Below are 56,720 nucleotides of genomic sequence, written 5' to 3'. Positions count from 1 at the left end.
CCATGTCGAGCTGACCTTTCTCGCCGCCCGTCAGGCGGAGGCCAATCTGCTGATCCACCCGGTCGTGGGGATGACCAAGCCCGGTGATGTCGATCATTACTCGCGGGTGCGCTGCTATGAGCATGTGCTGCACAAGTATCCCGAGCAGACAACGGCGCTGTCGCTACTGCCGCTTGCGATGCGCATGGGCGGACCGCGCGAGGCGGTCTGGCACGCCATCATCCGTCGCAACTATGGCTGCACTCACCTGATCGTCGGTCGTGATCACGCCGGTCCGGGCAAGGACAGCCAGGGCGAGGAGATCTATGGCCCCTATGATGCGCAGGACATGGTCACCCGGTATGCCGACGAGCTGGGTATCCAGATGGTGCCATTCCGGATGATGGTCTATGTCCAGGAGCGGGCCGGGTATGCGCCGATCGACGAGGTGGACGAGTCGACGGAAACGGTGATGAACATCTCCGGCACCGAGTTCCGCCGGCGCATGCGTGAAGGCCTGGAGATTCCCGACTGGTTTGGTTACCCCGAGGTGGTCGAAGAGCTTCGCAAGACCTTCCCGCCCCGCGCGAAGCAGGGCTTTACGCTGTTTTTCACCGGCCTTTCCGGGTCGGGAAAGTCCACCATTGCCAATGCAGTGATGGTCAAACTCATGGAACGGGGCGGACGCCCGGTGACGCTGCTCGACGGTGATCGGGTCCGCAAGCATCTCTCCAGCGAACTGGGCTTCTCCAAGGCGCACCGCGATCTCAATATCCGTCGGATCGGCTTTGTCGCGGCCGAGATCACGCGTAACGGGGGCGCGGCTATCTGTGCACCCATCGCGCCCTACAGCGCCACCCGCCAAGCCGTGCGCGAGATGGTCGAGTCGGCCAATGGCGGGTTTCTCGAAATCCATGTCGCCACGCCCCTTGAGGAGTGTGAGCGCCGCGATCGCAAGGGCCTCTATGCCCGGGCCCGAGCCGGTCAGATCACCGGCTTCACCGGCATCGATGATCCCTACGAAGCGCCCGAGATGCCGGAGCTGCGGATTGATACCACCGACTGCTCGGTGGAAGAGGCCGCTCAGCAGGTCCTGCTCAAGATCGAGGCCATGGGGTTCATGGACCTGCAGTGACCATTGGTCGGCCGGGCATTTGGTCGGCCGCCATGAACGGGTAGAGTGGAGACACATGGCGGTGGTCGGAGCGACCCCGCCCCATCAGTCAACGGAGGCAGTCATGGCGCGTGGAGTCAATAAAGTCATTCTTATCGGTAATCTCGGCGCCGATCCCGAGGTCCGCTATTCCGCCGCGGGAAGCGCGATCACCAACGCGCGACTCGCCACCACCGATCAGTGGAAGGACCGTCAGACCGGCGAGCAGCAGGAGAAGACCGAGTGGCATCGGATCGTGTTTTTCGGCCGGCTGGCGGAGATCTCGGGTGAATACCTGAAAAAGGGCTCGAAGATATTCGTGGAGGGACGGCTGCAGACCCGCAAATGGCAGGGTCAGGACGGTCAGGACAAGTACACGACGGAGATCGTGGCCAATGACATGCAGATGCTCGATGGCGCCGGTGGTGGCGGCATGGGCGGTGGTGCCGGCGGCGGCATGAAGCAGTCCGCGCCCGCGTCGAGTCAGGAGCCGGCCCCGCAGACTGCCCCGGTGGATGATTTCGACGACGACATTCCGTTCTAGGGGCCGCGCCCGGCTCCCAGCGCCTCCAGGGCCGCGCTGACCGACGCTACGATCGTCCGACTGTCGCTGCCGTACTGCTCAGGGTAGAGCGGCTCACCGATCCGGATCCGAATCGTGCCGTGACTCGGGATCAGCTGGCCGACGGGTAGCACAGTCTCCGTCCCCTCGATCCACACGGGCACAACGGGGACGGGATGCGCGGCCAGGAGCAGGCCGATGCCCGGCCGCAGGGGCTGCAGGGCCTCGTCCGTCCCGCGCTGTCCTTCCGGAAACCACACCAGGGAGTGACCGCGTTGCAGTGCCGCCGCCGCCAGCGCCAGGCTGCGCTGGGGTGCCGCACCGGGGTCGATCGGCAGGATCCGGGCGACATGGCTGAAGGTACGGCGCAGCGCCGACGAGAACAGCAGCCCGGTCCACCCCGCCCAGAATAGCGGCTCCATCTGCCGGCGGGTCAGGCTCTCGGTCAGGGCAATGGGGTCATAGGCGCTGACATGCCGCGGGGTGATCAGGAACGGGCCGTCCTGCGGCCATGCCCCCTCCACCTCGATCCGGGCGAAGCGTCGATTGATCTGCCGGCAGGCGCCCAGGGCCACCCGGGCCGTGGCATAGCGCAGTGGACCGCGGGGTGTGAGAGGGCGTGTCGATGATTCATCGAGCAGCGCCTCAGGGTCGGCCAGCTGCTCGGTCAGGGTCGCCGGCGCCTGTCCCTCGGCGGCGAGTGCCGCGGGATCGGCCTGGATGACCTCCTGGAGCAGGTCGCGGACCGTCTCGACCCGACCAATCGCCGCGTCGTCGAGTTCGATCCCCGCCTGTTCGCGGAGACCGATCCCCAGGTCCATCCAGCCCAGTGAGTCCAGCCCCAGATCGAGATGCAGCCGGCTGTCCGGGGTCAGGCGCTGGTCGGCGAAACGCTCGGTGAGATAGCGCCAGGTGGCGAGCGCCGATTCATCGGCAAGCAGGGCCTGATCCTCGGGCGCCATCGCCTCGGGGTCGATGGGCGCCTGGCGTGTCTCTGGCTGATCGCTACCGAGGCGCTCGAAAAGGCGCGCGAGGTGGGGACGGCGCAGCTTGCCGAGGCGGGTCCGAGGTAAGGGATCCGCACTCAACTGGGCATTGCCGATCGCATGATGGGCGGGCAGATCGGCCTGGGCGGCACGGATCGCCGCATCGATCGCCGCCTGGGGTCCGTCGTCCGGTGGATCATGGGTTTCGGGCACGATCACCGCCGCCAGTCGGCCATGATCCGCCAGCACACCGGCTTCGCGGATGGCCGGTTGTGCGTTCAATGCCCGCTCGACGCGTTCCGGATCGATGTTCTCGCCCCCCGCCAGCACCAGGGTGGACGACAGCCGACCGGTGAGGTGCAGATACCCCTGGTCATCGATCTGACCGCCATCGCCGGTGCGAAGCCAGCCCGCGTCGTCGAATACCGCCGCCGGATCGACGGCGTCGTTGTGATAGCCCGCGAAGACGTTCGGTCCACGGGCGCGCACCTCGCCATCGACAACCCGCAGCGATACGCCGGGCAGGGGCCGGCCGGCGGTCTCGAGGCGTGCGTCTCCCGGTGCGTTGAGGGTGAGGATCGGCGCCGTTTCCGTGAGGCCATAGCCACTCGCGAGCGTCCAGCCCAGGCCCTGCAGGCGGCGGGCAATGACCGGATCGAGCGCCGCACCGCCGTTCACCGCCAGACGTAGCGCCGGCGCCAGGCGTTTCATCACCGGCCGGAACAGCCAGCGCCCCACGGGCCAGCCAAGACGCGACTGGAGCCGCTGACAGGTCTCGACGCTGGCGTGAAAGAGCCGCTGCCGCCAGGGCCGCCGGCCGCCGAGCCGTTCCTCAAGCCGACTCCATAGTGCCTCGTAGAGCCGTGGCACGCCCAGCAGGATGGTCGCCCGGCTGTCCCGCAGCGCTTCGGCGATGCGCGGTCCAACCAATGACTGCGGCATGACCAGCGTCGCGCCCACGCCGAGCACCGTGAGCAGCCCGACGCTGAATGGATAGACATGATGCAGCGGCAGGGGCAGCAGCACCCGGTCTTCCGGTCCGGCGATGCGCTCCTCGAGCAGGGCGCGGACATTACTGACCAGGTTGGCGTGGGTGAGCGGGACGCCCTTCGGCGGCCCGGTGGTGCCGGAGGTGTAGAACAGCGTGGCGGTGTCGCCGGTGGCGGGCCCGTCCCGCGGCGTCGGCGCCATCGAGGTATCACCGCTCACCGTCAGGTCCAGTGAATCGAGCTCGATGATGGGAACGGCGGTTGGGGAGTCCGGCAGCGCGGGGCGCAGCGCCCGGGTGATATAGATCCGGGCGGGATCGGCATCGGTGATCACATGGGCCAGGTCATCGCGGTTCATCTGGGCATCCACCGGGACCAGGACCGCACCGTGCATCAGTGTGGCGAGCGCGATGACGACCCACTCGATGCTGTTGGGCGCCTGGATCAGGATCCGGTCACCACGACTGAGCCCCGCGGTCTTCAGGGTCTGCGCATGGGCCTCGGCCATCGCCAGGAGGTGGTGACGGTCGATGGTGACTGCGCCGGTGGCCGTATAGGCGATGATCGCGGGCCGTTGTGCAGTCCCTGGCGCGGTGCGGATGAGCGCGGGGATCGTCGGGCCATCGGCATCGTCTGCCATGTCAGCGCAGTCCCCGGTAAGTCGCATGATCGGCGAGAGCCAGCATCTCGGTGTCCCCTGCGGTATCGCCGTAGGCATAGATCGGATGATAGGCGGCTGGATCGAGCAGCGCCCGAAGCCGCACGACCTTCTCCGCACCGCGGCAGTTGGGGCCCGCCAGCTCGCCGGTGAGCCGACCGTTACGGCGCTCCATATGGGTCGCCAGCAGTTCGATGCCGAGCGAGTCGGTCCAGGGCCGCAGCCATTCGCTGACCGAGGCCGAGCCCCCCCGGGGCCCGCCTGCCGGTGCCAGTTGAGTCGCGCGCGGGCCTCGGGGCGGAGGAGCCGGTCGAGATGGTTGAGCGCGTAGTCGCGGCCCAGTGCCCGGAATGACGCGTCCGCCATGCCGCCGAAGAAATGACGCAGTAAATGGACCTTGGCGTGATCGCGGTGGACGGCGCCCAGCGGCACACCCAGCAGCGAGGGTGCGAGGCGCACGCCCGCGGCCAGGCAGCGCGCGACGCCGAACTGCGTGATCAGCAGATCGCTGAGCGTATCCCTGCGGGTGAGCGTGCCATCCATATCGAACAGGGCCAGTGGGCCGGCATCGGTCATGAGGGGTTTCCTGTGAATGAGTCCTGCATTCTGCCGCCACTGGGCACCGAATGCATCTTCACCGCGGCTGATGGCTGGTCAGTCGGTTGTGGGGTGAGTAGAGTTCTGGCGTCTGATCATGCATTCAATCGTAAAGGAGCGAACCCCATGGCCACGCCGCATATTAGTGCCGAGCCGGGCGATTTTGCCGATACTGTGCTCATGCCGGGCGACCCGCTGCGCGCGAAAGTGATCGCCGACAACTACCTCGAGGATGTCCGCGAAGTCACCAACACCCGCAACATGCTCGGCTACACCGGACGCTATGGTGATACGCCGGTGTCGGTCATGGGGTCGGGCATGGGTATTCCGTCGATGTCGATCTATGCGTTTGAGCTCTATACCCAGTATGAGGTGGAGAAGATCATCCGTGTGGGGACCTGTGGCGGCATCAGCCCGGCGGTGAAGGTGCGGGACATCATCGTGGCGATGGGCGCGTCCACCGACTCAAGCGTCAATCGCACCCGCCTGGATGGGGATGATTTCGCGGCGATCGCCGATTACGGCCTGCTTGAGTCGACGGTCACGGCGGCGCGGGCGGCCGGCGCGACGCCGCGTGTCGGAAATGTCTTCTCCTCGGAGCTTTTCTACAACCCGCGGGCGAATTTCTTCGACACGCTCAAGGCCCACGGCATTCTCGCCGTGGAGATGGAGGCGGCGGGCCTCTATGGGGTGGCGGCCGAGACCGGCAAGCGTGCGGTCAGTGTGCTGACGGTCAGCGATCATGTCGTGATCGGTGCGTCCACCAGTGCCGATGAGCGCCAGAACAGCTTCCAGGAAATGATGCAGGTGGCGCTGGAAGCCGCCGCCAACGCGCACTGACGCCAGCGGAGGGCACGGATGCGAGTCAGTATTTTCGGCACCGGCTATGTCGGTCTCGTCACCGGGGCATGTTTCGCGGAGGTGGGCAACGACGTGGTCTGCGTCGACGTCGATGCCACCAAGATCGAAGCACTCAATCGCGGTGAGATACCCATCTTCGAGCCGGGCCTCGAGGCGATGGTCATGCGCAACCGCGAGGCGGGGCGCCTGCAGTTCACGACCGACGCCGACCAGGCGGTCGGCCATGGCGAGTTCCAGTTCATCGCGGTGGGCACGCCTCCCGAAGAGGATGGCTCGGCGGATCTGCGCCATGTCCTGGCCGTCGCCGACAGCATTGCCGCCTCAATGGATGAGGCGCGCATCATTGTCGATAAATCCACCGTGCCGGTGGGTACGGCGGACCGCGTCCGCGAGACGGTGGAGCGTCGACTGCACACGCGCGGGGTGGCGGTGCCCTACTCGGTGGTGTCCAATCCGGAGTTCCTCAAGGAAGGCGCCGCCATCGACGACTTCATGAAGCCCGAGCGTGTCATCGTCGGCTGTGACGACGCCCGGGCCCGCGAAAAGCTGCATGCCCTGTACGCACCATTCAACCGCAACCACGATCGGCTGATCAGCATGGATGTGCGCTCGGCGGAGCTCACCAAATACGCCGCCAACGCCATGCTCGCGACCAAGATCAGTTTCATGAACGAGCTCGCCAACATCGCCGACCGGGTCGGGGCGGATATCGAGCGCGTGCGGATCGGCATCGGTGCCGATCCCCGGATCGGCTATCATTTCATCTATCCCGGCGCCGGCTACGGTGGGTCGTGCTTTCCCAAGGATGTCCAGGCCCTGGCCCGCACCGCGCACGATGTTGATTACGTCCCGCAGCTGCTGCAGGCGGTCGAGGAGGTCAACGATCGCCAGAAGCACTATCTGTTCAACCGCATTCGTGAGCATTATCACGGTGATCTCACCGGGCGACGCTTCGCGCTGTGGGGGCTGTCGTTCAAGCCCAATACCGACGATATGCGCGAGGCCGCCAGCCGGCGGTTGATGGAGTCGCTCTGGGAGGCCGGCGCGTCGGTGCAGGCCTTCGACCCGAAGGCGATGGACGAGGTGCGACGGCTGTACGGCGACCGGGCGGGACTGACCCTCTGTGACAGTCCGGATGCCACGCTCGAGGGCTGTGATGCGCTGGTCATCATGACGGAGTGGAATCAGTTCCGGAGCCCCGATTTTGATCTCATCCGGACGCGCCTGAACGAGCCGGTGATCTTCGATGGCCGGAATCTCTACGATCCGGCGGTGCTGGCGGGGCTCGGGTTCCATTACTACGCCATCGGGCGTCCGCCGGTGGTCCCCGGAAACGCAGGAGAATTGGCGTGAGTGATCGGACAACCCCACTGCCGGTTCATCCGGTCATCCTCTCCGGCGGGATTGGCTCGCGGCTCTGGCCCCTGTCGCGCGAGAGCTATCCGAAGCAGTTTCTGGATGTCGCCGCCGGCGGTCGGACGCTGGTGCAGCAGACACTCGAGCGCCTTGAGGGGACGCCGGATCTGGCCTCGCCGATGGTGATCTGCAACCAGTCGCATCGCTTCCTTGTCGCCGAACAGCTCCGCGACAATCCGCTGGGTCGCGCACAGATCCTGCTCGAACCGATGGGCCGCAACACCGCGCCGGCCGTGGCCGTCGCCGCGCTGCAGGCACTGCGCGCCTCGTCGGATGCGGTCCTGGCGGTATTCCCAGCCGATCACCTGGTCGGCGAGCCGGCGCATCTGCGCGCGGCGGTGATCGAGGCGATCGAGGCCGCCCGCGAGGGTGGGCTGGTCACCTTTGGCGTCGTGCCGACCCGTCCCGAGACGGGCTATGGCTATATCGAGGCGGGTGAGCCGGTCAATGCCGGGCCGGCCCGTGTGGTCCGGCGCTTTGTGGAAAAGCCCGACGCCGAGACGGCCCAGGCCTATCTGGAGAGCGGCCGGTTCTACTGGAATTCAGGGATGTTCGTGATGCGCGCGTCGCGTTATCTCGATGCCCTCAAGCGCCACGCACCGGCCATCCTCGAGGCCTGCGAGGCGGCGGTCGAGGCGGCCGAACAGGATATGGATTTCGTGCGCCTGGACGAGGCCGCCTTCGAGCGCTGTCCCGCCGATTCCATCGACTACGCGGTGATGGAGCAGACCGACGCCGCGGTGACCCTGCCGCTCGATGCCGACTGGAATGATCTTGGATCGTGGGCGACGCTGATGGACGCGGCCGAGCGCGACAGCGTCGGCAATGTGCTGCTCGGTGATGTCATGGCTGAGGACAGCCGTAACAACTATGTGCGCGCCGAGAGCCGGCTGGTGGCAACGGTGGGGCTCGAGGATCATGTCGTCGTCGAAACGGCGGATTCGGTGCTGGTGGCGTCCCGTGACCAGGTCCAGTCAGTCAAGCGCATCGTCCAGCGACTGCAGGATGACGGCCGCGCCGAGGCGCTCGAGCATCGCCAGGTCCACCGCCCCTGGGGCAGCTACGAGGGCCTGGTGCGCTCGGAGCGATTCCAGGTCAAGCGCATCATCGTTACGCCGGGATCGCGCCTGTCGCTGCAGATGCATCATCATCGCGCCGAGCACTGGGTGGTGGTCCGGGGCACCGCCCGCGTGACCCGGGGCGACGAGGTCTTCCTGCTCGGTGAGGACCAGTCCACTTATATCCCGCTGGGAACGGTCCATCGGCTGGAGAACCCCGGCATGATCCCGCTCGAGCTGGTGGAGGTGCAGTCGGGCAGCTATCTTGGTGAGGACGATATCGTCCGCATTGAGGATCACTATGGGCGCTAGTATTCTTAACGCATGACACAACGAGTATATGTGCGCACCCACGGCTGCCAGATGAACGAGTATGACTCCATCAAGATGGTGGATATCCTCGCGGCCGAGGGTGACTATGAGCGGGTGAAAACGCCGGAAGCCGCGGACATCATCCTCCTGAACACCTGCTCGATCCGCGAGAAGGCCCAGGAGAAGGTGTTCTCCGAGCTGGGCCGCTGGCGGGCGCTGAAAGACACCCATCCGGATCTGCTGATTGGCGTGGGCGGCTGCGTCGCCAGTCAGGAAGGCGCGGCGATCGTCGAGCGGGCGCCCTACGTCGACATGGTGTTCGGTCCGCAGACGCTTCATCGCCTGCCGGACATGGTCACCCGGGCCCGCGATTCGGGACGCGCGGTGGTGGACGTCAGTTTCCCGGAGATCGAGAAGTTCGACCGCTTGCCGGAGGCACGTGCCGAGGGGCCAACGGCCTTTGTCTCGATCATGGAGGGTTGCAGTAAGTACTGCAGCTTCTGCGTGGTGCCCTACACCCGCGGGGAGGAGATCAGCCGCCCGTTCGAGGACGTGCTCGCGGAATGCGCCGAGCTCGCGGAACAGGGTGTGCGAGAGGTGACGCTGCTGGGCCAGAACGTCAATGGCTATGCCGCTGAGGGCCCGGCTGGCGAGGCCGCGGATCTGGCGCTGCTGATCCATTATGTCGCGGCCATCGATGGGATCGATCGTATCCGCTTCACCACCTCGCATCCGCTCGACTTCAACCAGGCCCTCGTCGATGCCTACGCACAGGTGCCGGAACTGGTGAATCACCTGCATCTGCCGGTTCAGAGCGGTTCGGACAATGTCCTCGCGCTGATGAAGCGCAACCATGGCCGGGATCATTTCCTTGATCTGGTGGGTCGGCTGAAGGCGGCGCGTCCGGATATCACCCTGTCGTCGGATTTCATCATCGGCTTCCCCGGTGAGATGGACCGCGATTTCGAGGCCACGATGGATCTGGTCGAGCAGGTCGGCTTCGACCAGTCGTTCAGTTTCATCTTCTCGCGGCGTCCCGGTACGCCGGCCGCGCAGCTGCCCGACGCGACGTCGGCGGACGCCAAGAAGGCCAGGCTCCAGCGCCTTCAGGCGAAACTCGACGACAACGCCCAGGCGATCAGCGCGTCCATGGTCGGACGGGTCGAGTCGGTGCTGGTCGACGGGGTCTCGCGCAAGGATGCCGATGAGATCAAGGGTCGGACGCAGAACAATCGGGTCGTCAATTTCCCGGGTAATCGCCGGCTCATCGGGCGTTTCGTCAACGTTCGCATCACCGAGGCACGGGCGCACTCCCTGCGCGGTGAGATGGTGGATGTCGATACCCGTCTCGAGCCTGACCTGGCAGTGGCGTCGGCTTGAGCGAGCGAGGCGCTGCCGAGACCGTGGATTTCACACTCACGCCGGCGGATAACGAGCGGCTCGCCAATCTCTGTGGGCAGTTTGACGAGAACCTCCGCCAGCTCGAGCGGCGGCTGGGTGTCGAGATCGAGAACCGTGGTCATCGCTTTCGCATCATTGGCGATGAGGCGGCAACGGATGTGGCGCGGGATGTGGTCCGGGCCCTCTATCGACAGACCCCGCGGGAGGCGATTGGCGCCGAACACGTCCATCTGCAGCTGCGCAGCGCCGAGGCGGAGGCCGAGGCGCCCACGCCGGGCGCACCGGCGGCCGCCGCCGATGAGGCCGGTGACGATGGGAGCGGCGACGATGTCTCGATCCCCACCCGCAAGGGGATGATCCGGGGTCGGGGGCCCAATCAGCGCGGTTACCTGGCCGCCATTCAGCGCTGCGATCTGACCTTCGGGATTGGACCGGCGGGCACCGGCAAGACCTACCTGGCGGTGGCCTGCGCGGTGGAGGCGCTGCAGCAGGATCGCGTCCAGCGCCTGGTGCTGGTGCGCCCCGCGGTCGAGGCCGGCGAGCGGCTCGGCTTCCTGCCCGGCGATCTGGCGCAGAAGGTCGATCCCTATCTACGGCCCCTCTACGACGCCCTTTTCGAGATGCTCGGCTTCGAGCGGGTCAATAAGCTCATCGAGCGTAACGTCATTGAGGTGGCGCCGCTCGCCTACATGCGCGGCCGCACGCTGAACGGGGCGTTCATCATCCTTGACGAGGCGCAGAACACAACCGTCGAGCAGATGAAGATGTTCCTGACCCGTCTCGGCTTTGGATCCACCGCTGTGGTGACCGGCGACGTGACGCAGATCGATCTGCCGGCCGGCAAGACATCGGGACTGCGTGATGCGGTCGATGTACTGCACGACATCAACGGTGTCAGCTTCACCTTCTTCAGCGCCCGGGATGTGGTCCGCCATGATCTGGTCCAGCGGATTGTCCGTGCCTATGACCGCCATGCCGGCGATTCACCCGACGACTGAACGGCATGGGTGATCTCGATCTTCAGTGCGTCACCGACGAATCGGTGCCGGATGAGGCTGACTTCGAGCACTGGGTCGCGACGGCCCTTGTCGGGCGGCGCGAGGACTGGGAGCTGGCGATCCGGTTGATCGACGCGGCGGAGAGTCAGGCCCTCAACCGCGACTACCGCGGCCGCGATCGGCCGACCAATGTCCTCTCGTTTCCCGCGGACCTTCCGGCGGGCGTGACACTGCCGCTACTCGGTGATCTGGCGATCTGCGCACCGATTGTCCGGCGCGAGGCGCGGGAACAGGGCAAGCCGGTCGACGCGCACTGGGCGCACCTCACCATCCACGGGGTGCTCCACTTGCTTGGCTTTGATCACATGGATAGCGTGGAGGCGGAAACCATGGAGACGGAAGAACGCGGCATCATGGCGCAGTTGGGTTACGACGACCCCTATCAACCCGGTCGATCGCCGGCATGAGCGACGAACAGGATGGACACACGGGCCAGAGTAACAACTGGCTGACGCGTATCGGGCGCGCGCTGGGTGGGCAGGAGCCCCAGGATCGCGACAGCCTGGTGGAAGTGCTTCGATCCGCCCAGCAGCGGGCCATTCTCGATGCCGACGCGCTGTCGATGTGCGAGGGCGTGCTGCATGTCGCCGAACTCCAGGTCCGCGACGTGATGATTCCCCGCTCCAAGGTATCGCTGCTGCGGCGCTCGGAGTCGGTCTGGGAGCTGCTGCCGGCGATCGTTGACAGCGGCCACTCGCGCTTTCCGGTCACCGGGGACAGCCGCGATGATGTGATTGGCATTCTCATCGCCAAGGATCTGTTGCCCTATCTCGATCCCCAGCACCAGCGCGAATTCCAGCTCCGCGAACTGCTGCGCCCGGCGCTCTTTGTCCCGGAGAGCAAACGCCTTGATGCACTGCTCAAGCTTTTTCAGGAAAGCCGTAACCACCTCGCCATCGTGGTCGACGAATACGGCGGGCTCGCGGGGATCGTGACCATCGAGGATGTCATCGAGCAGATCGTCGGCGAGATCGATGACGAGCATGACCTGGACGACGATGCCTGGATCCTCAACCGCACCGACGATGGCCAGACCGTGGTCAAGGCGCTGACACCCATCGATGCGTTCAACGAGCACTTCGGCACCGATTTCAGCGACGAGGAGTTCGATACCATCGGTGGTGTGGTGGCGAACGGATTCGGGCATGTGCCGCGACGCGGCGAGAATCTGGTGCTGGAGGGCCTGCGCTTCGATGTTGTGCGGGCCGACAGCCGCCGTCTTCACCTGCTGATGGTGACGCCCGAGCGGGCATGCCGCGACTGATCAGCCTGCCGCTGGCAGCGGCGGCGGGCGCTGTGCTGGCGCTGGGGTTCGCACCGTTCGGCCTGGCCTCAGCGCCCGTGGCGGCGCTGGCGCTCATTTTCAGCCGCGTCACGACCACCGTGACAGTCCGTGGTGTGCTGGCCACCGGCTATGCATTTGGCCTCGGCTACGCCGGGGCCGGCGTCTACTGGATCTATCACAGCATCGCCGACTACGGCGGTGGGCCGCTCGCCGGTATGATCGCCACTGCTGTGCTGGTCGCGCTGTTCGCCCTCATCCCGATGCTGGCGCTACTCACCGGCTGGTGGGCCGGCGGCGCTCATCGGCTGCGGACACCGCTGCTGGCCCTGCCGCTCGCGTGGGTGGGCATTGAGTGGATCCGCAGTTGGCTGGCGACCGGTGCCACCTGGCTGAGTATTGGCTACACCCAGATCGACACCCCCCTTGCTCATCTGGCGCCGGTGTTCGGGGTGTATGGCGTGAGCCTGGCGGTGGCGGTGATCGCCGGGGGGATCGCCGCCTGGCTGGTTCGGCCGGGCGTCCGGCGCGTCGCGCTGGCGCTGGCGGTCCCGGTCGGGGCCGTGGCGGTCGGGCTCGCCCTCGATCGAGACTGGACGGTGCCGGTTGATGATCCGCTGTCGGTCTCCATCCTCCAGGGCAATATCGACCAGGCGCGCAAGTGGGATCCGGATGAGCGCGGTGCCATTCTGGGTGAATACCTGCAGATGACCCGGGAGCGGCTGGGTGATGAGCTCATCGTCTGGCCCGAGACGGCCCTGCCGGTGTTCTACCAGCAGGCCACTCAATGGCTCGATCCGCTCGCCCGCGAGGCCCGGGCCGCCGGCAGCAGTCTCGTGCTCGGTGCGCCAGTCGCCCGGGGCGAGGCCCGCTATAACGCTGTGGCGGTCCCCGGTGATCCGGCGCAGTTCTACTACAAACGCCATCTCGTCCCGTTTGGTGAATACGTGCCGTTCCGCGATATCGCTGGCGGTGTGCTGGATTTCGTCGGTACGCCGCTGGGGGATTTCAGCGCCGGCCAATCCGCGGCACCGCTCACGGCGGCCGGTCATGAGCTGGGGGTCAGCATCTGCTATGAGGTGACGTTCGGCGCTGAGGTGGCTGATGCGCTGCCCGGCGCCGAGCTGCTGCTCAATGTCAGTAACGACGCCTGGTTCGGCGCCTCGACGGCGCCCTGGCAGCACCTCCAGATGGCGCGGATGCGCGCGCTTGAGACCGGCCGGGAGATGATCCGGGCCACCAACACCGGGATCTCGGCGATCATCGGCCCGCGGGGCGGAATCCGTGACGCCGGGCCTCTGTTCGAGTCCGCGATCCTCTCTGGGAGCGTCCAGCCCTACACCGGTATGACCCCGTATGCGCGCTGGCGTGACTGGCCGATGGCGGCGCTGGCGCTGTTCGGGACCGGCGGCCTGTGGCTGACGGGCGGCTGGCGGCGATCGGGTCGCGGTAACTGACGACAACCCGTTAAACTGCGGACAAAGGCCACGAGGGAAAAGCCAATGACCGATAATGATCAGCAGCGTGAACACGAGGTCCGCGGCTACGAGCGCATGCTCGAGCGCCTTCGTGAGCGGCTGGAGTCCACCGGTGAGGCGGTGGAGCAGGGCTTTCACGAGGCACTGGATACGGTGCGTGAGCGCAGCGTCGCGCTCGGGGAACTGACCCGTGACGAGGCCGATCGGGTGTCCGGCTGGCTACAGCGCGATCTCGAGGATGCCGCGGAGTATGTCGACACGGCCCATGGGACCTATTCCGACTGGCTGCACATGGATCTGCAGCTGGTGGAGAACTGGATCTGGGATCGGTTCTCGTCGGTCGCCGACCGGACCCGGCTGCAGTGGCAGGCCCTGAACCGCGAACTGCAGGCCGCAAGGCGCTATCATACCGGTGAGGTGACCGGGCCCGGCGCACTGGTCTGTCGTGACTGCGGCGAGGTCCTGCACTTCAAGCGCACGGGGCATATCCCGCCGTGCCCGAAGTGCCATGGCAGCCGTTTCGAGCGTGCCGCCCGGCAATCGGCGCGCTGACGACAGGTGCAATTCCGCCCGGCGGCGGGGTATCCTCTCGCCCCATGGAAAAGCACTACGATCCCGCCCGTCTAGAGACCGACGCGCAGGCCCACTGGGATGACCAGGGCTGCTTCCGGGTCACGGAAGACCCGTCGCGCGAGACCTTCTACTGCCTGTCCATGCTGCCGTATCCGAGCGGACGGCTGCATATGGGGCACGTCCGCAACTACACCATCGGCGATGTCATCAGCCGCTATCAGCGCATGCAGGGGCGCAACGTGCTCCAGCCGATGGGGTGGGATGCGTTCGGCCTGCCGGCCGAGAACGCCGCCATCAAACGCGGCGTGCCACCGGCGGAATGGACCTATCAGAATATCGATCACATGCGCCGGCAGCTGCAGCGCATGGGCTATGGCTACGACTGGACCCGCGAGGTCACCACCTGTGATCCGTCCTACTACCGCTGGGAGCAGCAGATGTTCACCCGGCTGCTTGAAAAGGGACTGGTATACCGGGCCAGTGCGGTCGTGAACTGGGATCCGGTGGATCAGACCGTGCTCGCCAACGAGCAGGTCGTGGACGGTCGCGGCTGGCGATCCGGCGCGATTGTCGAGCGTCGTGAGATCCCGCAGTGGTTTCTGCGCATCACTGAATACGCCGACGAACTGCTGGACGGCCTCGACGCCCTGCCGGGATGGCCGGGTGCGGTCAAGACGATGCAGCGCAACTGGATCGGCCGCTCGCAGGGCGTCGAGCTGGACTTCGCGCTGGCCGGGGGCGGTGATCCGCTCCGGGTCTATACTACCCGCCCGGACACGCTCTACGCCGCGACCTATATGGCGGTGGCCGCCGACCATCCGCTGGCGATCGAGGCCGGCCGGCAGGACGCCCGCATCGCCACCTTCCTCGAGGAGATCCGCCAGGGGGCGGTGACCGAGGAGGCCATGGAAAAGCTCGAGAAAAAGGGCATGCCGCTGGGCGTCGAGGCGATCAATCCGCTGTCCGGCGAGCGGATCCCGGTCTGGGTCGCCAATTTCGTGCTCATGGGCTACGGCACCGGCGCGATCATGGCGGTGCCGGGGCATGACGCCCGCGACCATGAGTTCGCGACCCGCTTTGGACTGCCCATCCGCCAGGCGGTCGGGCCTGCGGATGGCCGCCACGTGGATGTGCAGGCCGAGCCCTGGACGGCCAAGGATGGGCTGGTCACGGTCAACGCCGGTGCGTTCACCGGCATGGACTTCGCCACCGCGTTCGAGGCCATTGCAACGCATCTCGAGGCCGAGGGCATCGGTCGGCGCACCACCAACTACCGGCTACGCGACTGGGGGGTTTCCCGGCAGCGCTACTGGGGCTGTCCGATCCCCGTCATCCACTGTCCAGACTGCGGCGCGGTGCCGGTGCCGGATGCCGATCTGCCGGTGACACTGCCTGAGAACGTCACCTTCACCGGGGTGCAGTCGCCGCTCCAGACGGATACCGACTGGCGGCAGGTCGCCTGCCCGCACTGTGGCGGCGAGGCGGAGCGCGAGACCGATACCTTCGATACGTTCGTCGAGTCGTCCTGGTACTACGCGCGTTACTGCAGCCCCGATGCCGAGGCGATGCTCGACGAGCGTGCTGACTACTGGCTGCCGGTCGATCAGTACATCGGCGGCATCGAGCATGCCGTGATGCATCTGCTCTACTTCCGCTTCTGGCACAAGCTGATGCGTGATCTCGGCTATATCGGCAGCGATGAGCCGGCGACCAATCTGCTCTGTCAGGGCATGGTGCTGGCTGAGGCCTTCTATCACGACAGCGAGTCGGGCGGCCGTGAGTGGGTTGCGCCGGGGGAGGTCGATATCGAGCGTGACGGCAAGGGTCGAATCCTGCGGGCGAGCCGCCGTAGCGATGGCGCTGAGCTGGTCTCCACCGGCTGGACGACCATGTCGAAATCGAAGAACAACGGCGAGGATCCGGAAAGCCTGGTCGAGCGGTTCGGTGCCGATACGCTGCGGCTTTTCACCATGTTCGCCGCCCCGCCCGATCAGGCGCTTGAATGGCAGGATAGCGGTGTCGAGGGTGCGGCCCGCTTCCTGCGCCGGCTGCATGGGCTGGTCTACGACCACGTCAGTGGCGGTGCAGTCCCCGTCCCCCGTACCGATGGCCTGGACGATGCGGGCATGGCACTGCGCCGCAAGCTCCACGAGACCATCGGCAAGGTGAGTGACGATATCGGGCGCCGCTATACCTTCAATACCGCGATCGCCGCGATCATGGAGCTCTGTAATGCCCTTGGCCGTTACACGGCCGAGGGGGCGGCCGCTCGTGGCGTCCGCCAGGAGGCGCTGGAGGCAGTCGTGCTGATGCTCCAGCCCATTACCCCGCACCTCAGCCATGGTCTGTGGAGCGATCTCGGCCGCGACGGTGCCGCCGTCGATCAGCCCTGGCCGGGGGTCGATGAGACCGCACTGACCCGCGATGAGGTCGAGCTGGTGGTGCAGGTCAACGGCAAGCTCCGCGGCCGGATCGCGGTGTCGGTGGCGGCGGACGAGGCGACGATCCGCGAACAGGCGATGGCCGATGACAATGTGCAGCGCTTTATCGAGGGGCTGAGCGTGCGCAAGGTCATTGTGGTGCCGGGGCGTCTGGTGAATGTGGTCGCTCAGTAATGCTGCGGATCCGGGGCATGCTGGTGGTCGGTCTCGCCCTATTGGTGGCCGCCTGCGGCTGGCAACTGCGCGGTGCCGGCGGAGGCGGTTTTGAGGGCGTCCCGGTGGCGATCGAGGGGACCTTCGATAATCGCTTCAGGGCCCGTCTTGCCGAGCGGCTGCGCGATCTGGATGCGGTGGTGGTGACTGACCCGACCGATGCCCAGGTGGTGATTGATGTCATGTCGGTATCGAGCCGTCGGCGCACGGTGACCACCGATGCCGATGGCTTCGCCAGTGAATATGAACTGCGCTATCGCATCCGCTTTGGCCTGGAGGCGGGTGGTCAGGCCGGTCCCGAGCAGGCGACCATCGCCCGTCAGAGCGTACGCACGTCGGCGAGCTTCGCGGCCGAATCCAGCAATCTCCAGGGGCGGGATGCCGAAGAGGAAAGCCTGCGACGTGATCTGCAGGAGGATGCCCTGCAGCTGCTGCTCTCCCGCATCGGGCGGCGTCTGTAGGCGTACCAGGCCATGCCCGAGATCCGCTTCGATGAACTTCCCGACCGGATCGATCGCGGCCTCGCGCCGATCTACCTGATCGCCGGCGAGGAACCGCTGCTGATCGAAGAGGCGCTGGACCGTCTTCGCCAGCAGGCCCGGCAGGCGGGGTTCGATGAGCGTGAGGTGCTGCATGTCGACCAGGGGTTCGACTGGCAGCGGCTGGCGGCCGCCACCGACAACCTCTCGCTGTTCACCGATCGGCGTCTCATCGAACTGCGCCTGCCCGGGGGCAAGCCCGGTCGCGACGGGAGCGCCGCGCTCAAGGCACGGGCCGCCGCGCCCGATGCGGGGCATATCCTGATCGTCATCACCGGTCGTCTCGAGACCGCCCAGCGTCAGTCGGCGTGGGCGAAGGCGATCGCCGGTGCCGGCGTGATGAGCTACGCCTGGCCGCTGCGGCGCAACGAGCTCAGCGGCTGGGCCAGACGCCGCGCCAGTGAGCGCGGGATCCAACTGGATACAGAGACCGCCGCGCTGATGGCCGAGCGCAACGAGGGCAATCTGCTGGCGCTGGCGCAGGAGATCGAGAAACTCGCATTGCTCGCGGACGGCGCTCCGATCAGCCCGGCCATGGCACGCGATGCCGTCAGCGACAGTGCCCGTTTCGCCGTGTTCGATCTGCCCGAGGCGATGCTGGCGGGGGATCCGGTGCGAACGCTGCGTATCGTCCGGCGTCTGCGCACCGAGGGCGAGGAACCGGTGCTGGTGCTCTGGGGCGTTGCCCGGGACATTCGTGTGCTGACCGATCTGCAGGCGTCGATGGCCGCGGGTGAGCGCGCCGCCGCCGTGATGGCAAGGCACCGTATCTGGAAAAACCGGCAGGGACGCCTGCAGGCGATCGCCCGCGGGACGCCGGCGGGGGTATGGGCGCGGTTGCTCAGCCGGGCGGCGCGGGTCGATCGCGTCATCAAAGGGGCCTCGCCCGGCCGGCCCTGGGACGAACTGCTGGAACTATCGAGTGTTGCGGCGCGCCGTGTCGCAACCGCGGATCGCAGGGAGAAACGAGGATGAATGCTGAAAGCGAAAACCCGGACACCGAGATCAACGAATACATGCGCGGCCTCGGGCGCGCCGCCCGCGCCGCCGGCCGAGAGCTGGCGGCGAGTGATGGCGGCGCCCGCAATGCCGCGCTGTATGCCATCGCCGCACGATTGCGTGGCGAGCGTGAGGCACTGCGCACGGCCAACGAGGTGGATCTCGCCGCCGGCCGGGCAAATGGCCTTGACGCGGCGCTGCTCGATCGACTGACACTCAGCGATGCGCGCATCGAATCGATGGCCACCGGTCTTGAGCAGATCGCCGCACTGCCCGATCCGGTCGGCGCGGTGGGGCATCTCGATCCCATGCCGAGCGGCATCCGTGTGGGGCGCATGCGGGTGCCGCTGGGCGTGGTGGGCATCATCTACGAGTCCCGGCCCAATGTCACAGCCGATGCCGCGGCGCTCTGCCTCAAGTCCGGCAACGCCTGCGTGCTGCGGGGCGGCTCGGAGGCACTCCACTCCAACCGCGCGATCGCCGACTGCATCGCAGCAGGGCTTGCCGAGGCCGGGCTGCCGGAGACCGCCGTGCAGGTGGTGGGTACCACCGACCGGGCCGCGGTGGGCGCGCTGATCACGCTCGATGCATTCATCGATGTGCTCGTGCCGCGGGGAGGTAAGGGGCTAATCGAGCGCATCATGCGCGACGCGACGGTGCCGATGATCAAGCATCTCCACGGTGTCTGTCACTGCTTCGTCGATGCCGACGCCGATCCGGACATGGCCGAGCAGGTGGTGATCAATGCCAAGACCCAGCGTTACGGGACCTGTAATACCCTCGAGACGCTGCTCGTCGATGCCGGCATCGCGCCAACGCTGCTGCCGCGACTCAAGGCGGCGTTCGATGGCCACGGTGTGGAACTGCGGGGCTGCGAGCTCAGCCGCGCGATCGTTGATGGGATGACAGCGGCGCAGGCCGAGGACTGGGATGCCGAGTATCTTGCGCCGATCCTGTCGGTGGCGGTGGTCGATGGTATTGATGCCGCCATCAATCATATCGACCGGCATAGCTCCAGGCACACCGAGGCCATTGTCACCAACCACTACGCACGGGCGCAGCGCTTTCTACGCGAGGTCGATTCAAGCTCGGTGATGGTCAACGCATCGACACGCTTCGCCGATGGCTTCGAGTACGGTCTGGGGGCGGAGATCGGCATCAGTACCGACAAGCTCCACGCGCGTGGACCCGTCGGTCTGGAAGGGCTGACCACGCAGAAGTACATCGTCCTCGGTGACGGGCATATCCGCGGATGAGTCGTCCGCAGGGAGCGCCAGTGGCACTGTTGGGCGGTACCTTCGACCCGGTGCACTACGGTCACCTGAGACCGGCTGTCGAGTTGCTCGAAGCGCTCTGTCTGGCCGAGATCCGTCTGGTGCCGGGCCATGTCCCGCCGCACCGCCCACAGCCCCGGCTCGATGCCCCGGCAAGGGCCGGTCTCCTCGACACCGCTGTTGCCGGTATCCCGGGGCTGGTGGTTGATCGATGCGAGCTCGACCGACCGGGCCCCTCCTACACAGTGGATACGCTCGAGCACCTGCGTCGGTCGCTCGGTGATCAGCGACCGCTTTGTTTCATCATGGGCTGGGATGCGTTCCGGGGACTGATGCGCTGGCATCAGTGGCAGCGACTCGCGGCGCTGGCGCATCTGGTGGTGGTGACCCGGGGCGGAGACACCCAGGCGCTGGCGCCGGCGCTCGATGAGTGGATGCGTGCGCGTCGGGTCCGCGATCCGGCAGCCCTGCGGGCATCGCCGTCCGGGCATGTACTGTTCCAGGCCGTCTCGCGGCTGGAGATTTCCGCCACCGGCATCCGGCGTTGTCTCGCGCTCGGTTACTCGGCGCAGGGGCTGATGCCCGATGCCGTCTGGCACGAATTGGCTTTGCGTGGATGCTATGGTTATCCCCAGATATCAAGGGCGATCACGCCCGGGAGGTTGAACCCGCGTCATGTCTGAAAGCGCTCTCCGACCCCAGGCCCTGCGCGATTGCGTGGTGACGGCCCTGGACGATCTCAAGGCCGTTGATCCGCGCATCATTGATGTCCGCGGGCGCACGCCGATCACCGATTTCATGACCTTCGCGACCGGCAATTCCCGGCGTCATGTCCGCTCGATCGCTGAGGCCGTGGTGGATGCGGCCCGGGAGCAGGGCCTGCGGCCCACCGGTATCGAGGGCCTCGATGACAGCGAGTGGGTGCTGGTCGATCTGGGTGATGTCGTCGCCCATGTCATGCTGGAAGACGTCCGCGACTTCTATCGCCTCGAGCGCATCTGGACGGTGGACGAGTCGGAGGCCTGATCGCCATGCGCCTGAACATGGTCGCGGTGGGGCGGCGTCCACCGGCGTGGATCCGGACTGGCGTTGACGAGTTTGCCCAGCGCATGCCCCGGCATCTGCCGCTGGCATTGAAGGCCGTGAACGCCGGCGATGCCCGGCGCAGTGGCGATGTCGATCGGGCCCGGGGCCAGGAGGCGGATGCGCTGCTGGCCGCGGCCGGCGGGTCGCGGGTCATTGCGCTCGACGAGCGGGGTCAGTCATGGCGGACGCCGGATCTGGCCGACTATCTCGATCGGGCCACTCACGATGGCCGCGATCTGGCCTTTGTCATCGGCGGTGCCGACGGGCTCCATGATCGTTGCCTCGATGCGGCTGACCGCCGCTGGTCACTCTCGGCCCTGACCCTGCCGCATATGCTGGTCCGCGTCATTGTCGCGGAGCAGCTCTACCGGGCGTGGACGCTCCTTGCCGGGCACCCCTATCACCGCGCCTGATCAACGTCCGTCGCTGGAGGTTTAAATGACTGACGCGCAAAACCCGGATTATGACCCTGACCTTTATCTGGCATCGGCATCGCCGCGTCGGGCGGAGATCCTCGAGCGCATGGGGGTGCGGTTCCGGTGTATCCCGCAGGCCGTCGACGAGCAGGTCCAGACCGGCGAGACGCCGGAGGTTTTCGTGTTCCGTCTGGCCCTGGAAAAGGCCCGTGCGGGTCTGGCGGGGCTCGATGCCGGCCGCGCGGTGCCGGTGCTGGGTGCGGATACGGCGGTGGTCGTTGACGACGATATCCTCGGCAAGCCCGGCGATCGCGACGAAGCAATGGCGATGCTGGCGCGGCTGTCAGGACGCACACATCGGGTTCTGACCGGCATCGCGATGGTGGATGGCCAGCGCGAGCTGACGCGGCTGTCGCTGAGTATGGTGACGCTGCGCCCGATCGCCGCCGTCGAACAGGCGGCCTACTGGCAGAGTGGCGAGCCGCTCGACAAGGCCGGAGCCTATGCGATCCAGGGGCGTGGCGGGGTCTTCGTCGAGCAGCTCGAGGGCAGCTACAGCGGTGTAATGGGCCTGCCGATGGTCGAGACCCATGACCTGCTCGCCGAATTCGGCATCGATTACCAGTCGCGCTGGCCGGCGGGGCAGTGACACAGGAACTGCTGGTCAATATCACGCCGCAGGAGACGCGGGTCGCCGCCCTTGATAACGGCAGCGTCCAGGAGCTCCACATCGAGCGGTCCCGCAGTCGCGGATTGGTGGGGAATATCTATCTCGGTGAGGTCGCACGCGTGCTGCCCGGGATGCAGGCGGCGTTCGTTGATGCCGGACTGCAGCGCACGGCCTTTCTCCATGCCTCCGACATCCACGCCAGTCAGGCGCTGGTGGATCCGCCCAGGGTTGAATCGCGCAATATCCAGCATCTGCTCCGTGAGCAGCAGCGTGTCCTCGTGCAGGTGTTCAAGGACCCGATCGGTGGCAAGGGCGCGCGTCTGACCACTCAGATCGCCATCCCGTCACGCTATCTGGTGCTGCTGGTGGATAACCCCGGCGTCGGCGTCTCGGCGCGCATCGAGTCGGCACCGGAGCGCGAGCGGCTGCGCGGGATCGGGACATCGCTGCTGGCCGGCGATCCGCACAGCGGCTGCATCTTCCGCACGGCGGCCGAGGGGGCCTCGGAGCCCGCGCTGACACGTGACTGGCGGTTTCTGCAGCGCGTCTGGGCCTCGATCCACGAGCGCGCCAGGATCGCGCAGCCGACGACGCTGCTGCATGAGGATCTGCCGTTGATGCTGCGGGTCCTGCGGGACTCGGTGGGCGAGGACGTGGAGCGTATCCGGATCGATTCGCGCGAGTGGTACGAGCGCATGCTGGCGTTCAGTGAGACATTCCTGCCGGATGCGCGCTCGCGACTCGAGCACTACCCCGGCGAGCGGCCGATCTTCGATCTCTATGGCGTCGAAGACGAGATCCAGCGGGCGTTGCAGCGGCGGGTCTCGCTCAAATCCGGGGGATATCTGATCATCGACCAGACCGAGGCGCTGACCACCATCGATGTGAACACCGGCGGTTATGTCGGTCATCGCACCCTCGAGGAGACGATCTTCAAGACCAATCTCGAGGCCGCTCAGGCGATCGTGAGACAGCTGCGGCTGCGCAATCTGGGTGGCATCATCATCATCGATTTCATCGACATGGCCACCGCCGAGCATCGTCGTCAGGTGATGCGCTCGCTCGCCAAGGGGCTCGAGCATGACCAGGCGCGTACACAGATCAGCGAGGTCTCGGCCCTCGGTCTGGTGGAGATGACGCGCAAACGCATCCGCGAGTCGCTGCAGAATCAACTCTGCGTGCCGTGTCCCACCTGTGGTGGCCGCGGTCATCTGAAAAGCGCCGAGACCGTCATTCATGAGATTACCCGCGAGATCCTGCGCGAGGCGCGCCAGTTCGAGGTCACGCGTCTGATGGTGCTCGCCGCCCAGGATGTCGTGGACCGCGCGATGGAAGAGGAAAGCGACAGTCTGGCGCAGCTCGAGGCATTCATCGGCAAGCCCATCGCGTTTCAGGCCGAACCGCTCTATAACCCCGAGCAGTTCGATGTGGTGCTGATGTAGGCATGGGCATCGCGCAGAGGCTGCATCGCTGGGTCTGGCCGCAACGTGAGGAGCGTCTCAAGGCGGCGGTGCTCTACACCCTGGTGGCGCTGCTGGTCTCGGCGGCGGTCCTGCTGACCGGGGTGCGGTTGCTGTTTGCCGCGGCACCGGCATTAACGGCACCCATCGGTGCGGTCGTCTCCGATCAACTCGGTGTGCCGGTGACGATCGGCGGTCTCGATGCGCAGCTCGACCGCCTGCGCCCGGGGCTGGTGCTTCGTGATGTGCGGATCGGCGATGCGGCGGAGACCGAACCGCTCGAACTGGCCACCATGACCCTCGCCATCGCCCCCTGGGAGTCGCTGCAGGCCGGTGAGCTCCGGCTCCACGCACTGACCGCCGAAGGGCTGGATGTCACGCTGAGGCAGCAGTCAGCCGGCAGCTGGCGTATCGCCGGCCTGTTGCCGGGTGCAACGCCGATCGCCCCTGAGTCCTTCCTCCAGGCCCTTCAGGGACTGCCGATGGATCGGTTGCTGATCCGGGACTCGCGGCTGGCTCTAGTGGACCGTCACGATGCCGCCCGATTGGGTTTTGAATCGGTGGCACTGCGCTGGCGTCGCGCCCCGAGCGGTCAGTGGCGATTCGCGGTGGACGCCCGCCACGGCGACGAGCGGGTCCAGGGGCGGATGCAGCTCGATGCGAGCCAGGTGTCCACCGCCCGGGCCGTCGTCGATCTTGAGGGGCTGAGCGGTGAGCGGATCGCGCCCTGGCTCCCGGCCGGGGCGATGCGGCCGGATGCGGCGGCATCGCTGTCCGGCCGGCTCTGGGTCAACCTCCGGCAGGCCGGTGGCATCCGCGTCAGTGCGGATCTGTCCGCGGACTCGCTGGGGCTGCTCGACGGCGAGGTGCAGTCACTGGACATGCTCGCCCAGGCACAGCGGCATGAGGGTGGCTGGCAGGGGCAGGTCGAGCCCCAGCGGCTGGTGCGGGCGGATGGCGCGGTATCAATGCCCGGTCCGATCGCGTTCGCGCGCAATGACGAGCGCCACTGGCGGGTTGCCCTCACCAATGCCCCGCTCGCCCCGCTCACCGCCCTGTTGCAGGACCGTCTTGACGGTCCGGTTGAGGTTGCCGGTCGCGCCGAACGCGCGACATGGGTCTGGCGGGACGCCTCGGACTGGCGTCTCTCCGCCGATCTGGGTGGGGCGGCGTTCACCAGTGCGACCACGGGGCCGGTGATCGACGGCGCGGATCTGCGACTCGAGGCCGGGCCCCGCGGCGGACGGGTCGTGGTGGATCGGCTGCGGATGGGCTGGCGCCGCGATCCGGTCGATCCGATGATCCGCCAGGCACCGGTGATCGATGAGGTGACCGGGACACTCAACTGGTGGCGCACGACGCAGGAGCGCTGGCGGCTGGAACTGGTCGATGGACGCGGACAGACGGCGGGTACACCGATCCGACTCGATGGTCGGGTGGATATCGGCACCCGACAGCCACCGTTTGCCGACCTTGATGTGGCGATGGGACGGGTCGAGGCGGAACGGGTGCTGCAGTGGCTGCCCATCGGCATCATGGACGAGCGGCTGGTCGCCTGGCTCGACCGGGCCGTTGAGGCGGGCACGATGGAGGCGGCCAGCCTGCGCTGGTTCGGTCGTCTGGATGGCGTACCCGATGATGAGGGCAATGCGCTTTTCGATCTGCGTGCCCGCGTCGATGATGTGGGGTTTCGTTTCCAGCGTGACTGGCCGCGATTCGAGGCCCTGGGCGGCGAGCTACGCTTTCGCAACCGTGGTCTGCGGATCAGCGCCGATACCGGTCGGATCGGTTCCACAGCGCTGCAGCAGGCAACGGCGCGCATCGATGATCTGTTCAGTCCGCGCCTGCGCATCGACGGGCGGCTTGAGGGGCCGCTCGCGGGGATGCAGGCGGTGCTTCAGCGATCCCCGGTGCTGCCCTCGCAGGGGCGGCCCGAGCGGTTGCAGTGGCGCGGCAACGGCGACCTGTCTCTGGCGCTTGACTTCCCCTTCCAGGGCCGGCCGATGGCGATGGATGGACGCCTGCGGCTGACAGGCGCAGGGCTGTCGGTGACTGATCCGGCACTCACGTTCGATGACATCCGCGGCGAGGTGACGTTTGATCGCCAGGGCATCGCCTCGTCCGGGGTGCGGGCGCGGCTGGCGGATCGACCGATTGTTGCCACGGCCGAGACGCGGGGTGAGGGTGACAGCGCGCGTATCCGGGTCTCGGCAGACGCCCGTCTGGCCCTTGCAGACTGGCCCGGGATGGCGCCCGCGGCGGCTCGTGCCGATGGTGTCGCTGCCTGGCGGCTGCGCTGGGAGCAGCCCGGCTTCCAGGCGACCGGTGACCAGGTGGTGGGGGAGCGATTGACGCTACGCTCCAGTCTCGAGGGTATCGCGCTGGCGCTACCGGCCGAACTGGGTAAAACGGCCGACGCGCGGGCGCCACTGCGGCTGCAGTGGTCGCAGACCGAGACGGCGGGGGGCGAGTGGCAGCTCGACTACGATGATCGTCTGCGGGCGGTGGTCCAGGGGCCGCGCGCGGCACTGCGTTTCGGTGATGCCCGTCCGTCTCTGCCCGAACGCCCGTCAACCCGGCTCAGTGGTGCCCTCCCGGTCGTCGACCTCTCCGCGCTGGCCGGCGCCACGGGTGGCTCGGCACCGGCGATCCCGCTGCCGAGCCCCCTTCGTATCGACCTGACGCTGGCGGGCCTCGATGTCAGCCGCTGGCGTATGGGTGAGACGACGCTGAAGGGTGGGATGACCTCCGGCGATGTATCGCTGGCGACGACGGGCGCCGCGCAGGGGACGATCCAGCAACCCGGGCCGCAGGCGCCCTGGACATTGCGTCTGGATCGCCTGGATGTGACACCGCGCCGCGGTGATCCGTCACCCGAGCCGGAACAGGCCGCGCGGTCCGGGGCGGAGTCGCCGTTGCCCGCCACTGATATCGATCTGGTCGCCGAGCAGCTCCGTGTAGACGGTGAGCCGCTCGGGCGATTGCAACTCAATCAGGTCAACGCCGATGCGGCGGCGGGAAGCGCCCGCCTGCGACTGGTGGGTGAATGGCTGGACCTGGAGGCGCAGGTCGATCGCACGCCCAGTGCCACCGCCGACAGTCGGATGCGCTTCGATCTCTACACCCGTAATGCCGGCCAGTTGCTGAGCGCGCTGGGCGTGCCCGCGGCCATCAACCAGGGTGACGGGACGCTGAGTGGTGATCTGGCGTGGCAGGGAGCAATGTTGCAGCCGGCGCGATCGTCACTCGCGGGTGATCTGCAGCTCGATCTGCGCAACGGCAGCCTGCCGGCGGTGGAGCCCGGTGCCGGTCGGGCGCTCGGGCTCTTCAGCCTGTCGGTGCTACCGCGTCGTCTGGGGCTCGATTTCTCAGATGTGCTGGGCGAGGGGCTCAGCTTTGATCAGCTCCAGGGCACCTGGCAGGTCGATGCCGGGCGCATGCATACCAACGATCTGTCGCTCACTGGACCGTCAATGGATCTATCGGTGCGCGGGGAGACGGATCTGGTGCGGCGGCGTTACGATCAGACCGTCACGGTGACGCCCAAGCTCTCGTCGGCGCTGGCCTTTCTCGGGGGGGTCGCCGGTGGACCGGCCGCGGCGGCGTTGCTGTTCGTGACGCGCGGGATGCTGGAATCCGGCGTCGAGCGACTGACTGATTTCACTTACCACATCGGTGGGACCTGGGCGGAACCCGAATTCGACCTTGTTTCACCGGATCTGACGGATGGCGACGATGAGTGACACGAGTGTGGAGCGGCCGACCCGGGCCGCTGTGGTGCAGATGGTCTCGGCGATGGATGTGGCGGGCAATCTCGCTGATGCGGGTGCATTGATCGACTCGGCGGTGGCACAGGGCGCGGAACTCGTCGTGCTGCCGGAGAACTTCGCGTTTCTCGGTCGCCAGCAGCGTGACACGCTCACCGTGGCGGAAAATGAGGGTGAGGGACCGATTCAGGCCTTTCTGGCCGATACAGCGTATCGCCACGGCATCACCCTGGTCGGCGGCAGCCTGCCGCTACAGGGCGGCGAGACGGACCGCGTCCGCGCCGCCTGCCTGGTCTATGGCCCGAGCGGTGAGCGGATCGCGCGCTATGACAAACGGCATCTGTTCGATGTCTCGCTCCCCGGCAGCGAGACCTACCGCGAGTCGGCGACGTTTGCGGCGGGTGATGCGGTGGTCGTCGCGCCGACACCCGTCGGGCGATTGGGGCTGTCGATCTGTTATGACCTGCGCTTCCCGGAGCACTACCGGGCCCTGGTGGACGCGGGTGCCGACATCCTGCTCGCGCCCTCGGCGTTCACCGCCACGACCGGTGCTGCCCACTGGTCGGTGCTGGTGCGCGCACGGGCCATCGAGAACGGCTGTTACATGCTGGCCCCCGACCAGGGCGGGCGTCATGCCAACGCGCGTGCCACCCATGGCGAGAGTCTGATCGTCGACCCCTGGGGCGAGTGCATCGCGAGCGCCGGGATCGGCGCCGGCCCGGCGGTCGCCGTGGCCGACCTGGACCCCGGTCATCAGCGCGCCATTCGAGCGCGGCTGCCGGCCCTGGCGCATCGCCGGGGCTGATCGCCGGACGGGCTATCCGGGCGGCTTCTGGGTGGGACAGTCGAGCTGTGTGAAGACCGCGGGTGTCGTGTCCAGCCGGACCGCCGTCAGCTGCCCGCCCCACAGACAGCCGGTATCCAGGGTGAGATAACCGGGTCCCTGCCGGCAGCCGAGCCGCGACCAGTGGCCACTGATCACGGTGGTGGTGTCCGGACCGATCCGCCGGTCGGGTGCCTCATACCAGGGATAGAGCCCGTCCGGCGCTGTCTCCGGCGGGCCATTGACGCTGAAGTCGAGGCGCCCGTCGGCGTCACAGAAGCGCATGCGGGTAAAGGCATTGATGATGAAGCGCAGGCGGTCCCAGCCCGTGAGATCGTCCGACCAGCGGCTCGGCTCATTGCCATACAGATTCGCCATCAGCGCGGCCGGGTCGGGGCCCTGTAACGCTGCCTCGGCCTCGGCAGCGCATTGAGCGGCGGTGGGCAGATCCCACCGCGGGGCGATGCCGGCATGGGTGAGCGTGTAGGGCAGATCGGGCGGATCGATCAGCAGCGGCTGATGGCGGAGCCAGTCGATGAGCCTGTCGCGGTCGCCGGCCTCGAGGAGGGGCGTGAGCCGATCGCCGGCGCGCTGTCTGCCCTCGCCACTGGCGACGGCAATGCAGTGGATATCGTGATTGCCCAGCACGGTGTGCGCGGCAGCGCCGAGTGCCCGCACCGCGCGCAGTGTCTCCACCGGCTGCGGGCCGCGTCCGATCAGATCCCCGGTCAGCCACAGACGATCACGGGCCGGATCGAACTCGAGCCGCGCCAATAGTGCCTGGAAGGCCTCGAAGCAGGCGTGGATATCGCCGATGGCGTAGTCCGCCATAAAGACTCCTATTGCGTGTCCTGCTGGGTCTGCAGTGTGTCCGCCAGGCGGCCATAACCGGCCAGATCGATCTGCTCGGCCCGAGTCGTCGGATCAATGCCGGCGTCGCGAATCGCCGTCGCGTCGAGCAGACCGCGCAGTGCATTACGCAGTGTTTTGCGGCGCTGGGCAAAGGCCGCTGCCACGACCCGGGCCAGGCATTCGCCATCCGTGTCACCCAGCGGCGGATGGGTGTGCGGGATCAACCGGACGAACCGGGATGTGATCGTCGGCGGGGGTGAGAAGGCCCCGGGTGGGACCTCGAACAGGGGCTCGATCCGGCAGCGTGCCTGAATCATGACCGAGAGGCGGCCATAGACGCGTGATCCGGGGCCGGCCGCCATCCGGTCGACGACTTCGCGCTGCAACAGCAGATGCAGATCGCGGATGCCATGAGTGAACGCGCTCAAGTGAAAGAGCAGGGGAGTGGAGAGATTATAGGGCAGGTTGCCCACGATGCGGAGCGGCTGCCCCGCCGCGTCGATCAGCGGCTGAATCGGTTCTGCCAGGGCGTCTGCTTCGATCACCCGCAGCTGCCCGGTGTGCGCAGCGTCCCAGTGGCGGAGGGTGGCGACCAGATCGCGATCGACCTCGATGGCGGTGAGGCGGGCGGCATGATCGAGGAGTGGCCGGGTCAGTGCACCGTGCCCGGGGCCCACCTCCAGGAATGCCTCCTCCGCCCGTGGCGCGATCGCCATGACCATCTGCTGGATGACCTGGCGGTCGTGGAGGAAGTTCTGGCCGAAACGCCGTCGGGCCCGGTGCATGGTTCAGCGGCCCCTTTGGCCCATGGCGATCGCCTCGTGAATGGCGGCCCGCATGCTGCCGGTGTCGGCGACCCCCCGGCCCGCCAGGTCAAGTGCCGTGCCGTGATCCACCGAGGTACGGATGATGGGCAATCCCAGGGTGATGTTCACCGCATGACCGAAACCGACATGCTTGAGCACCGGCAGCCCCTGATCGTGATACATCGCGAGTACCGCGTCGGCGCCGTCGAGCCGCCCGGGCGTGAACAGGGTATCCGCGGGCAGCGGGCCGGTGAGGTTGAGCCCGGCATCACGGAGCCGTTCGATGACGGGCGTAATCATCTCGATTTCCTCCCGGCCCATATGGCCGGACTCACCGGCATGCGGATTGAGGCCGGCGACCAGGATATGCGGGCGCTCGATGGCATAGAAGCGGCGCAGGTCGTGGTCGATGATCCGCAGGATCGTGTCCAGACGCTCGGGGGTGATGGCATCGGCCACGTCCCGCAACGGCAGGTGGGTCGTGGCAAGCGCGACGCGCAGTGAACCGGCCGCGAGCATCATCACGGGCATCGGCGCAGCGGTCAGCGCCGCCAGGTACTCGGTATGACCGCTGAACGGATGGCCGGCTTCGTTGATCACTCCCTTGTGGACCGGGCCGGTGACCATCGCCTGAAAGCTGCCATCCTGACAGCCGCTGACGGCGGTACGCAGGGTTTCCAGGACATACGCCGCGTTACGCGGATCGAGCAAGCCCGGCGTCACCGGTGCCGCGGTCCGGACCGCCCGCACCTCCAGGTTGTCGGTGGCCGGCAGCAGCGCAGGGTCACCGATGGCGACGAGCCGAGCCTGCGGGAAGGCATCACTGAGCCGTGTGACCAGTTCCGGGCCGATACCGGCCGGCTCACCCGGGGTGATCGCGATGCATGGCCGCTCGGTCATCAGCCGTTCTCGAGCCGCTTTTCGATGTAGGCCTCTTCCCGCAGTTCGCGCAGCCAGAGCTCGGTTTCCTCCTCACTCTTGCGCTCCCGGATGGCTTGTTCGGCCTCCTCGCGGGCGATGGTCTCGCTGGTGTCACGCTCGCGCCGGTCGATGACCTCGGCGATATGCCAGCCGCCACGGGTGCGGAAGATCTCGCTGACTTCACCGGTTTCAAGGCGATTCACAGCGCTTCGGAACGACTCGGGCAGGTTGGCGGGATCGATCCAGCCCAGCTCACCGCCGTCGCCCGCCGAGTTCGGATCGTCGGAGTTGGCGCGCGCCAGATCGGCGAAATCCCCGCCGGCCTGAAGGCGACTGCGCAACGACTGGAGACGCAGTCGGGCATCCTCATTGGTGACGACCTCGTTGGGCTGAATGAGGATATGCCGGACTTTGGCCTGCTCGACGATTTTCTGACCGCTGCCGCGGGTCTCCTCGAGCTGATAGATCTGGAATCCGGCCGGCGTGCGCAGCAGCGCCGTCCGCTCGCCCGGTTCAAGCTCACGGATGGCGTCCGCGGCGGCCGTTGGCAGCTGCGACGCCGGCACCCAGCCGAGGTCGCCGCCCTCGAGGGCATTGCGGGCATCGGAGGCGGCTGTGGCGACACGGGCAAAGGACTCCCCGTCGTCAAGACGCTCGCTGACCGCCTGCGCCTCGTCGCGCGCGTCCTCGATGGCATCCGCCGAGGCCGCCTCGGGCACACTGATGAGGATCTGCGAGAGGCGGTAGTCGCGATCGAGGCTGCGGTTGCGCTCGATGAACTGCCGGATTTCCTGCTCGGTGACATCCACCCGCTGGTTCATGACCTGCTGGCGCAGTCGCCGCGTGATGATGTCCCGACGCAGCTGATCCCGAAACGCCGCCATATCCAACCCGCGCTCGGCGAGCGCGTCGCGAAGCTGGGGCAGGGTGAGACGGTTGCGCTCCGCGATCCGCCGCACGGCAGCGTCCAGCGTCGCCGAGTCGATGCGGACACCCTGGCGCTCAGCGACATTCAGCTGCAGGGTCTGGACGATCAGCCGGTCCAGCACCTGCTGCCGGAGCTCGGAGGCGGGTGGCATCTGCACATCCCGCTGTTCGAGGTTCTGCCGCACCGAGGCGAGTTCGGCCTCGAACTCGGAGCTGAGCACGACGTCATCGTTGACCAGCGCGACGATGCGCTCGAGCAGCACCTCCTCCGCCTGAACGGTCTGCACGAAAACCAGCAGCAGGGTGGCAAGCAGCGTTCTCATCATTGATCTCAATGCCTTGGGTTGTAGCCGTCGATTTCGGCGTCGAGGAAAGGTCGGATTCTATCACCGATACCGCCCAGACCCTTGAGCTCGAGTTCGAGCATGATCGCCTGATCCAGTGAGGGTTGGCCTGGATCGACGTTGCGAAGCCTTTCCTCGCTCACAATGAAACGGAACGAGTGGCAGCAGCCGGATTGCTCGAAGCCGAAAAACGTCTCGAGTGTCTGCCGCGTCTCCAGATCTTCCCGGGCCCCTGCGAAGCCCCGCCATGCGGCGGTGATCGGCACCGCCAGGGAGGCGCTGACCTGATTCCGGTCGGTCACGCCATCGGTCTTTTCGCGTCTCAGTGACAGATTGACAGCGGCCTGATCGCTCCCCCGCCACCGCAGCAGCGTCCGCAGTTTGTTGGTATCCGCGTTGTCCGGGTCCCAGCGATAGTCCGCGTCGATCTCGAATCCGCGGGGCAGCGACAGACGCAGCTCGGTGATGTAATCCGACCGGTCGCGCTCGGCGTCGTCATGGAAAAAGAACGTCTGGCCAAGGGACGCGCGCAGGTACTCCCTGCCCGTGCGCTCGTCGATGTATCGGCTCGTCACGCCGACACTCGCCTGTTCGGTGTGATCGTTGTTGAATGCCGTTGCCCGGAAAAGCCTCGAGAAGTTGCCGGTTGTCGACGCGCTCCCGAAATCCGGGAGCTGATCCTGATCGCGGTCGGGCACATGGCGATAGAGGACGCGGGGCTCGAGGGTCTGGTAGACGCCCTGGAAGAGGGTGTCAGGTCGCTCGAAGAACACCCGGGCGTCGGCGGTGTAGATCGGCACCGACGCACTCGGCGAGTCGTCATCGCCATCGGCGCTGGTGAGGTCATAACCGGAGTGCTGGAACGCGACCGCGGGCTCGAACCGGTAGGCGAGCCTTTTGATCGGCACGGACACCCGTGGGGCGATGTTGTATTCGATGCCCTGCTCGCGCGTGGCATCGGCGTTGTAAAAGTCGGTGTACTCCGATGCGATGTCGAACTGGATGGGGCCCAGGCCCGCGATCGGATCATAGCCCAGCTGCACCCGCGGTCGACGCGCATAGGGCGATGACGGTCCGTCGTCGACGCGCTGCCATGACTGGGCGTCGATCGAGGCCAGCACCCCCCGGTCGGCCCAGGAGAGTTCCGCCCGGCTCTCCATGAATGCCGCCGAGCGATCGTCGAATTCATTGCCGAAGTCATCGTTGAATGCCGTATCACTGGTGCGTTGCTGGCGGAGTTCGCCGCGCACCGAGCGGCCCAGACGCAGCTCATGGGTCTGATCGATCGCCCAGCGATCGGCGCCGTAGACATCGTCCGAGGGCAGATAGCTGGCGCTGATCGTGCCCTCGATCCATTCCTGGAGATAGCGATACTCGGTATCGAGCAGTACGCCGCGTTTCCAGTAGGAGGTGGGCGTGATCGTCGCATCCTGGTCCGGGGCGATATTCCAGTACCAGGGCAGCGAGAGCGTGGTCCCGTTGCTGTCGGATCGACCGATCGTAGGGGCGAGCAGACCGGTCAGCCGCTCGCTGCCCACCGGGAACTGAAGATACGGGGTATAGAAGACCGGCAGGCGGCCGATCGAGAGCACGGCATTGCGGGCCCGTCCCTGGCGGGTGTCGCGGTTGATGTCGGCGCTGCCGGCGCGCAGTGTCCAGAACGGCTGCTCGGGCAGACAGGTGCTCAGGGTGACGCCCTGATAGCGGCTGCGGGTCGGACCTTCACGGACAATGCGCTCGGCACTGCCCTGGAGATGCCCCGCGGCAATGCGGTAATCGCTGACCCCTTCGAAGTGGCCACGCTCCGGCGCCAGCCAGTAGCGGGCACGCTCGGCATCGATCAGTACCCCGGGCTGGCGTAACTGGACGCCCCCCTCGCCCTGCAGATCACCCGCGCCGGTGTCGTAGCGCAATCGCTCACCGCGCACGCGCTGTTCGCCTTTTCGCACGCGCACATCGCCACTGAACGCGTAGATCGGCGGCGAGCCGGATACCCGGGCTTCATCGGCGGTGACGTTGATCGCGCCGCTGGCTGTCGGCGCTGCGCTGGGGGCATCGACCATGGGCGCGAGCAGCGGCGCACTGCACAGCGCCCAGCGGCCATCGGCCGCTGGCGTGGCGTTGGACCAGGTGAGCGCTGTCGCCAGGGCGATGGCAATGAGTGGCGTTGATTGGTGTCGCGGCACGAAACGGTTGTCCCAGTCAGTTGGTGGAGCGCTTTGGAAACGGAAGGGTACCCTATAGACTTCAGAATATTCAGGGCGGGGAGCATCAGCAATCGTGGTTATTGACCGGCTCGACCCGCGCGGCCGGCGCATGGGCGAGTGGCTGCGCAGCCAGGGCGTGGCACCCGGGGCGGCGCGGTCGATGGGCGCAGACGCCAGTGACCGTCGCTATTTTCGCCTGGACACGCCGTGGGGCGAGCGGGTGGTGATGGATGCGCCGGATCAGCCCGCCACCTGCGAGGCGTTCCGCCAGGTTCGCGGCGTGATGGCGGATGCGGGGCTGCATGTCCCGGTGATCCATGCCGCTGACACCCATGAGGGTTTCATGCTGCTCGAGGACCTCGGCGACCGCGACTATCTCAGCGCGCTGCGGGACGGGTCACGGCAATCACTGTTAGCGGACGCCATCAATGCGTTGGTGCGCCTGCAGTGCCGGGCGAGCACCGGGCGGCTGGCGCGTTTCGACGTCACGCGGATCGACCGGGAGCTCGCGCTGTTCCCGGACTGGTATGTGCGTCGGCATCTCGGTATCGAGCCCGACGCGCAATGGTGGTCGCGCTGGCAGGCGGGGACGGCGGTGCTCGCAGCGGCGATGACCGACCAGCCCGAGGTCGTCGTGCACCGCGATTACATGGTGCGCAACCTGCTGGTGGCCACACCCAACCCTGGCATTATCGACTTTCAGGACGCGCTCGCGGGCCCGGTGGCCTATGACCTGGCGAGTCTGCTGCGGGATGCCTTCTACAGTCTGGATCCCGATGAGGAGCGGGACTGGATCGCATTCTATCGACATCAGGCCATGGCCGCGGGGATCGCGCTGCCGGATGATCTCCCGCGGGCACTCGATCGCACCGCGGCGCAGCGCCACCTCAAGGTCCTGGGGATCTTCGCTCGACTATGCCATCGCGATGGCAAGCCGCAGTATCTCGTCGACGCCCCCCGTTTTCTCGGCTATCTGTGGCGGGAGCTGAGTGATGATCCGCGCTGCCACGATCTGGCGGCGCTGATCGCCGATCTGCCGCCGCCGGCGCGGGCGGCTCCGCGATGAATGCGATGATCCTGGCGGCGGGGCGGGGCGAGCGCATGCGACCGCTGACCGATCACTGCCCCAAGCCATTGCTGACCGTCGCCGGGCGGACATTGCTCGACTGGCATCTCTCACGGCTTCGCCGGTTTGGGCGTGGTCATCAATACCGCCTGGCTGGGCGACCGGATCCGTGATCATATCGACCGTCATGCCCCATCGGGTCTCGATATCCAGCTCTCCGAGGAAGGCGGTCACGCCCTCGAGACTGCCGGCGGAATCGTGCGTGCGCTGCCGCTTCTGGGCCCCGATCCGTTCATGGTCATCAATGGCGATGTCTGGAGCGATCTTGATCTGGCGATGCTGCCTGTCCAACCCGAGGGACTGGGTCACCTGGTGCTGGTGGACAACCCCGATCATCATCCTGACGGCGACTTCCATTTCGATGGCCATGCGTTGTCCCCCGACGGTGATGGGCGCCGGTATACCTTCGCGGGCATCGCCTGTTATCGCCCGGAATTGTTCGCGGGCGTGGGTGCCGGTGTGGCGCCACTGGCACCGATCCTCCGGCGGGCCTGCGAGCGGCGCCAGCTGACGGGTCATCACCACCCCGGGGAATGGTGCGATGTCGGAACGCCAGCGCGTCTCGCCGCACTGGATGCCCGCCTCAAGCGCCGTTGAGCTGTACCAGCAGCTGGTCGGTGAGGGCTTCGGCAGCGGTGGCCAGCGAGCAGTCGATCCCCAATGAGGCAAGGTCGGTGACGGTCATACCGGCATAGCCGCAGGGGTTGATGCGCTGAAAGGGTGACAGATCCATGGCGATGTTCACGGCAAGGCCGTGGTAGCTACAGCCACGCCGGACGCGCAGTCCCAGTGCCGCGATCTTGGCATCATCGACATAGACACCCGGGGCGTCGGCCCGCGGTGCGGCGCTGACCCCCTGGCTGGCGAGCCAGTCGACGACGGTCTGCTCAAGCCGCGTGACCAGGGCCCGCGCACCCAGCCTGCGACGGCGTAGATCAACAAGGGGGTAGAGGATGATCTGGCCGGGGCCATGGTAGGTGACCTGGCCCCCGCGGTCGGTCTGCACGAGCGGAATATCACCGCGCTCGAGGACATGCTCCGGGCGGCCGGCCTGCCCCAGCGTGAAGACCGCTGGATGCTCGACCCGCCAGATTTCATCGGCGCTGCGGGTATCGCGGGTGTCCGTGAAGTCACGCATCGCTGCCGCGACCGTCTCATAGTCACACCGGCCCCAGTCGCGGATCGCGATCGGCACCGCCATCAGAGTGTGGCGAGAACGCTGTCGTGCGCCTTCAGCTCCCCATAGATCGCATCGAGCTGAGCTCGGCTGCTGGCGGTGATGGTGGCGGTCACCGAGATGAAACGCCCGCCCCGGCTCTCGGCGGTCGTCAGGGTGTCGGCCGATAACTCAGGGGCGTGGCGACGGACGATCTCGAGTACCGTTTGCGGGAGCGCGTCACTGTTCCGTCCCATCGCCTTGATCGGGAAGCTGCAGGGGAAGGTCAGCCCCTCGGGCGAGGCGTTCAATTGATCCATAGGCGCACACTGTCGATGGTCCGGCCCACAAAACCCGCTTCCGGTACACCCTCAAGGGCAATGATGGATCGCTCGCGGACCACTTCGCCGTTGAGCGAGACGCTCAGGCGACCCACGCTGTCGCCCTCGGCAACGGGCGCCTGGAGTGGGTCATTCAACGTGATCCGTGCATCCAGCTGATCGTAGGTATCAGTGGGGAGGGTGATGTAGATATCGTCGCTCACGCCCACCGGGAGCGTATCAGCGGTCCCCTTCCACAGGCGGGGTGTGTTGATGGTTGCATCGGCCTCGTAGAGGCGGTGGGTTTCGAAAAAGCGATAGCCGTAATTCAGCAGGGTCTTGGACTGCTCGACGCGGTTCTCCGGTGTCTCTGCACCCATCACCACCGAAATCAGGCGCATGCCATCACGGTTGGCGGAGGTCGCCAGGCAATACTGAGCGGCCTCGGTATAGCCCGTCTTGACGCCATCAACGGAGGGATCCTGCCAGAGCATGCGATTGCGGTTGCGCTGGGTGATGCCGTTCCAGGTGAACTGGCGCTCCGAGTAGTAGCGGTAGTAGTCCGGAAAGCGGTTGATCAGTGCGCGCACCAACGTCGCGGTGTCCGCCGCCGACGAGTAGTGATCGTCGCCGGGCAGCCCCGTGGCATTGGTGTACTGAGTATTGGTCATGCCCAGCTCGGCGGCGTATTGGTTCATCAGCGCCGCGAAGGTCGCCTCGCTGCCGGCGATATGCTCGGCCAGGGCGATGCTCGCGTCGTTGCCGGACTGGATGATCATGCCGCGGACCAGATCCCGGACCGGGATGCGATTGCCCACCTCGATGAACATCCGTGAGCCACGGGCCCGCCATGCCTTTTCGCTGATCACGACCTGTTCATCCATGCTGAGATCGCCTGACTGGAGCTCATTGAACACGACAAAGGCCGTCATGACCTTGGTGATACTGGCGGGATCGCGCCGTACGTCGCTCTGCTCGTTCGCCAGTACCCGGCCGCTGTGGAAGTCCATCAGCACGTATCCCTTGGCACCCAGCGCTGGCGGATCCGGGACCGGCACGGGCTGGGACTGCGCGGCGGCGTGGCCGCCCAGTAGCAGGGTCATGATGAGCAGGGCGAGTCTGAGCGACGTCATGATGGGGGGCTTCACTCCGGTTGGGTTGTACTAGCGGGAATGATGACACGCCCGGACGAAAAACGGGTGCCATCCAGTTCGGTGCTGAGTCGATCGACACTGTCGACATCCGGCAGCGGACCGAGGCGGACCCGATGCAGGCCATCCTCGCCCTCCCGGACCGTGGGTGCCGCGGACAGCTCTGCGGCCCGAAGCCGCTCTGCGAGCCGCCTGGCGTTGCCGGCGCTGCGGAACGCGGCGAGCTGAATCCAGTAACCACGCTCGCCCGCCTCAGGCGTGGCCTTGGCTGAGCCTGTCGCCTGTCCCGGTGTCACGGTACGGATCGCCACCGGTGCGGTGCCCTTTTCGAGCATGCCGAGCTTGGCCGCGGCGGCATAGGACAGATCAATAATGCGGTTGTCGGCGAATGGCCCCCGGTCGTTGACCTTGACGACAATGGTGCGGTCGTTGTCCAGATGCCGGACCTCTACCCAGGTGGGCAGAGGCAGATGCTTGTGCGCGGCGGTCATCGCATACATGTCGTAGGGCTCGCCGCTCGAGGTCCGCCGGCCCTGGAACTTGCTGCCATACCATGAGGCGATGCCGCGTTCGCGGTGGTCCTCGGCGCTCGCCATCACCTCGTAGGTACGGCCGAACACCTCGTAGCGCTCGGGGTTGCCGTAACGACTGGCGGGCACGTCCTGCGGCACCGCATCGGGGATCGCCATGGGATCATCGATCACTCGTCCCGGACCGTCCTGCGGTTCAGGCGCGAGGCCGCTGCAGCCAGCCACGAGGAGCGTTGCGAGCAGGATCGTGACCCGCATCAGGTACTGGCCCCGCGGATGGCATCGGCGAGCTGGTGCACGGCCATGGCATAGAGCGCGCTGTGGTTGTAGCGGGTGATCGCATAGAAGTTGCGAAGCGTGATCCAGTGCTCTGCGCCGGCACCGGTCTGTAGCTCGAGCAGCCGCGCGTCCAGCGCGGCGGCTAGCGGGCGCTCGGCACTGACGCCGGCGGATGCCAGTGTGGCGATCGTATCCACCGGCTCGAGGGGCGCGCGCAGTCGTGAGCGCCACTGGTCGCCGTCCAGTCGCGCGGGCACGGCGATCGGGGCGCCGGCCTGCCAGCCATGGCGCGATAGGTAGTGGCCAACGCTGCCAATGGCGTCTGCTGGCTCTGAGAATAGATCACGGCGGCCATTCTGGTTGAAGTCGATCGCATAGGCGCGGTAGCTGCTGCTGATGAACTGTGGGACACCCATGGCGCCGGCGTAGGAACCGAGCACCGTGGTTGGATCGATGTCCTCCTCGTGAGCGAGCAGCAGGAACGCCTCGAGTTCATCACGGAAGAATTCGCCGCGGGGTGGATAGCCGAACCCCAGCGTGCGCAGCGCGTCGATCACGCGGTAATCGCCGGCGTAGCGTCCATAAAACGTCTCCACGCCGATGATCGCGACCACGATCTCGGCGGGTACGCCGTACTGCTGCTCAGCCGCTTCGAGCCACCGCCGGTGGCGCCGCTGGAACTCGACCCCGGCAGTGATCCGGGCCTCGGTCAGGAAAATATCGCGGTAGCGGTGCCACGGCAGTGCCTCCGCTGGACGGCTGATGGCCTCGATGATCTCCGGCCGGTGAGTGGCCTCATCGCGGATCAGCCGCTCCACGGCGGCTGCATCCAGATCGTGACGTGCGCCAACCTGCTCGCTGAACGCGCGGATCGTCGTGGTCTCGGTTGTGTCGGCGACGCCGGGGGCGGCGATGAGGACTGCGAGCAGGGTAGCCGTCACGATGCGCAAGCAATGATGAAGCGTTTTCACGATGACCACATCCGCCGGTGGGTATGAATGGACATGAGAATACCGAACCCCGTGAGAAGCGTCACCATCGCCGATCCACCATAGCTGATCAGGGGCAGTGGCAGCCCCACCACCGGGAGCACGCCGGACACCATGCCGATGTTCACAAAGCAATAGACAAAGAACGTCAGTGACAGGCCGCCCGCGAGCAGTCGCGAGAAATTGTCCTGGGCTTCAAAGGCGATCCACAAGCCACGGGCGGTGATCGCGAGGTAGAGGACGAGCAGCGATACGACGCCGACGAAACCGAATTCCTCGGCCATCACGGCAAAGACGAAATCGGTATGGCGTTCGGGAATGAACTCAAGATGGGCCTGAGTGCCGTTCAGCCAGCCCTTGCCGTGGATACCGCCTGATCCGATCGCGATCTGCGACTGGATGATGTTATAGCCGGCACCCAGCGGCTCCCGTGACGGGTCGAGGAATGTCAGTACACGCTCGCGCTGATAGGCCCGCATACCGAAATGCCAGAGCAGTGGCACGGCGGCGGAGGCGACTAACAGCAACGCCGATACGATCCGCCAGCGGATCCCACCCAGGAACAGGACACTGGCGCCGGCGGCGCCGATGAGTACGGCGGTTCCGAGGTCGGGCTGGGCGCCGATCAACCCGACGGGCAGCGCGATGATGGCAAGCACGAGCGCCGAACGGCCCAGTGTGACCGGGAGCAGAGATCGGGCAATCAGCCAGGCCACCATGATCGGCACCGCCAGTTTCATGATCTCTGAGGGCTGGAACGCCACAACGCCGAGATCCAGCCAGCGACGGGCGCCACCGCCCAGCTGGCCGGCGATCAGGACGGCGATCAACAGCACGATCCCCAGGCCGAAAAGCAGGGGGGCGATGCGCGACAATTGCCAGGGCGGGATCTGCGCGGCGATGATCATCGCCACGACGCCGATGCCGAGTCGGATGAGATGGCCCTGGACTGGCTCGATCCGACCGCCGAATGCACTGTAGAGGACAATCAGGCCGAATCCTGACAGCAGCGCGAGGAGCGCCAGCAGCACGCCCTCGAGGTGCAGGGCACGCTGGAGCAGCCCCCCGGTCGCCCGGCGGGCGGCCGCCTGTACGCCACCGTCCGGCCAGTTCACCGCCGGTCGCCCCGTTGCTGCATCCATGCCTCAATGACCCGGCGCGCCATGGGCGCGGCCGTTTCACTGCCGCTCCCCCCATTCTCAACCAGGACACTGACTGCGATCTGCGGCGATGTTGCCGGGGCGAAGGCCGTGAACAAGGCATGATCACGGAAGCGTGGATTAATCGCATCCTCATCATATTCCTCGCCCTGCGCGATCCCGATGACCTGCGCGGTGCCGGTTTTCCCGGCAATCCGATAATCGAGTCCCTCGCCAATCGCCCGCGCCGTGCCGCGCGGCCCATGAACCACATCGACCATGGCATCGATGACGGCCTGCCAGAGGTTTTCGTCCTCGAGCATGACCGGTTCGGCACCCGCGGCGTCATCCCGCGGGGCACGACCCTCGAGGAGATGGGGCGTCACCGGTGCGCCGCGGTTGGCGAGCATGGCCGTTGAGGACGCCAGCTGAATCGGGGTGACCAGCGTGAATCCCTGCCCGATGCCGGTATTGATGGTCTCGCCCTGGTACCAGGGTTCGCCGAGGTTGCGCTCCTTCCAGTCGCGGGAGGGCATGACACCGACCCGCTCGCCGGGCAGATCGATACCGCTCCCGGTCCCGAATCCGAACCGGGTCATCCAGTCATGCATGCGATCGATCCCCAGGCGTTCAGCGAGCTCGTAGTAGTAGATGTCGCAGGACTCGGCGATCGATTCATTGAGGTCAACGTTGCCATGACCGGTCCGTTTCCAGTCGCGCCACACGCGGGATACATTGGGGAGACGGAAGGTGCCGTTGCAATGGATTGTTTCGTCCGGCTCCATGGCTCCGGTCGCGACGCCGGCGAGTCCCAGAAACGGCTTGACCACCGATCCGGGAGGATAGCGTCCACTGATGGCGCGGTTGTACAGCGGCTGATCCGGGTCGGTCTGCAGCGCCTGGAAGGTGCCCCGGTCGAGGCCTGCAATGAGCTGATTGGGATTGAACCCGGGTTGGCTTGCCAGCGCTCTGATCGCACCCGTACCCGGATCCAGGGCGACGATGGCACCACGATAGTCGCCGAGGCTCTGCTCGGCAATCCGCTGCAGCTCGATGTCCAGGGTGAGGGTCAGGTCCTCGCCGGGAATCGGTGGGTCGCGCTCGATGACATTGATCGGCCGCCCCAGGGCATTGGTCTCGATGCGCTCGTAGCCCATCTCGCCGCGCAGTCGCTGCTCGTAGGCCTTCTCCACGCCGGTTTTACCGATCACGCTGCTGCCCCGGTACTGGCGACGGTCGCGCTCGCTCAGCTCGGATTCATTGATCCGGCCGACATAGCCCACGGCGTGGGCGCCGAGCGATCCGTAGGGATAGTGGCGGATGAGGTGCGGCTGGACCTCGAGACCGGGGAATCGGTGACGGTTGACCGCGATACGCGCCACTGCCTCATCGCTCAGCTGACGTTTCAGCGGGAGCGCCTGAAACCCCCGGCTGCGCTTGCGGGCATCGCTGAAGGCATCCCGTTCGGCGTCACTGACTCCGATCAGCGCGTCAATCTCGTCGATCAGCGCGGCGGGGTCATCGGCCCGCTCGGGCACAATCGTCAGGCGGAAGGCCGGCTGGTTCTCGGCGAGGATGCGACCGCGGTGGTCGCGGATCAGCCCCCGGGTGGGTGCCACGGCAGCGATGCGGATGCGATTGTCCTGGGATTGGGCGGCGAAATGGTCGTATTTGACGGTCTGTAGATAGGCGATCCGGCCGGCGAGCAGCAGGAACAGGAGCGCCCCGATGACGCCGGCGATGAGCAGACGGCTGCGGATGACCTGTCGCTCCCGGGGTTTATTGCGCAGCGTACCCAGATCCATATCAGTTGACCTGAAAACTCCGCCGCAGGGTCCTCAGCAGCACAAACACCAGGGGCCAGAGGAGCGTGCTGGTGAGCGCGGGGAGCCAGAACCGCCAGTCGACGCTGGGATCGTCGCTCAGCCCCCGGGTGATGAACAGCACGCCGTGGGCGGCCAGAAGCACCGCCAGTACGGTCAGCGTCTGTTGCCATATCGGCACATTGCGGATGCGTTGGTAGAGCTGGATGGTCAGATAAGCGACCAGCGCGAACGCCAGCGCGTGTGAGCCGAGTGCCGTGGCCTGCAGGATGTCCTGCAGCAGCCCGGTCAGCCAGGCGACGCCGACACCCGCGCGGGCGGGCAGGGCGAGGCTCCAGTAGAGGATGACCAGCATCGCCCATTCCGGTCGGTAGGGCGCCAGACCGGTCGGGAAGGGGAGAATGGTCAGCGCCAGCGCAATCACGAGGGTGACTGCGATCAGCCAGCGCGCATGGGGGCGGGCGCTATTCACGGCGCTCGCCCCGCTCCTGGATCAGCAGCACTTCCTCGACCCGTCCCAGTCCGCCGAGCGGCTCTACCTCAATCGCGGAGAAGGCCTGACCTTCATCAATGCTGACCCTGCGCACCTTGCCCACGGGATAGCCGGCCGGGAATCGCCCGCCCAGGCCGGAGGTCACGAGCAGGTCGCCAACCTCGATACTGGCGTTGTTGGACAGACTGGTGATGGCCAGCGTGTCGGTTCGCCCGGTCCCGAAGGCGACGCTGCGCAGACCGTTGCGGTTGACCTGTACCGGAATGCCATGACTGGGATCGCTGATCAGCCGGACGGTCGCGGTGAAGGGCGAGACGGTCTCGACCTGGCCGATCACCCCGTCGGCGTCGATGACCGGCTGTCCGATGCTGATGCTGTCGCGGAGTCCCTTGTTGATCTGGATGAGGTGGTTGAATGGATCAAGATCGACGGCGGTGATCTCGGCGATCGCCACCGGGCGGTCGAGCTCGTAGGACGAGTCGAGCAGGCTGCGCAGTCGGATGTTCTCGACCTCCAGCGCGTCAAGGCGCTGGAGTCGCGCCTGATAGAGCTTCTGTCGATCCTCCAGGCGGCGGTTTTCCTGGATCAGTTCGCGACGGCTGGTGGTGATCTCAGTCGCGATTTGACCGATCTGGTCGGGCAGTGAGGCGATGACACGGATCGGGTGTGCGATGACCGAGAGCCCGTCATGGACTGGCGCCAGCAGCCCCTCGCGGTGATCGACGAGCAGAAGCACAACGGACAGGACGGTGACCAGAGCGAATCGGGCGGTGACGGACGGGGCCTGTGAGAAAAGCGGTTTGATGGTACTGCAGCCTCCAGCGAAGGACCCTCCCGGTCAGGTGAGCATGGACGCTATCACTCGCTGGTGAAAAGATCCGCGCCCTTCTCATCCATGAGCTCGAGTGCCCGACCGCCGCCACGAGCCACCGAGGTCAGCGGTTCCTCGGCGATCACCACCGGCAGCCCCGTTTCCTCCATGAGCAGACGATCGATGTTCCGGAGCAGCGCTCCACCGCCGGTGATGACGATGCCCCGTTCGGCGACATCCGCGCCGAGTTCCGGCGGGGTCTGCTCGAGCGCGGTGGTGACAGCGCCGACGATCCCTGACAGAGGCTCCTGGAGTGCCTCGAGGATCTCGTTACTGTTCAGGGTGAAGCTGCGCGGGATGCCCTGTGCGAGATTGCGCCCCTTGATCTCGAGCTCGCGGACTTCATTGCCGGGGAAGGCCTGTCCGATCTCCTGTTTGATCCGCTCGGCCGTCGAATCACCGATCAGGATGCCGTAGTTGCGGCGGACATAGTTGACGATGGCCTCTTCGAAGCGATCGCCACCAATGCGTACGGAGGCCGAGTAGACAATGCCGTTCAGCGAGACGACCGCGACTTCCGAGGTGCCGCCGCCGATATCCAGCACCATCGACCCGCGCGCCTCGCCGACGGGCATGTCCGCGCCGATGGCCGCCGCCATGGGTTCCTCGATCAGATAGACCTCACGGGCCCCGGCGCCGGCGGCGGATTCGCGGATCGCGCGGCGTTCAACCTGCGTCGATCCGCAGGGCACGCAGACCAGAACGCGCGGGCTGGGGCGGAAAAAACGCGCTTCATGAACCTTCTTGATGAAGTGCTGGAGCATTTTCTCGGTGACGGTGAAATCGGCGATGACGCCGTCCTTGAGCGGGCGGATCGCCTTGATCGTGCCTGGCGTGCGACCCAGCATCAGCTTGGCCTCGTGCCCCACGGCGGCGATCGTCTTCGGGCCGCCGTCACGATCCTGGCGGATCGCGACGACCGACGGCTCGTCAAGCAGGATGGACTGCCCACGGGAGTAAATCAGGGTGTTGGCGGTACCCAGGTCGATCGAAAGATCATTGGAGAAAATGCCCCGTATGCCCTTGAACATGAAGAAATCCAGACGAGTTGAAAAGACGCGTTAATCTATCAACCGGTGGGGGTTTGGGCAAGGTAGCCCCTATGGTAGCTTTGACGGCTTAACGATCTGACCGTCAGGTGACCCCATGCCCATGAATGCGAACGAAGTTGCCCAGATCGCTCATCTGGCCCGGCTGGCGGTGAGCGCTGAGGACAGCGAGACCCACGCCCGCAATCTCTCCGAGATCCTCGATTTCGTCGAGCAGCTCGGCACGGTGGATACCGGGGATGTCGAGCCACTCGCCCACCCGCTGGAGATGACCCAGCGTCTGCGCACCGACGAGCCCTCCGAGCCGGATGAGCGCGAGCGCTTCCAGGCCATTGCCCCGGCGACCGAGGCGGGTCACTACCTCGTCCCGCGGGTTATCGAATAATCACCGGCCCGACAGGGCTGTGGCCCAGGATTTCAACTCACTATGCATGATCGCACCATTGCTGAACTCGGTACGGCGCTCGAGCGGGGTGAATGCTCCAGCGTCGAACTGACCCGTGCCACCCTCGAGCGGATCGACCAGGCCGCCGACCTCAATGCCTTCATCACCCTGACACCTGAATCGGCCCTGGCCGAGGCCGCCGAGGCGGATGCCGCCCGCGCTCGCGGCGAGGCGGGTCCGCTGACCGGCATTCCGATTGCTCACAAGGATATTTTCTGTACCGAGGGCGTGCGCACCAGCTGCGGCAGCCGCATGCTCGAGAGGTTTGTCCCCCCGTACGATGCCTTCGTCGTCGCGCGGCTCCGGGCGGCCGGGGCGGTGGCGGTCGGTAAGACCAACATGGACGAGTTCGCCATGGGGTCGTCCAACGAGACAAGCTTTTTCGGCCCGGTGAAAAACCCCTGGGACCGCAACGCGGTGCCGGGTGGGTCGTCGGGCGGATCGGCGGCGGCCGTGGCCTCGGGGCTGGTGCCGGCGGCGACGGGGACGGATACCGGCGGCTCGATCCGGCAGCCGGCGGCGCTGACCGGTATCAGTGGCCTCAAGCCCACCTATGGCCGGGTGTCGCGTTACGGCATGATCGCCTTCGCCTCGAGCCTTGATCAGGCCGGCCCGATGGCCTCAAGTGCTGAGGATCTGGCGATCATGCTGCAGGGCATGGCCGGGTTCGACCGTCGTGACTCGACCTGCGTCGATCGCCCCGTGCCCGACTACCGGGCCGCACTGGCGGAGACCGACGTGCGCGGCCTGCGGATCGGTCTGCCCCGGGAGTTCATCGAGGCGGATGGTGTGGATGCTGAGGTCTCAGGCGCCGTGACCGCCGCGACCGATGCGCTGCGCGAGGCCGGCGCCGATGTGCGCGAGATCTCACTGCCTAACGCCGGTATGGCCGTACCGGTCTACTACGTGATCGCTCCCGCCGAGGCCTCGTCCAATCTGTCGCGCTTCGATGGCGTGCGCTATGGCTATCGCTGCGACAGTCCGGCGGATCTCGAGGACCTCTACAAGCGCAGCCGCGGCGAAGGCTTCGGCGAAGAGGTCAAGCGCCGCATCATGGTCGGGACCTATGCCCTGTCGGCGGGCTACTACGATGCCTATTACCGCAAGGCCCAGCAGGTGCGGCGGCTGGTGCAGGAAGACTTCGCGCGGGCGTTCGAGTCGGTGGATGTGATCGCCGGCCCGACGGCGCCGTCCACCGCCTTCCCGCTCGGGTCAAAGGCGGATGATCCGGTGCAGATGTATCTGTCCGACATCTTTACGATCGCCGTCAATCTGGCCGGGCTGCCGGCGCTCTCGGTCCCTGCCGGGTTCGGTGGCGGTCGCCCGGTCGGCCTGCAGCTGATCGGCAATCACTTCCAGGAAGGGCGGCTGCTCGGCGCCGCCCATGGATACCAGCAGCTCACCGACTGGCACCGGCAGCGGCCGTCGGTGGAGGGATAGCAGACGATGCAATGGGAAGCAGTGATCGGGCTTGAGCTGCACGCGCAGCTCGCCACCCGGACCAAGATATTCTCGGGCGCGCCGACGGCGTATGGCGCCGAGGCCAACCGCCAGGCCTCGGCGATCGATCTGGGCATGCCGGGCATGCTGCCTGTGCTCAATGAGCGGGCGGTCCGCTATGCCATCCGGCTGGGGCTGGCGCTGGATGCCGAGGTCGCCGGTCGGTCCGTGTTCGCGCGCAAGAACTACTTCTACCCCGATCTACCCAAGGGGTATCAGATCTCGCAGTACGAGCTGCCGGTGGTGGGTACCGGGCATCTCGACATTGACCTCGAGGACGGGTCGCACAAACGGGTGGGCGTGACCCGGGCCCATCTCGAGGAGGACGCCGGCAAGAGCCTGCATGAAGGCTTTACACGGATGACGGGCATCGATCTCAACCGGGCCGGAACGCCGCTGCTGGAGATCGTCTCGGAGCCGGAGCTGCGCACCGCGAAAGAGGCGGTGGCGTACATGAAGAAAATGCACTCGCTGGTGCGCTATCTGGGCATCTGTGACGGCAATATGCAGGAGGGCAGCTTTCGCTGTGATGCCAACGTTTCAGTCCGGCCGGTGGGCCAGACCGGCTTCGGGACCCGCGCGGAGCTCAAGAACCTCAACTCGTTCCGCTTTGTGGAGCGCGCGATCAACTACGAGATCGAGCGCCAGATCGAGCTGATCGAGGACGGCGGCGCGGTCGTCCAGGAGACACGGCTGTTCGACCCGGATCGGGGCGAGACCCGGTCGATGCGGGGCAAGGAAGAGGCCCACGATTACCGCTACTTCCCTGATCCCGATCTTCTGCCGCTGGAGATCACGACGGCTTTCATCGACGAGGTGCGCGCCGAGCTGCCAGAGCTGCCCGATGCCAAGTCGATGCGCTTTCAACAGGATTACGGGCTATCCGGCTACGACGCCGGCGTGCTGACCGCCTCGCGCGAGCTGGCGGATTATTTCGAGGCGGTCGTGGCGGCCGCTGGCGATGCCAAGCTGTCGGCCAACTGGGTCATGGGGGAGCTCTCCGGGGCGCTGAACAAGGCGAGTCTGGATATCACCCAGAGCCCGGTGGACGCCGCAACGCTCGCCGGTCTGCTCGCGCGCATCCGTGACGAGACGATTTCCGGGAAGATCGCCAAGGAGGTCTTCGAGGCGGTATGGAACGGCGAGGGTGACGCCGACACGGTGATCAGTGCGCGTGGCCTTCGGCAGGTGACCGACAACTCGGCCATCGAGGCCATGGTGGACGAGGCGATAGCCGCCAACCCCGAACAGCTCGAGCAGTACCGCGCTGGCAAGACGAAACTGATGGGATTCTTTGTCGGTCAGGTCATGAAGGCCTCGGGCGGCAAGGCGAATCCCCAGCAGGTCAACGAAGTCCTCAAACAGCGGCTGGATGGTTGATTCACGATGACTGACCGGCTCCATCGGTTCCTCTTCGAGCATGCCGACGTCCGCGGCGAAGTCGTCCAGCTGGACGAGGCCTTCACGGCGATCACCCAGCGGGCTGAATACGGACCGGCCGTCGATCGACTGATCGGTGAGGGGTTGGCGGCGGTGGCGCTGCTGGCCGCGACGCTCAAGTATCCCTGCGATCTGACCCTGCAGCTGCAGGCGGGTGGTCCGCTCCGGCTCCTGCTCGTGCAGGCGGGCAGTGATGGCTCACTGCGGGCGATGGCGCAGACCAGCGCGACGGTTCCGGCGGATGCGCCGCTCGACGCGCAGGCCGCCGGCGGGACGCTGGCCATTACCATCGACCCGGAATCGGATGCCGAGCGCTATCAGGGAGTGGTCGATCTGGCGGGTGGTAGTCTCGGGGCGGCGCTGGAGCATTATTTCCGCGAGTCCGAACAACTCGCGACACGGGTCTGGCTGTCGGCGCGGGAGGGCCATGCCGCCGGCATGCTGATTCAGCGGCTGCCGGCCAGCGATGCCGCCGGCGGCGATGCCGATGCCTGGGCGCGGGCGGATCAGCTGGCAGCGACGATCACCGGTCCGGAGCTGCGTGAGCTGGCCCCCGGTGAGGTGATCCGCCGGCTCTTCCACGAGGAGGATATCCGCATTTTCGATCCCATGCCGTTCCGGTTCCGCTGCCGCTGCTCGCGCGACCGGGTCGCCGCGATGCTGCAGGGGCTGGGTGAGCAGGAGATGCGGGACACGCTCGAGGCGGAGGGTCTGGTTGAGGTGCGCTGCGATTTCTGCAACGAGCCCTACCGGTTTGACGCCGTCGATGTCGAGGCGATGTTTACCGAGCCGGCCAACCGCTCACCGGACAGCGGCCAGTCTCACTGATCCGCACCGCGACCGCAGACCGGACAGGCGGGGTCGCGGCGCAGTTCGAGCCGGCGCCATCGCTGACTGAGGGCGTCGACACTCAGGAGCCGGTGATTGAGCGGCTCACCCAGGCCGGTCAGCACCTTGATGGCCTCGACCGCCTGTAGACTGCCGATGACGCCGGGTAATGGGCCCAGGACGCCGGTCTCGCTGCAGCTCAGGGCCTCCTCGCCGATATCGGGGTAGACACAGTGATAGCAGGGACCATCCAGGTCGGGTCGGAACACCGCGATCTGACCGTCCATTCCGATGACGGCCCCGGAGATCAGCGGTTTTCGCGCGTTGACGCAGGCGCTGTTGACCGCAAAGCGGGTGGCGAAGTTATCCGAGCCGTCGATGATGAGATCCACTCCGGCGACAATGGCGGGCAGGTTGTCGGCGCCGAGCGGCTCGTTGACGGGCTCGACGCTCACGTCGGGGTTGATCTGACCCAGCCGCTCACGGGCGGAATCGGTTTTCAGTCGGCCCACATCGGATGTGCCATGGAGGATCTGGCGCTGCAGGTTGGTGAGCTCGACCTGATCGAAGTCGGCGACGCTGAGATGGCCGACGCCCGATGCGGCCAGGTACAGGGCGACGGCTGAGCCGAGGCCACCGGCCCCTACCAGTAATATCCGACTCGCCAGGAGCCGCTCCTGACCGGCCAGATCCAGGCCGGGGACCATGATCTGTCGGCTGTAGCGGATCAGCTGTTCATCATTCATGCGGGGTGTCACCCAGACGGCCACCACTGACCCGCTCATGACCCGCCAGGTCGCGCCGGGTTTCGATGGCCTGGAAACCATGCGCCGCCAGGCACTCCCTGACAGCGGGCCCCTGATCATAGCCATGCTCGAGCCAGATCCGTCCGGCCGGCTCCAGATGCCGGGGCGCGCCGACGATGATCGTCCGCAATGCCGCCAGGCCGGATTCCTCCGCCCGCAGCGCCAGGCGCGGTTCGAACCGGGCATCGCCCTGGTCCGGTTCCGGTGCCTGCTCGCCAATGTAGGGCGGGTTGGCGACGATCAGGTTGTACCGCGATCCGGAGACCGGTTCGTACCAGTCTCCCAGCCGGAAACGAATCCCGTCGGCGCCGAGGATAGCCGCATTCTGCGTGGCGACTGTCAGGGCTTCCGCCGAGCAGTCAGTGGCGTCGACGGTGGCAGCAGGCCAGGCGCGGGCCAGAGCGATGGCGATACAGCCACTGCCGGTGCCCAGTTCCAGCACCCGGGCGGCGGGCGTCTCCAATGCCGCTTCCACCAGATGCTCGGTCTCTGGACGGGGGATCAGCACGGCCGACGTCACCACCAGCTCGAAATCGAGGAACCCCCGACGGCCCAGTAGATAAGCCACTGGCTCGCCTCGATAGCGGCGCTGCAGCAGGGCCTGGAAGCGTCGCCAGGCGGTTTCGGTGATCGGATCTTCCGGATGAGCGCGGCGCTGGGCGGCACTCAGGCCCGTCGCAGCGGTGAGCAACCAGTCGACGTCGATGTCGGCATCGGCCGGCGTGGCAGCGAGCAGTTCCACGCCGCGACGCTGCGCCTGTGCAAGGGTGACCCCGTCGCTCACTTCAGATCGGCGGCGCGCAGATTGATGGCTCGCTCCTCGAGCATGACGGGGATACCATCATCCACCCGGTAGACGCGCTCCTCATTGGCGGTGATCAGTCCTTCCTCCAGTGGCTGCTCCACGGGGGAATCATCCTGATAGTGGACGCCGCCCCCGGCAATGCGCTCGTTGAGGGCCTTGAGTTCACGCCGTCCGAGCATATGCACCGGCTGTTTGGTAACCGGACAGCAAAGAATGTCGAGTAATTTGCGATCGATGGCCATGGCGATTGAACCTGTACGAATGATCCTGAAGGATAGCAGACTGCGCTTCGGGCGACGCCCGTCATGGAGAAAATCCGGGCTGCGGGCTACCATGCCGGCTGAGATGAGTAACAGCACAGTGGGTACGAACACGTCATGAGCGAAACCAGTATCGATAACCTCAACGTCCTCTCGCAGGATCCGCTGCCAACGCCGGCCGATCTCAAGGCCCGGCAGCCGCTCTCGGACAGAGCCATGGAGACCGTGCAGGCCGGCCGGCAGGCGGTGGAGGCCATTCTCGATGGCCAGGATCCGCGTATGTTGGTGGTGATCGGTCCCTGCTCGATTCATGACCTCGAGGCGGCCAAGGATTACGCCCGCCGCCTCAAGGGACTGCATGACGAGCTCAGTGACTCGCTTTTCATCGTCATGCGGGTCTACTTCGAGAAGCCACGGACCACCGTGGGCTGGAAGGGGCTGATCAATGATCCGTACATGGATGACAGTTTCGACATCGAAGAGGGCCTGCGCCGGGCGCGCGAGCTGCTGCTGTACATGGCCGAGCTGGGGCTGCCCGCCGGAACCGAGGCGCTGGATCCGATCACGCCGCAGTATCTGGGGGATCTGATCAGCTGGACCGCCATCGGCGCACGCACCACCGAGTCGCAGACGCACCGGGAAATGGCGAGCGGACTGTCGACGGCGGTCGGGTTCAAGAACGGTACGGATGGCAGTCTCGATGTCGCCATCAACGCCATGCGCTCGGCGGCAAGCCCGCACAGTTTTCTTGGCATCACCCAGCATGACGGCCGCTCGGCGATCATCCGCACCGCGGGGAACCGGTATGGGCATGTCGTCCTGCGGGGTGGAGATCAGCCGAATTATGATTCGGTCAGCATCGCGCTGTGCGAAAAGGCCCTGGCCGATGAGGGGTTGTCGGCCTGCCTGATGGTCGACTGCAGCCATGCCAATTCAAGCAAGGATCCTGGCCTGCAGCCGCTGGTGATGGATAATCTCGTCAATCAGATTGTCGAAGGGAATCGGTCCATTGTCGCGGCAATGATCGAAAGCCATATCGGCTGGGGCAAGCAGAAGCTGGGCGATGACCCCTCAGCCCTTGAGTACGGCGTCTCCATCACCGATGGGTGCATCGACTGGGCAACGACTGAGCGTATGCTACGCGAGGCGGCCGGTAAACTCTCCCAACCGCTTCAGGCGCGGATCGCCTGAAGCCCGATGAATACGTGGCCGAGCCAACGGAGGTAACCATGACCGACAATGCTTCCCTGCCTGTTCGAGGGATTGAGCCGTACCCGCTTGCTGAGGGCGAGACGTACATGAATGAGGCTCAACTGGCGCATTTTCAGTCGATACTTGGCGCCTGGAAGCAACAGCTCCAGGAAGAGGTAGAGCGGACTGTCAGCCACATGCGTGATGACGCCAACCATTACGCGGATCCAGCCGACCGGGCGACCCAGGAAGAGGAATTCGCGCTGGAGCTGCGCACCCGTGACCGGGAGCGCAAACTGATCCGCAAGATCGACAAGACCCTGGAGCGCATCCGTAAGGATGACTACGGGTTCTGCGATGAGTGCGGCGTGGAAATCGGTATCCGGCGCCTGGAGGCACGCCCGACGGCGACGCTCTGCGTGGACTGCAAGACCCTCGAGGAAATCCGCGAAAAGCAGCGGGTGGCCTGAGCGGTCAGCCCGGTCCCGGGTGACTAGCTCTCGGCCGCCAGTGCCGCGAGCTGGTCGGCCTGGTATTCGCTGGTCAGCGGATCGATGATGTCCTCCAGGTGCCCGCTGAGAACGGATTCGAGCTTGTAGAGGGTGAGATTGATCCGATGGTCAGTCACCCGTCCCTGAGGGAAGTTGTAGGTCCGGATTCGATCGGATCGATCGCCGGTCCCCACCAGTAAGCGTCGGGTTTCGGTGCGCTCGGCCGCAGCCGCATCGCGCTGTTGATCCATCAGACGCGCCTGTAGAAGCGCCAGCGCCCGGGCGCGGTTCTTATGCTGCGAGCGCTCCTCCTGGCATTCCACCACCACGCCACTCGGCATGTGTGTCACGCGCACAGCGGAATCGGTCTTATTGACGTGCTGACCGCCGGCGCCGGAGGCGCGGAATGTGTCGATGCGCAGATCCGCGGAATTGATCTCGATCTCGTCGATCTCTGCCGCTTCGGGCAGGATCGCGACCGTGCATGCGGAGGTGTGGATGCGGCCCTGGGATTCAGTGGCGGGAACGCGCTGCACGCGATGGGCCCCGGACTCGAACTTGAGCTTTGAGTAGACCCGTTCGCCGGCGACCCGTGCGACAACCTCGCGGTAGCCGCCCTGCTCGCCAATGCTCTCGCTGAGGATCTCCGTTTTCCATCCCTGAGACTCGGCGTAGCGCAGATACATCCGCAGCAGATCGCCGGCGAACAGTGCCGCCTCGTCGCCGCCCGTGCCGGCGCGGATCTCGACGAAGGTGTTGCGCGCATCATTGGGATCCTCCGGGATCATCAGCAGCGTCAGTGCCCGCTCCAGTTCACCCAGACGCTCCCGCGCGTCGCTGATCTCTTCCTCGGCCATGGCCCGCATGGTCTCGTCGCCATCCGCGGCCAGCTCCTCGGCAGTGGCAAGGTCGGCCTCGGTGGATTCGAACGCCGTGAGTGTCTCCGCCAGTGGTTCGAGCCGTGCGTACTCCTGTGACAGACGAGTGAACTGGCGGTTGTCGCTGATGATCTCCGGATCGGCGAGCAGCTGCTCGATCTCTTCGTGGCGCTCCAGCAGACTCTGGAGTTTGCGGCGCAGATTGTCATTCATTCGTTGTCGTCCCGGCTGTCGTCGAGGCCCAGCAGGCGATGACTCTGCCGGATGATTTCCGGATCGCCACTGCGGGCCGCATCACGCAGCCCCAGGGTGGGCAGGTGCAAGAGTTTACGGGTCAGGCGGTGCGCCAGTGCCTCCAGCACCTGATCAGGCGGCTGGCCGGCGCTGATCTCGCGTTGCGCCTGCTCGAGGGCATATTCCCGCTGCTGCTCGCCATGCAGGCGGTAGCGTCGGATCGCGCTGACCGCATCCAGCGTCCGGACCCAGTCCATAAACCGCTCGGCCTGTCCGTCGACGAGTATCTCGGCCTCTTCGGCGGCGGCGGCGCGGCTGCGCTGATTGCGATCAATGACATCGCGGAGGTCGTCGACAGTATACAGATAGACATCCTCGAGCCGGTCCACGCTGGGCTCGATGTCCCGCGGCACCGCGAGATCCACCATGAAGACCGGCTCATGCCGGCGCTGGCGGAGGCTCGTGCGGATCTGCCCGCGGCTCAGAATCGGTTCATTGCTGGCTGTACAGGAGATGATGATGTCGGCCTTCGGGAGGAACGCGTCGATCTCATCGAGCCCCAGCGCACTGCCACCGCAGGTACTGGCCAGTGCCTCCGCCCGGTGGCGGCTGCGATTGGCGATGACGAGCTCGCCCATGCCCTGTTCCCGAAAGTGCCGGGCGGTCAGTTCGATCATTTCGCCGGCCCCGATCAGTAGGGCCCGGCGACGATCGAGTCGGTCGAATATCTGTCGCGCGAGGGTGACCGCTGCGAAGGCCACCGAGACCGGGTGGGTGCCGATGGCCGTCTCGGTGCGTACGCGCTTGGCAAGCGAGAATGCATGCTGGAAGAGACGCTCGAGGATCTGTCCGAGCAGCCCGGCATCCGCCGCCGAGCGATAGGCCAGCTTGGCCTGCCCAAGGATCTGGGGCTCACCGAGGACGAGTGAGTCGAGCCCCGCCGTCACCCGCAGGAGGTGGACAACCGCGTCACGGCCCTCGTGGACATAGAGGTAGGGCTCCAGCCAGTCCGCATCCAGGCCCTGCTGGCTGGCGAGCCAACGATGCAGGATGGCGGGCGTTGCCTCGGGCGCCAGCACTGCATAGATCTCGGTGCGATTGCAGGTGGACAGCACCGCCGCCTCGCGCACACCGGGGCGATCGGCGAGCGCGGACAGGGCACTGTCCAGCGCTTCCGCCGGGAGAACCACCTGCTCCCTGACGGCGAGCGGTGCGGATTCATGGTTGAGCCCCAGGCTGACGACAGGCATCGGGATCCGGTTGACTGGAATGTGGCAGATTGTAGGGCAGCATTGCCTCAACACAAGTAGGATACGGGGTCGATGGAAAGGTTCGCGAATCGAAAGACATTCCATGCCCGGCAGCGGCCGTGCTGGCAACGCCGTCTGGGCGGGCTGCTGGTGATGGGTCTGATGGCTGCCTGTGCCCCGTTGGAGCGCGATCAGACGCCGGTGACTGAGTCGGCCGAGCGCGCGCCCATGGCGATCGTGATGGCGGCGGAACTGGCCGTGGCCCGCGGTGAGATTGATCAGGCTGGCGCACTCTATGGGCGCATCGCCGACCGGATGCGCGACGGGGAAGTCGTCGCACGGGGCGCGCGCCTGGCGCTGAGGGCCAATGACATGCCAGCGGCTGGCCGCCTCGCCGATCGCTGGGTGTCGCTGGCGCCGGACAGTGCCGAGGCAAAGCGTGTCCAGGGGTTGGTCAGATTGCACCAGGGCGACACCGAGGCGGCTGTGAGCCGGTTCCTGGAAGCGCTACCCACCGACCCCGGAAGCCGTGACGCGGCGATCGATCGGCTGGGTCAGCGACTGCAGGACAGTCGCCTTCCGCCGGAAGCCATCGAGGTCATGAGGGCGGTTGCCGCATCGGCGCCGGCGTCGGCGGGTGCGCCGCTCGCCCTGGCACGACTGGCGATGGCGCGTGACCGGCCGACGGTGGCGCTGGAGGCCGTGGAGTCGGTGCTGGCGCGCGATCCGGCCTCCCGCGGTGCCCGACTGATCCGTGCCGATGCACTGATGGCACTGGATCGCGCCGATGAGGCGTTCGCGGCGTTTCAGGCATTGCTCGCCGAGGCGCCGGACGACGAAGCCCTGCGCTATGAGTATGCCCGCGCCCTCGTGTCGCGTGACCGGGAGGCAGAGGCACTGGTCCAGTTTCGATCACTGATCGAGGCGGGCGCGACACGACCGCGACTGCTCAATGCCACGGTTGTCCTGGCGCTGAGAGCGGGTGAGGACAGCCTTGCGCTGAGCGCGCTGCAGCGTCTGCGCGCCACGAGCGGACCGCTCAGCCGCCGCAGTCTGCTGCTCGAAGGTCGGCTGCTCCGTCGTCTCGATCGGCTGGAAGAGAGTCTCGATGTGTTCGACCGCGCCCTCCGGGACCGGCCGGATGATGTGGAGCTGCGCTACGCCCGGGCCATGGCGCGGTTTGCGGCGGATGATCGCGATGGCGGTGAGGCGGACCTGCGCCGTATCCTTCGCGACCACCCGGATAACCCTGAGGCGCTCAATGCGCTCGGCTATGTGCTCGTGGATCAGACCGGCCAGGTTCACGAGGGGGCGGCGCTGATCGAGCGGGCCTATGAGATCGATCCGGACTCGCCCGCGATTATCGACAGCATGGGGTGGGCCCGATTTCGTCAGGGTCGGCCCGATGACGCCCTGGCGTTTCTCGAGCGCGCCCATGAAATGACCAATAGCGATCCCGAGATCGCCGCCCACCTGGGCGAGGTGCTCTGGGCGCTGGGCCGACGGGATGCGGCACGGACGGTCTGGCTCGAGGCGCGGGAGGCGGCTGACGGGAATC

The 56,720-nt window shown here is 66.4% G+C and carries 52 protein-coding genes and 2 pseudogenes (2 of these 54 cut by a window edge); 31 read left to right on the top strand and 23 right to left on the bottom strand.

Annotation, left to right across the window (positions count from 1 at the left end):
* Positions 1-1,114: the 3' portion of a bifunctional sulfate adenylyltransferase/adenylylsulfate kinase gene (locus SPICUR_RS08055; protein ID WP_023367880.1), read on the top strand. 611 nt of this gene lie to the left of the window's left edge; the window shows 1,114 of its 1,725 coding nt (coding positions 612-1,725); its start codon lies off the left edge, out of view; its stop codon occupies positions 1,112-1,114.
* Positions 1,115-1,217: 103 nt separating this feature from the next.
* Complete coding sequence (gene ssb / locus SPICUR_RS08050) at positions 1,218-1,676, top strand: single-stranded DNA-binding protein (RefSeq protein ID WP_041382507.1); 459 nt, start codon at positions 1,218-1,220, stop codon at positions 1,674-1,676.
* Here the strand turns inward: ssb and SPICUR_RS08045 are convergent.
* The 3 genes and pseudogenes from SPICUR_RS08045 to SPICUR_RS10260 form a co-directional block, all read right to left on the bottom strand.
* Positions 1,673-4,309, bottom strand: a complete 2,637-nt coding sequence (locus SPICUR_RS08045) for an AMP-binding protein (protein ID WP_023367876.1) — start codon at positions 4,307-4,309, stop codon at positions 1,673-1,675. The genes ssb and SPICUR_RS08045 overlap by 4 nt on opposite strands.
* A 1-nt stretch (position 4,310) precedes the next feature.
* Positions 4,311-4,601, bottom strand: coding sequence for an HAD-IB family phosphatase (locus SPICUR_RS10165; protein WP_257719856.1), 291 nt, complete (start codon positions 4,599-4,601; stop codon positions 4,311-4,313).
* A gap of 41 nt (positions 4,602-4,642) precedes the next feature.
* Positions 4,643-4,870: pseudogene (locus tag SPICUR_RS10260) on the bottom strand (hypothetical protein); the annotation flags it as partial.
* Between the two features lie 180 nt (positions 4,871-5,050).
* Between SPICUR_RS10260 and deoD the strand changes: the two are divergent.
* Genes deoD through SPICUR_RS07940 form a run of 20 tightly spaced genes read left to right on the top strand, consistent with a single transcriptional unit; the run spans position 5,051 to position 28,033 of the window.
* Positions 5,051-5,764, top strand: a complete 714-nt coding sequence (gene deoD / locus SPICUR_RS08035; protein ID WP_041381829.1) for a purine-nucleoside phosphorylase — start codon at positions 5,051-5,053, stop codon at positions 5,762-5,764.
* Between the two features lie 18 nt (positions 5,765-5,782).
* Positions 5,783-7,138 (top strand): UDP-glucose dehydrogenase family protein, encoded by a 1,356-nt coding sequence (locus SPICUR_RS08030; protein WP_023367870.1) that lies wholly within the window; start codon positions 5,783-5,785, stop codon positions 7,136-7,138.
* Complete coding sequence (locus tag SPICUR_RS08025) at positions 7,135-8,571, top strand: mannose-1-phosphate guanylyltransferase/mannose-6-phosphate isomerase (RefSeq protein ID WP_023367868.1); 1,437 nt, start codon at positions 7,135-7,137, stop codon at positions 8,569-8,571. Before SPICUR_RS08030 ends, SPICUR_RS08025 begins: the two co-directional genes overlap by 4 nt.
* Positions 8,572-8,583: 12 nt before the next feature.
* Positions 8,584-9,951 carry a tRNA (N6-isopentenyl adenosine(37)-C2)-methylthiotransferase MiaB gene (miaB, locus tag SPICUR_RS08020; protein ID WP_023367866.1) on the top strand — a complete coding sequence of 456 codons (1,368 nt, stop codon included), beginning with the start codon at positions 8,584-8,586 and terminating at the stop codon, positions 9,949-9,951.
* A complete protein-coding gene (locus tag SPICUR_RS08015) occupies positions 9,948-10,970 on the top strand; it encodes a PhoH family protein (RefSeq protein ID WP_041381828.1) in 1,023 nt (340 codons plus the stop codon). Before miaB ends, SPICUR_RS08015 begins: the two co-directional genes overlap by 4 nt.
* Positions 10,971-10,975: 5 nt before the next feature.
* Positions 10,976-11,437: an rRNA maturation RNase YbeY gene (gene ybeY, locus SPICUR_RS08010; RefSeq protein ID WP_023367862.1), complete on the top strand. Its 462-nt coding sequence runs from the start codon at positions 10,976-10,978 to the stop codon at positions 11,435-11,437.
* Positions 11,434-12,294 carry an HlyC/CorC family transporter gene (locus tag SPICUR_RS08005; RefSeq protein ID WP_023367860.1) on the top strand — a complete coding sequence of 287 codons (861 nt, stop codon included), beginning with the start codon at positions 11,434-11,436 and terminating at the stop codon, positions 12,292-12,294. The genes ybeY and SPICUR_RS08005 overlap by 4 nt, the downstream gene beginning before the upstream one ends.
* A complete protein-coding gene (gene lnt / locus SPICUR_RS08000) occupies positions 12,282-13,769 on the top strand; it encodes an apolipoprotein N-acyltransferase (RefSeq protein WP_023367858.1) in 1,488 nt (495 codons plus the stop codon). The genes SPICUR_RS08005 and lnt overlap by 13 nt, the downstream gene beginning before the upstream one ends.
* A 45-nt stretch (positions 13,770-13,814) precedes the next feature.
* Positions 13,815-14,342 carry a zinc ribbon-containing protein gene (locus tag SPICUR_RS07995; protein ID WP_023367856.1) on the top strand — a complete coding sequence of 176 codons (528 nt, stop codon included), beginning with the start codon at positions 13,815-13,817 and terminating at the stop codon, positions 14,340-14,342.
* A 44-nt stretch (positions 14,343-14,386) separates the two neighbouring features.
* On the top strand, positions 14,387-16,978 hold the full coding sequence (leuS, locus tag SPICUR_RS07990; RefSeq protein WP_023367854.1) for a leucine--tRNA ligase: 2,592 nt from the start codon (positions 14,387-14,389) through the stop codon (positions 16,976-16,978).
* Positions 16,978-17,478, top strand: coding sequence for an LPS-assembly lipoprotein LptE (locus tag SPICUR_RS07985; protein ID WP_023367852.1), 501 nt, complete (start codon positions 16,978-16,980; stop codon positions 17,476-17,478). The genes leuS and SPICUR_RS07985 overlap by 1 nt, the downstream gene beginning before the upstream one ends.
* A 12-nt stretch (positions 17,479-17,490) precedes the next feature.
* Positions 17,491-18,531: a DNA polymerase III subunit delta gene (holA, locus tag SPICUR_RS07980; protein WP_023367850.1), complete on the top strand. Its 1,041-nt coding sequence runs from the start codon at positions 17,491-17,493 to the stop codon at positions 18,529-18,531.
* Positions 18,528-19,811: a glutamate-5-semialdehyde dehydrogenase gene (locus SPICUR_RS07975; protein WP_023367848.1), complete on the top strand. Its 1,284-nt coding sequence runs from the start codon at positions 18,528-18,530 to the stop codon at positions 19,809-19,811. The genes holA and SPICUR_RS07975 overlap by 4 nt, the downstream gene beginning before the upstream one ends.
* Positions 19,808-20,512, top strand: a complete 705-nt coding sequence (nadD, locus tag SPICUR_RS07970; RefSeq protein WP_051373252.1) for a nicotinate-nucleotide adenylyltransferase — start codon at positions 19,808-19,810, stop codon at positions 20,510-20,512. Before SPICUR_RS07975 ends, nadD begins: the two co-directional genes overlap by 4 nt.
* Positions 20,505-20,855 (top strand): ribosome silencing factor, encoded by a 351-nt coding sequence (rsfS, locus tag SPICUR_RS07965; protein WP_023367844.1) that lies wholly within the window; start codon positions 20,505-20,507, stop codon positions 20,853-20,855. Before nadD ends, rsfS begins: the two co-directional genes overlap by 8 nt.
* A gap of 5 nt (positions 20,856-20,860) precedes the next feature.
* Positions 20,861-21,328 (top strand): 23S rRNA (pseudouridine(1915)-N(3))-methyltransferase RlmH, encoded by a 468-nt coding sequence (rlmH, locus tag SPICUR_RS07960; RefSeq protein WP_023367842.1) that lies wholly within the window; start codon positions 20,861-20,863, stop codon positions 21,326-21,328.
* A 25-nt stretch (positions 21,329-21,353) separates the two neighbouring features.
* Entirely contained in the window at positions 21,354-21,980 is a 627-nt protein-coding gene (locus SPICUR_RS07955; RefSeq protein ID WP_023367841.1) for a Maf family protein, read from the top strand.
* Positions 21,977-23,443: a ribonuclease G gene (rng, locus tag SPICUR_RS07950; protein WP_023367840.1), complete on the top strand. Its 1,467-nt coding sequence runs from the start codon at positions 21,977-21,979 to the stop codon at positions 23,441-23,443. Before SPICUR_RS07955 ends, rng begins: the two co-directional genes overlap by 4 nt.
* 2 nt (positions 23,444-23,445) lie before the next feature.
* Positions 23,446-27,204 carry a YhdP family protein gene (locus SPICUR_RS07945; protein WP_023367838.1) on the top strand — a complete coding sequence of 1,253 codons (3,759 nt, stop codon included), beginning with the start codon at positions 23,446-23,448 and terminating at the stop codon, positions 27,202-27,204.
* A complete protein-coding gene (locus SPICUR_RS07940; RefSeq protein ID WP_173391218.1) occupies positions 27,197-28,033 on the top strand; it encodes a carbon-nitrogen hydrolase family protein in 837 nt (278 codons plus the stop codon). The genes SPICUR_RS07945 and SPICUR_RS07940 overlap by 8 nt, the downstream gene beginning before the upstream one ends.
* A gap of 12 nt (positions 28,034-28,045) precedes the next feature.
* Here the strand turns inward: SPICUR_RS07940 and SPICUR_RS07935 are convergent, their stop codons facing one another.
* From SPICUR_RS07935 to SPICUR_RS07915, 5 genes are read right to left on the bottom strand one after another with little or no spacing between them, the layout of a single operon-like run.
* Positions 28,046-28,882 carry a symmetrical bis(5'-nucleosyl)-tetraphosphatase gene (locus tag SPICUR_RS07935; RefSeq protein WP_023367835.1) on the bottom strand — a complete coding sequence of 279 codons (837 nt, stop codon included), beginning with the start codon at positions 28,880-28,882 and terminating at the stop codon, positions 28,046-28,048.
* A gap of 8 nt (positions 28,883-28,890) precedes the next feature.
* Positions 28,891-29,688 carry a 16S rRNA (adenine(1518)-N(6)/adenine(1519)-N(6))-dimethyltransferase RsmA gene (gene rsmA / locus SPICUR_RS07930; RefSeq protein ID WP_023367834.1) on the bottom strand — a complete coding sequence of 266 codons (798 nt, stop codon included), beginning with the start codon at positions 29,686-29,688 and terminating at the stop codon, positions 28,891-28,893.
* A 3-nt stretch (positions 29,689-29,691) separates the two neighbouring features.
* Positions 29,692-30,609, bottom strand: a complete 918-nt coding sequence (gene pdxA / locus SPICUR_RS07925) for a 4-hydroxythreonine-4-phosphate dehydrogenase PdxA (RefSeq protein WP_023367832.1) — start codon at positions 30,607-30,609, stop codon at positions 29,692-29,694.
* Positions 30,609-31,883, bottom strand: a complete 1,275-nt coding sequence (locus SPICUR_RS07920) for a peptidylprolyl isomerase (RefSeq protein WP_023367830.1) — start codon at positions 31,881-31,883, stop codon at positions 30,609-30,611. The genes pdxA and SPICUR_RS07920 overlap by 1 nt, the downstream gene beginning before the upstream one ends.
* Before the next feature lie 5 nt (positions 31,884-31,888).
* On the bottom strand, positions 31,889-34,087 hold the full coding sequence (locus SPICUR_RS07915) for an LPS-assembly protein LptD (protein WP_023367828.1): 2,199 nt from the start codon (positions 34,085-34,087) through the stop codon (positions 31,889-31,891).
* Between the two features lie 94 nt (positions 34,088-34,181).
* Here SPICUR_RS07915 and SPICUR_RS07910 point away from each other — a divergent pair, with 94 nt between their 5' ends.
* The gene (locus tag SPICUR_RS07910; RefSeq protein WP_023367826.1) at positions 34,182-35,174 is read left to right on the top strand and encodes an aminoglycoside phosphotransferase family protein; all 993 of its coding nucleotides are present in this window, start codon (positions 34,182-34,184) and stop codon (positions 35,172-35,174) included.
* A pseudogene (gene murU / locus SPICUR_RS07905) lies at positions 35,171-35,831 on the top strand (N-acetylmuramate alpha-1-phosphate uridylyltransferase MurU). Before SPICUR_RS07910 ends, murU begins: the two are co-directional and overlap by 4 nt.
* Here murU and lipB read toward each other — a convergent pair.
* From lipB to SPICUR_RS07855, 10 genes are read right to left on the bottom strand one after another with little or no spacing between them, the layout of a single operon-like run.
* Complete coding sequence (lipB, locus tag SPICUR_RS07900; RefSeq protein WP_023367823.1) at positions 35,818-36,435, bottom strand: lipoyl(octanoyl) transferase LipB; 618 nt, start codon at positions 36,433-36,435, stop codon at positions 35,818-35,820. The pseudogene murU and the gene lipB overlap by 14 nt on opposite strands.
* On the bottom strand, positions 36,435-36,710 hold the full coding sequence (locus SPICUR_RS07895) for a YbeD family protein (protein ID WP_041381824.1): 276 nt from the start codon (positions 36,708-36,710) through the stop codon (positions 36,435-36,437). Before SPICUR_RS07895 ends, lipB begins: the two co-directional genes overlap by 1 nt.
* Positions 36,698-37,843, bottom strand: coding sequence for a D-alanyl-D-alanine carboxypeptidase family protein (locus SPICUR_RS07890; RefSeq protein ID WP_041382496.1), 1,146 nt, complete (start codon positions 37,841-37,843; stop codon positions 36,698-36,700). Before SPICUR_RS07890 ends, SPICUR_RS07895 begins: the two co-directional genes overlap by 13 nt.
* A gap of 11 nt (positions 37,844-37,854) precedes the next feature.
* Positions 37,855-38,649 carry a septal ring lytic transglycosylase RlpA family protein gene (locus SPICUR_RS07885; RefSeq protein WP_023367819.1) on the bottom strand — a complete coding sequence of 265 codons (795 nt, stop codon included), beginning with the start codon at positions 38,647-38,649 and terminating at the stop codon, positions 37,855-37,857.
* On the bottom strand, positions 38,649-39,611 hold the full coding sequence (gene mltB, locus SPICUR_RS07880) for a lytic murein transglycosylase B (RefSeq protein WP_237220327.1): 963 nt from the start codon (positions 39,609-39,611) through the stop codon (positions 38,649-38,651). Before mltB ends, SPICUR_RS07885 begins: the two co-directional genes overlap by 1 nt.
* A gap of 26 nt (positions 39,612-39,637) precedes the next feature.
* Positions 39,638-40,801 carry a rod shape-determining protein RodA gene (gene rodA / locus SPICUR_RS07875; protein WP_023367815.1) on the bottom strand — a complete coding sequence of 388 codons (1,164 nt, stop codon included), beginning with the start codon at positions 40,799-40,801 and terminating at the stop codon, positions 39,638-39,640.
* Entirely contained in the window at positions 40,771-42,603 is a 1,833-nt protein-coding gene (gene mrdA / locus SPICUR_RS07870) for a penicillin-binding protein 2 (RefSeq protein ID WP_023367813.1), read from the bottom strand. The genes rodA and mrdA overlap by 31 nt, the downstream gene beginning before the upstream one ends.
* A 1-nt stretch (position 42,604) precedes the next feature.
* Positions 42,605-43,093 carry a rod shape-determining protein MreD gene (mreD, locus tag SPICUR_RS07865; protein ID WP_023367812.1) on the bottom strand — a complete coding sequence of 163 codons (489 nt, stop codon included), beginning with the start codon at positions 43,091-43,093 and terminating at the stop codon, positions 42,605-42,607.
* Positions 43,086-43,919: a rod shape-determining protein MreC gene (gene mreC / locus SPICUR_RS07860; RefSeq protein WP_076742143.1), complete on the bottom strand. Its 834-nt coding sequence runs from the start codon at positions 43,917-43,919 to the stop codon at positions 43,086-43,088. The genes mreD and mreC overlap by 8 nt, the downstream gene beginning before the upstream one ends.
* Positions 43,920-43,972: 53 nt before the next feature.
* Positions 43,973-45,016 carry a rod shape-determining protein gene (locus SPICUR_RS07855; protein ID WP_023367808.1) on the bottom strand — a complete coding sequence of 348 codons (1,044 nt, stop codon included), beginning with the start codon at positions 45,014-45,016 and terminating at the stop codon, positions 43,973-43,975.
* A 115-nt stretch (positions 45,017-45,131) separates the two neighbouring features.
* Here SPICUR_RS07855 and gatC point away from each other — a divergent pair, with 115 nt between their 5' ends.
* The 4 genes from gatC to hslO are packed head-to-tail and all read left to right on the top strand — an operon-like array spanning position 45,132 to position 49,247.
* Positions 45,132-45,419, top strand: coding sequence for an Asp-tRNA(Asn)/Glu-tRNA(Gln) amidotransferase subunit GatC (gene gatC, locus SPICUR_RS07850; protein WP_023367806.1), 288 nt, complete (start codon positions 45,132-45,134; stop codon positions 45,417-45,419).
* A 42-nt stretch (positions 45,420-45,461) separates the two neighbouring features.
* Complete coding sequence (gene gatA / locus SPICUR_RS07845) at positions 45,462-46,919, top strand: Asp-tRNA(Asn)/Glu-tRNA(Gln) amidotransferase subunit GatA (protein WP_023367804.1); 1,458 nt, start codon at positions 45,462-45,464, stop codon at positions 46,917-46,919.
* Positions 46,920-46,925: 6 nt separating this feature from the next.
* Positions 46,926-48,359 carry an Asp-tRNA(Asn)/Glu-tRNA(Gln) amidotransferase subunit GatB gene (gene gatB, locus SPICUR_RS07840; RefSeq protein ID WP_041381820.1) on the top strand — a complete coding sequence of 478 codons (1,434 nt, stop codon included), beginning with the start codon at positions 46,926-46,928 and terminating at the stop codon, positions 48,357-48,359.
* Between the two features lie 6 nt (positions 48,360-48,365).
* The gene (gene hslO / locus SPICUR_RS07835) at positions 48,366-49,247 is read left to right on the top strand and encodes an Hsp33 family molecular chaperone HslO (RefSeq protein ID WP_023367800.1); all 882 of its coding nucleotides are present in this window, start codon (positions 48,366-48,368) and stop codon (positions 49,245-49,247) included.
* Here hslO and SPICUR_RS07830 read toward each other — a convergent pair.
* From SPICUR_RS07830 to SPICUR_RS07820, 3 genes are read right to left on the bottom strand one after another with little or no spacing between them, the layout of a single operon-like run.
* The gene (locus SPICUR_RS07830) at positions 49,241-49,993 is read right to left on the bottom strand and encodes a HesA/MoeB/ThiF family protein (RefSeq protein ID WP_041382492.1); all 753 of its coding nucleotides are present in this window, start codon (positions 49,991-49,993) and stop codon (positions 49,241-49,243) included. The genes hslO and SPICUR_RS07830 overlap by 7 nt on opposite strands.
* A complete protein-coding gene (prmC, locus tag SPICUR_RS07825) occupies positions 49,986-50,837 on the bottom strand; it encodes a peptide chain release factor N(5)-glutamine methyltransferase (RefSeq protein WP_023367796.1) in 852 nt (283 codons plus the stop codon). The genes SPICUR_RS07830 and prmC overlap by 8 nt, the downstream gene beginning before the upstream one ends.
* Positions 50,834-51,100, bottom strand: coding sequence for a Trm112 family protein (locus SPICUR_RS07820; RefSeq protein ID WP_023367794.1), 267 nt, complete (start codon positions 51,098-51,100; stop codon positions 50,834-50,836). Before SPICUR_RS07820 ends, prmC begins: the two co-directional genes overlap by 4 nt.
* Before the next feature lie 135 nt (positions 51,101-51,235).
* Here SPICUR_RS07820 and SPICUR_RS07815 point away from each other — a divergent pair, with 135 nt between their 5' ends.
* Entirely contained in the window at positions 51,236-52,309 is a 1,074-nt protein-coding gene (locus SPICUR_RS07815) for a 3-deoxy-7-phosphoheptulonate synthase (protein WP_023367792.1), read from the top strand.
* A gap of 38 nt (positions 52,310-52,347) precedes the next feature.
* On the top strand, positions 52,348-52,779 hold the full coding sequence (gene dksA / locus SPICUR_RS07810) for an RNA polymerase-binding protein DksA (protein WP_041381818.1): 432 nt from the start codon (positions 52,348-52,350) through the stop codon (positions 52,777-52,779).
* A 23-nt stretch (positions 52,780-52,802) separates the two neighbouring features.
* Here the strand turns inward: dksA and prfA are convergent, their stop codons facing one another.
* Positions 52,803-53,891: a peptide chain release factor 1 gene (gene prfA / locus SPICUR_RS07805; protein ID WP_023367788.1), complete on the bottom strand. Its 1,089-nt coding sequence runs from the start codon at positions 53,889-53,891 to the stop codon at positions 52,803-52,805.
* Positions 53,888-55,162 (bottom strand): glutamyl-tRNA reductase, encoded by a 1,275-nt coding sequence (gene hemA / locus SPICUR_RS07800; protein ID WP_023367787.1) that lies wholly within the window; start codon positions 55,160-55,162, stop codon positions 53,888-53,890. The genes prfA and hemA overlap by 4 nt, the downstream gene beginning before the upstream one ends.
* Positions 55,163-55,234: 72 nt before the next feature.
* Between hemA and SPICUR_RS07795 the strand changes: the two genes are divergently transcribed.
* Positions 55,235-56,720: the 5' portion of a tetratricopeptide repeat protein gene (locus SPICUR_RS07795; RefSeq protein WP_023367786.1), read on the top strand. The gene runs 41 nt beyond the window's last position; 1,486 of the gene's 1,527 nt are visible here — the first part of the coding sequence; it begins with the start codon at positions 55,235-55,237; its stop codon lies beyond the right edge, outside the window.

It is taken from the genome of Spiribacter curvatus (assembly GCF_000485905.1).
GTDB classification, from domain to species: Bacteria; Pseudomonadota; Gammaproteobacteria; order Nitrococcales; family Nitrococcaceae; genus Spiribacter; species Spiribacter curvatus.
This window is presented reverse-complemented; position numbering and strand designations above follow the sequence as displayed.

Excerpts from the sequence above, each read along its gene's own strand:
- ssb (WP_041382507.1), top strand. The coding sequence starts at position 1,218 with ATGGCGCGTGGAGTCAATAAAGTCATTCTTATCGGTAATCTCGGCGCC.
- SPICUR_RS08045 (WP_023367876.1), bottom strand. The coding sequence starts at position 4,309 with ATGGCAGACGATGCCGATGGCCCGACGATCCCCGCGCTCATCCGCACC.
- deoD (WP_041381829.1), top strand. The coding sequence starts at position 5,051 with ATGGCCACGCCGCATATTAGTGCCGAGCCGGGCGATTTTGCCGATACT.
- SPICUR_RS08030 (WP_023367870.1), top strand. The coding sequence starts at position 5,783 with ATGCGAGTCAGTATTTTCGGCACCGGCTATGTCGGTCTCGTCACCGGG.
- miaB (WP_023367866.1), top strand. The coding sequence starts at position 8,584 with ATGACACAACGAGTATATGTGCGCACCCACGGCTGCCAGATGAACGAG.
- ybeY (WP_023367862.1), top strand. The coding sequence starts at position 10,976 with ATGGGTGATCTCGATCTTCAGTGCGTCACCGACGAATCGGTGCCGGAT.
- SPICUR_RS08005 (WP_023367860.1), top strand. The coding sequence starts at position 11,434 with ATGAGCGACGAACAGGATGGACACACGGGCCAGAGTAACAACTGGCTG.
- lnt (WP_023367858.1), top strand. The coding sequence starts at position 12,282 with ATGCCGCGACTGATCAGCCTGCCGCTGGCAGCGGCGGCGGGCGCTGTG.
- SPICUR_RS07995 (WP_023367856.1), top strand. The coding sequence starts at position 13,815 with ATGACCGATAATGATCAGCAGCGTGAACACGAGGTCCGCGGCTACGAG.
- leuS (WP_023367854.1), top strand. The coding sequence starts at position 14,387 with ATGGAAAAGCACTACGATCCCGCCCGTCTAGAGACCGACGCGCAGGCC.
- SPICUR_RS07985 (WP_023367852.1), top strand. The coding sequence starts at position 16,978 with ATGCTGCGGATCCGGGGCATGCTGGTGGTCGGTCTCGCCCTATTGGTG.
- holA (WP_023367850.1), top strand. The coding sequence starts at position 17,491 with ATGCCCGAGATCCGCTTCGATGAACTTCCCGACCGGATCGATCGCGGC.
- SPICUR_RS07975 (WP_023367848.1), top strand. The coding sequence starts at position 18,528 with ATGAATGCTGAAAGCGAAAACCCGGACACCGAGATCAACGAATACATG.
- nadD (WP_051373252.1), top strand. The coding sequence starts at position 19,808 with ATGAGTCGTCCGCAGGGAGCGCCAGTGGCACTGTTGGGCGGTACCTTC.
- rsfS (WP_023367844.1), top strand. The coding sequence starts at position 20,505 with ATGTCTGAAAGCGCTCTCCGACCCCAGGCCCTGCGCGATTGCGTGGTG.
- rlmH (WP_023367842.1), top strand. The coding sequence starts at position 20,861 with ATGCGCCTGAACATGGTCGCGGTGGGGCGGCGTCCACCGGCGTGGATC.
- SPICUR_RS07955 (WP_023367841.1), top strand. The coding sequence starts at position 21,354 with ATGACTGACGCGCAAAACCCGGATTATGACCCTGACCTTTATCTGGCA.
- SPICUR_RS07945 (WP_023367838.1), top strand. The coding sequence starts at position 23,446 with ATGGGCATCGCGCAGAGGCTGCATCGCTGGGTCTGGCCGCAACGTGAG.
- SPICUR_RS07940 (WP_173391218.1), top strand. The coding sequence starts at position 27,197 with ATGAGTGACACGAGTGTGGAGCGGCCGACCCGGGCCGCTGTGGTGCAG.
- SPICUR_RS07935 (WP_023367835.1), bottom strand. The coding sequence starts at position 28,882 with ATGGCGGACTACGCCATCGGCGATATCCACGCCTGCTTCGAGGCCTTC.
- rsmA (WP_023367834.1), bottom strand. The coding sequence starts at position 29,688 with ATGCACCGGGCCCGACGGCGTTTCGGCCAGAACTTCCTCCACGACCGC.
- pdxA (WP_023367832.1), bottom strand. The coding sequence starts at position 30,609 with ATGACCGAGCGGCCATGCATCGCGATCACCCCGGGTGAGCCGGCCGGT.
- SPICUR_RS07920 (WP_023367830.1), bottom strand. The coding sequence starts at position 31,883 with ATGATGAGAACGCTGCTTGCCACCCTGCTGCTGGTTTTCGTGCAGACC.
- lipB (WP_023367823.1), bottom strand. The coding sequence starts at position 36,435 with ATGGCGGTGCCGATCGCGATCCGCGACTGGGGCCGGTGTGACTATGAG.
- SPICUR_RS07895 (WP_041381824.1), bottom strand. The coding sequence starts at position 36,710 with ATGGATCAATTGAACGCCTCGCCCGAGGGGCTGACCTTCCCCTGCAGC.
- SPICUR_RS07890 (WP_041382496.1), bottom strand. The coding sequence starts at position 37,843 with ATGACGTCGCTCAGACTCGCCCTGCTCATCATGACCCTGCTACTGGGC.
- SPICUR_RS07885 (WP_023367819.1), bottom strand. The coding sequence starts at position 38,649 with ATGCGGGTCACGATCCTGCTCGCAACGCTCCTCGTGGCTGGCTGCAGC.
- rodA (WP_023367815.1), bottom strand. The coding sequence starts at position 40,801 with ATGGATGCAGCAACGGGGCGACCGGCGGTGAACTGGCCGGACGGTGGC.
- mrdA (WP_023367813.1), bottom strand. The coding sequence starts at position 42,603 with ATGGATCTGGGTACGCTGCGCAATAAACCCCGGGAGCGACAGGTCATC.
- SPICUR_RS07855 (WP_023367808.1), bottom strand. The coding sequence starts at position 45,016 with ATGTTCAAGGGCATACGGGGCATTTTCTCCAATGATCTTTCGATCGAC.
- gatC (WP_023367806.1), top strand. The coding sequence starts at position 45,132 with ATGCCCATGAATGCGAACGAAGTTGCCCAGATCGCTCATCTGGCCCGG.
- gatA (WP_023367804.1), top strand. The coding sequence starts at position 45,462 with ATGCATGATCGCACCATTGCTGAACTCGGTACGGCGCTCGAGCGGGGT.
- gatB (WP_041381820.1), top strand. The coding sequence starts at position 46,926 with ATGCAATGGGAAGCAGTGATCGGGCTTGAGCTGCACGCGCAGCTCGCC.
- hslO (WP_023367800.1), top strand. The coding sequence starts at position 48,366 with ATGACTGACCGGCTCCATCGGTTCCTCTTCGAGCATGCCGACGTCCGC.
- SPICUR_RS07830 (WP_041382492.1), bottom strand. The coding sequence starts at position 49,993 with ATGAATGATGAACAGCTGATCCGCTACAGCCGACAGATCATGGTCCCC.
- SPICUR_RS07820 (WP_023367794.1), bottom strand. The coding sequence starts at position 51,100 with ATGGCCATCGATCGCAAATTACTCGACATTCTTTGCTGTCCGGTTACC.
- SPICUR_RS07815 (WP_023367792.1), top strand. The coding sequence starts at position 51,236 with ATGAGCGAAACCAGTATCGATAACCTCAACGTCCTCTCGCAGGATCCG.
- dksA (WP_041381818.1), top strand. The coding sequence starts at position 52,348 with ATGACCGACAATGCTTCCCTGCCTGTTCGAGGGATTGAGCCGTACCCG.
- prfA (WP_023367788.1), bottom strand. The coding sequence starts at position 53,891 with ATGAATGACAATCTGCGCCGCAAACTCCAGAGTCTGCTGGAGCGCCAC.
- hemA (WP_023367787.1), bottom strand. The coding sequence starts at position 55,162 with ATGCCTGTCGTCAGCCTGGGGCTCAACCATGAATCCGCACCGCTCGCC.